Source organism: Bifidobacterium sp. ESL0690 (genome assembly GCF_029392315.1).
Taxonomy (GTDB): domain Bacteria; phylum Actinomycetota; class Actinomycetes; order Actinomycetales; family Bifidobacteriaceae; genus Bifidobacterium.
This window is the reverse complement of the sequence record NZ_CP113939.1, coordinates 115,343-173,013: the sequence shown is the minus strand read 5'-3', so window position 1 is coordinate 173,013 and position 57,671 is coordinate 115,343. Positions and strand designations below refer to the sequence as shown.

The window sequence follows — 57,671 nt, the reverse complement described above, 5'->3', positions numbered from 1 at the left end:
TACCAGAGGTTCGTCCACCCAGGTCCTCTCGTACTATGGGCAGGTCTCCTCAATATTCCAACGAGCGCAGAGGATAGAGACCAAACTGTCTCACGACGTTCTGAACCCAGCTCGCGTGCCGCTTTAATCGGCGAACGGCCGAACCCTTGGGACCTGCTACAGCCCCAGGATGCGACGAGCCGACATCGAGGTGCCAAACCATCCCGTCGATATGGACTCTTGGGAATGATCAGCCTGTTATCCCCGGGGTACCTTTTATCCGTTGAGCGATGCCGCGCCCGTGCGCCGGCACCGGATCACTATCTCCGACTTTCGTCCCTGCTCGACCCGTCAGTCTCACAGTCAAGCCCGCTTGTGCGATTGCACTCAACACCCGATTGCCAACCGGGCTAGCGGACCTTTGAGCGCCTCCGTTATCCTTTGGGAGGCAACCGCCCCAGTTAAACTACCCGCCAGGCACTGTCCCTGACACGGATGACGTGTCGAGGTTAGACATCAAATGGAGACAGAGCGGTATTTCACCTTGCGGCTCCACACGGGCTGGCGCCCGCGCTTCGAAGCCTCCCGCCTATGCTACACAGTTTCCACCTAATGACAATACCAAGGTATAGTAAAGGTCCCGGGGTCTTTTCGTCCTTCTGCGCTTAACGAGCATCTTTACTCGTACTGCAATTTCGCCGAGCTCCTGGTCGAGACAGTGGGGAAGTCGTTACGCCATTCGTGCAGGTCGGAACTTACCCGACAAGGAATTTCGCTACCTTAGGATGGTTATAGTTACCACCGCCGTTTACCGGGGCTTGAATTCACCGCTGCCCCCGAACGAGTCGGGATGACGGATCCTCTTAACCTTCCGGCACCGGGCAGGCGTCAGTGCATATACAGCGGCTTGCGCCTTCGCATGCACCTGTGTTTTTGGTAAACAGTCGCTACCCCCTGGTCTGTGCCACCCCCCGAAGCTCCCCGCGCAAGGCGGTTCACCCCAGGGGGTCTCCCTTATACCGAAGGCACGGGAGTGATTTGCCGAGTTCCTTGACCAGGATTCGCTCGATCGCTTTGGTATTCTCTACCTGACCACCTGTGTCGGTTTGCGGTACGGGCGCCGCAGCACCTCGCGCCGAAGCTTTTCTCGGCAACGGAAACCACCGGATTCGGCCCCAACGGGCCCCACCATCGCGCCTCGCCCTCGCGCGCCCCGGATTTGCCTGGGGTGCGGGCTGCACGCTTGGCCACGGACTACCACCGCCGCGGCCGGCTCTTCCATTGCGTCACTCCTGCGCTGGCCTACCGGAAGGTCTGTCCCAACCACCACACGTCCGGCACCCCGAAGGGAGCCATCGATGCGGCGGGAGGTTAGTACCCGACTTTCGGCCCGGACGGTCCTGCGCCGGTAGGGAATATCGACCCGTTCGTCCATTCGACTACGCCTGTCGGCCTCGCCTTAGGACCCGACTCACCCGGGGACGATGAACGTGGCCCCGGAACCCTTGGTCATCCAGCGGACGGGATCCTCACCCGTCTCTCGCTACTCATGTCTGCATTCTCGCTCCCGCACGGTCCACGGCTCGCTTACGCGGCCGCTTCACCCCGTACGGGACGCTCTCCTACCCAGCGTCCAAAAGGACGCTGCCGCGTCTTCGGTGGCGTGCTTGAGCCCCGCTACATTGTCGGCGCGGAACCACTAGACCAGTGAGCTGTTACGCACTCTTTCAAGGGTGGCTGCTTCTGAGCCAACCTCCTGGCTGTCTATGCGACTCCACATCCTTTCCCACTTAGCACGCGCTTCGGGACCTTAGACGACGATCTGGGCTGTTTCCCTTTCGACGACGGAGCTTATCCCCCGCCGACTCACTGCCGCGCTATAGCGCCACGGGTATTCGGAGTTTGGTTGCCCTCGGTACGCGATACGCGCCCTCAGGCATCCAGTAGCTCTACCCCCCGGGCGAACCACACGACGCTGCACCTAAATGCATTTCGGAGAGAACCAGCTATCACGGAATTTGATTGGCCTTTCACCCCTAGCCCCAAGTCATCCCCCCAGTTTTCAACCTAGGTGGGTCCGGTCCTCCACGCGGTCTTACCCGCGCTTCAACCTGCTCAGGGCTAGATCATCCCGCTTCGGGTCCAGGACAAGCGACTCAAACGCCTTTTGAGACTCGCCTTCGCTACGGCTCCCCCACGACGGGTTAGCCTCGCCACTTGCCACTGACTCGCAGACTCATTTTTCGATAGGCACGCCGTCACCCCTCAAGGAGGCTCCGACGGTTCGTAGGCGCACGGTTTCAGAAACTATTTCATTCCCCTCCCGGGGTGCTTTTCACCTTTCCCTCACGGTACTCGTTCGCTATCGGTCAGACAGTCATATCTAGGCTTACCCCACGGTCGGGGCGGATTCACACGGGATTCCACGAGTCCCGTGCTACTTGGGAACCTGGATCGGAAGGCAGCGCGCGACCGGCTACGGGGCCATCACCCTCTACGGCCGGGAATTCAATCCCGTTCGCCTAGCACGCCGCTTTATGACTTCCGCCGGACGCTCCAGCATCCGGGCACCAGGCCCCACAACACCCGCCGCGCAACGCCTGGAGGCTATCACACGCGGCCGGTTTGGCCTGATCCGCTTTCGCTCGCCACTACTCACGGAATATCCTTTCCTGCAGGTACTGAGATGTTTCACTTCCCTGCGTACCCCCCGCACGAATGCGGTGCCGGCCCATACGGCCGGCGGGTCCCCCCATTCGGAAATCCTCGGATCAAAGCCCTGTCGGCGGCTCCCCGAGGCCTATCGCGGCCCCACACGTCCTTCATCGGTACTGTCTGCCAAGGCATCCACCATACGCCCTTACCAGCAACACACACCCATACAGGCTGCATGCCGCAAGGACCTTCTGCGAAAAACTCTGGACAACACATCATCACACTATGAATGATCACAAAACGATCGACCAAATCCCCAGATTCAAAAGAATCGGAGACCGGTCTTAAAAATTGCATCTAACAAAGCAAGAACATATTCTTGCTCGCGTCCACTATCCAGTTCTCAAGCCACCACGCACCGACGCGTCCGGCCGCCCCATCCGGGAAGGCCCTCAGCGAAGGGCATCGAATCGCACCGTCACAAGGACGGGGTGGCGATCCGGGAGCCCAAAAGCATGCCCACACGACCTCGTATGTAAAGTTGTAATCTTCTGATCTTTTCCACACCAGCAGGACCACACCAGGGAACATCCCCGGCAGGCCCGACACCGGATGCCGAACAGCATCCTGAATTCTCCGTAGAAAGGAGGTGATCCAGCCGCACCTTCCGGTACGGCTACCTTGTTACGACTTAGTCCCAATCACGAGCCTCACCTTAGACGGCTCCGCCCACAAAGGTTCGGACACCGGCTTCGGGTGCTGCCCACTTTCATGACTTGACGGGCGGTGTGTACAAGGCCCGGGAACGCATTCACCGCGGCGTTGCTGATCCGCGATTACTAGCGACTCCGCCTTCATGGAGTCGGGTTGCAGACTCCAATCCGAACTGAGACCGGTTTTAAGGGATCCGCTCCATGTCGCCATGTCGCATCCCGTTGTACCGGCCATTGTAGCATGCGTGAAGCCCTGGACGTAAGGGGCATGATGATCTGACGTCATCCCCACCTTCCTCCGAGTTGACCCCGGCGGTCCCTTGTGAGTTCCCACCATAACGTGCTGGCAACACAAGGCGAGGGTTGCGCTCGTTGCGGGACTTAACCCAACATCTCACGACACGAGCTGACGACGACCATGCACCACCTGTGAACCGGCCCCGAAGGGAAGCCCCATCTCTGAGGCGATCCGGAACATGTCAAGCCCAGGTAAGGTTCTTCGCGTTGCATCGAATTAATCCGCATGCTCCGCCGCTTGTGCGGGCCCCCGTCAATCAATTTCTTTGAGTTTTAGCCTTGCGGCCGTACTCCCCAGGCGGGATGCTTAACGCGTTAGCTCCGACGCGGAACCCGTGGAATGGGCCCCACATCCAGCATCCACCGTTTACGGCGTGGACTACCAGGGTATCTAATCCTGTTCGCTCCCCACGCTTTCGCTCCTCAGCGTCAGTAACAGCCCAGAGACCTGCCTTCGCCATTGGTGTTCTTCCCGATATCTACACATTCCACCGTTACACCGGGAATTCCAGTCTCCCCTACTGCACTCAAGCCCGCCCGTATCCGGCGCAGACCCATCGTTAAGCGATGGGCTTTCACACCAGACGCGACGAACCGCCTACGAGCTCTTTACGCCCAATAAATCCGGATAACGCTTGCGCCCTACGTATTACCGCGGCTGCTGGCACGTAGTTAGCCGGCGCTTATTCGAAGGGTACACTCACTCTCGCTTGCTCCCCAACAAAAGCGGTTTACAACCCGAAGGCCTTCATCCGCACGCGGCGTCGCTGCATCAGGGTTCCCCCCCCATTGTGCAATATTCCCCACTGCTGCCTCCCGTAGGAGTCTGGGCCGTATCTCAGTCCCAATGAGGCCGGTCGCCCTCTCAGGCCGGCTACCCGTCAAAGCCTTGGTGGGCCGTTGCCCCGCCAACAAGCTGATAGGACGCGACCCCATCCCATGTCGGTAACCCTTTCCCGCGATCACATGCGATCACGCGGAACACCCGGCATTACCACCCGTTTCCAGGAGCTATTCCGGAACATGGGGCAGGTTGGTCACGCATTACTCTCCCGTTCGCCACTCTCACCACGGTGCAAGCACCATGGATCCCGTTCGACTTGCATGTGTTAAGCACGCCGCCAGCGTTCATCCTGAGCCAGAATCGAACCCTCCACAAAAAACATGAAAGGCCGAACAAATCGGCTCCATACAAAATAATTGACGGAACCATTCCATAAGGGGGAATGGTCCACACTAAAAACCCCGACACGAATTAAGCCCCCTAGGACACCCCGAAACGGGGCACGCGCCGGACTGGCAATCAAAAAAGCTTTACAATAAAAAGTAGTACAGACACACTCTTGAGTTCTCAAACCACCACCACACCAACAAACAACCTCAACTCTTTGGAGAGAAGCTGTCGTGCTGAGCAGCAAGAGATAAATATACGCGGAAATAGGACTTCGCGCAAGTTGAAGGGTGCAAAAATCTCAAGAACCGTTGCAATGATGCGGTTCTTTCGGCGTGTCACTACAGGTGTTTCTGCACCTTTACGCGTTATTCTAGCTCAGAAATACAAAGAATCAAATCAATGTAATTCATTTTCTTCGGCGTGTCACCGGTTCCATACCCAGAACTATCTAATAATGCCGTTTTGGTTGATGGCATTCCTGTTTGAATAATGAGATGGGACGACCCTGGGCCCTTGCGACCGTGCTTCAAATCCGGACTCGTTCCACATTGCTTATGATTACGGAATGTACCAAGCGGCAAATCGGCATAATCCATTTATCGAGACTCACGAAATAGGACTAGAATTCAAGAAGTTACAGAAAATAAGCGGCAAGACTGAAGAAACTAAGGTCTCTCGCGGCCTATTCACTCGCGAAATGTTGCTTTTGACTACAATAATATATATGACTAAAAAAATTGCGGTATTGACCGGTGCTGGTATTTCAACTTCGGCGGGGATCCCTGACTTCCGCGGACCGGACGGGGTGTGGACCAAGCATCCGGACCAAATGAGCGTTTATGACATCGATGCGTTTATGAGCGACAAGAAGGCACGCGAATATTCGTGGGCCTGGCAGAAGGCGTCACCGGTGTGGAACGCACAGCCGGGCGAAGCGCACAAGGCGCTCGTCAAGCTGGAGAAGGCGGGGCTGCTGACGCTGCTGGCCACACAGAACTTCGACGCGCTGCACGAGAAGGCTGGTAATTCCAGCGATTTAATCGTCAATCTGCACGGCACTATTGGCACCTCGCACTGCATGAAGTGCCATGCCGAATACAAGACGGCCGACATCATGAACAATCTTGACAACGAACCAGATCCGCATTGCCACCGCAAGCTGCCGTATAGCGGGAACATGCCTTGCAATGGGCTTATCAAAACCGACGTGGTCTACTTCGGCGAGATGCTGCCGGAGGGCGCCATGGAAAAGTCGATGGCACGGGTGGCCAAGGCCGACGAGTTCTGGGTGATTGGCTCGACGCTGGAAGTCTTCCCCGCCGCATCGCTTGCGCCGACCGCCGTACAGGCTGGGGTGCCGATGACCATTATGAACATGGGACGCACGCAGTATGACAACATTGCCACGCGGCTCATCCACGACGATATCGCCAAAGCGTTGCCCGAATTGGTGGATGAGACCATCGCCGAAGCCGAAAAATAGCGAATCAACCTATTAATTAAGAAGTCCGCGCAGTTTCAGTTTGAAATGAAAGTACGCGGACTTTTATACCTTTTATATTTTTTCTTATATCTCTAAATTTCTAATTCTTTATTTAGTAAATGCGCTTGGGGTCGAAGCCGGCGGACTTTAGGGCCTTCAGGACCTGGGCGATGTGGTCGGGGCCGTTGGTTTCCACGGTGACGCCCAGCGAGACCGAGTTCGTGTAGTGGCCGGAGGCCTTGAACTGGTCGTGGTTGAGCTCGATGACGTTGGCGCGGGCGTCGGCGAGGACCTGCGCGACTTTGACCAGCTGGCCTGGGGTATCGGGCAGCTCGACCTCGAAGTTCATGATGCGACCGCGGGCGATCATGCCCTTTTGGATGACCGCACCGATGGTGACCGTGTCGATGTTGCCGCCGGAGATAATCGGGACGATGACGTGCTTGCCTTTGGCCGCAGAGAAAACCCGCGAGCGCAGGCTCAGATGCTCAAGCGCGGCGAGCGAAACAGCGCCGGCGGCCTCAACCACCAACTTGTGCTTTTCCATCATCAAAAGGATCATCTCGTTGATGTCTCGTTCGGAGACGGTGACCAGATCATCGAGGTATTCGTTCAGGATTGCGAACGTGAGATCACCGGGATGGCCGACCGCAACGCCTTCAGCGGAGGTGACCACTTTGTCGGCAGGAACGACCGTACCGGCAGCGAACGAATTCTTGAAAGCGGGCGAACCCTCCGGAATCGCGCCGATGACACGAACTTCAGGCTTGAAGGTCTTGATGGCGAGCGCCACGCCGGAACCCAGTCCGCCGCCGCCCAGCGGGACCACAACATCGGTGACGTTCGGGACGTCTTCAAGAATTTCCATGCCGATGGTGCCTTGGCCGCATAGCACTTCGTAATCGTCAAACGGAGGGACGTAGACCATGCCGTCGCGCTCGGAAAGCTCAGAAGCGTATTCGGCGGCATCGTCGAAGAGATTGCCATGCAGAACCACGTTGGCGCCGTATGATTTGGTCGCGTCGACCTTGAGCGGCGGAGTGATTTCGGGCATCACGATGGTCGCTTTGGCGCCACGCTCGCGGGCCGCATAGGCGACACCTTGCGCATGGTTGCCGGCGGAAGCTGTGACGATGCCACGTGCCAGTTCCTCATCGGAGAGCGAGGCGATCTTGTTGTACGCACCGCGAATCTTGAAGGAACCCGTGACTTGAAGGTTCTCCGGCTTCAGAAGAATCTCATGGCCCGTGGCCTCGGAAAGGACCGGCGAAGGGATGATACGCGTGTGGCGCGCGGTGCCTTTGAGTCTCTCAGCGGCCTTCTTCAACTCGGCCGCGTGATCATGCTGCAATGCTTTGACAACGTCTGCTTGTTTCATACCGAAATTGTATGGCCACTTGAAGCGGCGACCGATGCGATGTCCCAGAATGCGAATGCGGATCCACAAGTTTTCGAACTAGATTGCAAACTCGGCATCGCGCATTATCTTCCAGTTTTCAACGACTCACGTATTTCCCCGCCTAATCAATATCATTAAGAACCACGCTGTCGCTTTCCTGATCTTGGGCGAGACAAGAAAATGCCTGTCACAATCTTATGTGACCGTGACAGGCATTTGCCCTAAAAATAATCTGAATTATTTAGATGCTTTCTTGGTCTTAGAAGCAGCCTTGGGTGTGGGCTTTGCAGAAGTCTTCGACTTGGAGGCTTTCTTGGCCTTGGACTTAGACTTCGGCTTGGCCTTTGGGGCAGGACCAGTGCCGGCGGCGACGGCCTCGGACTCGGCGACCAAGTAGCCCAACAAACGGCCAGTATCGGTCGGGGTGGCAATGCGCGAACGGGCGTTCGTGTCCCCGGCGCCAACCTTGATGGTCCACGCGGCGGAAGGCGCGGCGGACTTTTTTGCGGGCTTTGAGCCATTGGATTCAGCGCTTGAACCGTCAACCGTGGTGGTCGTCTCCATGGAATCGACCATCTTGACCACACCTGCGTTATCGACATCGTGCGTATCGGCCTTGTTCCGGGCGGAAGCGCAGCCGGAGACAGAAGCAAACATCGTTTCGTCGGTGGTATCGTCGCCCAACGCGAGCACGAAATCGTAGCGGCCGCTTTCGAGCAACGGTTTCACGGCCTCGCCCTTGCTGACGTTGGCCGGGCAGACCTCGATGACCTTGGCGTTGCGCATGACCATCAGGCCATACTGCGGGCAGACTTTCTGCAACTCGTCGACCAAGCGCTCACGCTGCTCCTGGGCAAGCTTCTGATCGCTCATACGATAGTGCCATGCCAGATCCGTGGACTTGTATTCAATGAACGACTGCGGGACGCGGGCGACGGACTTGTTCATAATGGTCTCGATGATCGGACGCCATTCGTCAGGGTCAGGAAGGCCGTCGGCACGCCGCCAGTAGCGCTTCGGAGCAATAGTCCTGCCATCCGCATTTTTGGCGGTTGTCCCTTCAATCGGTTTGGTATGCCAGGCACCATGTTCGGCAATAAGACCAATCGGCAAGCAACCGAACCACTCGTCCATCGTCTCGCGGGTACGGCCGGAAACCAGATACAAATCCACATCGGGAATGGAACCGACCTCACGCAGCAAATCAAGCAACCGATGCGTCGGCTTGGCACGGCCTGGCGTACGGACGATCTGAGTCAGGGTGCCGTCGTAATCGCACAGCACCAGCTTGCGCTTTGACTGGCCCCACTCATGGACCAAATGATCGCGCTGAACGCTTTGCAAGCGGCGATCGGCCATACGCGGGTCGCTGACCTGACGGAGCGTGCTCAAGAATTCGGCACTCCACAGGCCTGCGGTACGGTACTTCAGGCGGGCCTGCATAGCGGCGTTGCGGCGCTTGGCTTCGTCGGAACCGATTTCCAAGGCCGAATGCAAAGCCTCGCAGACCGCTTCGGTATCGTACGGATTGACGATGAACGCGTCCGTCAGCTCGCGGGCCGCGCCGCACTCGTCGGAAAGTACCAAGGCACCATCTCGACCGTCGCGTGAGGCAAGGTATTCCTTGGCGACCAGGTTCATGCCGTCTCGAAGCGGGGTGACCAGCGCGACATCGCCGGCGGTATAGATACCGCAAACCGGCTTGATGGGCAGGGAACGGGTGATGTAATGAATAGGAGTCCAGGAAAGCAACGAATATTTGCCGTTGATCTCGCCGACCAGCTGGTCGACCTGATCTTTAAGCTTGCGATACGTCTCAACATCCTCGCGCGTCGGTGTCGCCAAAAGGTAATACGTAACGTGGCCGACCCACTCCGGGTAACGGCTCAGCATCAAATCGAACGCGCGCAGACGCTCAGGAAGACCCTTCGTGTAATCGAGGCGATCGACGGAAACGACCACCTTGTTGTCTTCGGTGCCGCGCTTGGCCGCAGCAGACTGAGCCAGCTCGACCTCGGGCAGCTCATCGCTCGTGTGGGCGCTCCACCAGTTTTCTTCCTGGTCGCTGGCCTCGGCCGCGGCCTCGGATTCTGCGGTAAGGGAGGTACTGACTCGCCTCGTACGTTTGCCGCTGACGGCCTCGATACCATGACGCATGGCCTGCGCAAGACTGGAGTGGGCGTTGCGGCGGTAAAGGCCATAATCTATGCCAATGGGGAAGGCATCGACAGTGACGAAACGTTGCGAGGTGCCGGAACCGATAGGAATGCGGCCGTCCTTATCTACCTCGAGGCCCAAAAGGGCACGAACCGAGGCAAGGAAGTTCACGCAGAAATCTTCGGTGTGGAAGCCCAGCAAATCCGCGCCCATCAGGCCTTCGAGCAGCTCTTTGCCGTTGGGAAGCTGATGGAAAATCTCGGGGCTCGGGAACGGAATGTGAAGGAACCAGCCAATCTTGAGCTTCGGGAAGCGAGAACGCAGCATCGCCGGCAATAACATAAGATGATAATCCTGAATCCATACGGTGTCATCGGGATTGACAAACTCGATAATGGCGTCAGCGAACTTCTGGTTGACCTCTTGGTAGACCTTCCAAGTGGACGAATCGAACGTGGCCTCGTGCGCAAAATCGTGGAACAACGGCCAAAGCGTATCGTTGGCATAACCGGCGTAGTATCCGTCAATTTCCTTTTGTGTCAGAAAAATCGGGACGCAACGACGACTCTTGAATTCTTCGGTAACGCTCTTGATTTCGCTTTTCGGGCATGCGTCGGGATCGATACTGCTCCAGCCAACCCACAGGCAATCGTTGTGGGACTTGTGGTACGGGCCGATTGCCGTGGCAAGACCACCGATGCTTTGCTTCATCGCGTAAGTGCCGTCCGGCTTAGCGTGCAGTGAAACCGGAAGCCTATTGGATACGATAATCAAACGTGCCATAAATACTCCTTCGTCGCTGGAACCGTTGTATGCGAAACGCAAATCCGGGCTCGCCTTTACACAGGCATTTGTCTATATATGTATTCTAGCTCACAAAAGCCATGCGCGAGAGCCGTTTGTGTAAAGGCGGAACGGCAGGAATATTCAACTAGATATTTCATAAATAGATATCTAATTGAATAATTTCGGAATTTTTGACTTTGATCGGACTTATCCATTGCCCAATTGGCCGTTTCGGCATACGTAACAAAACGGAAAATTCGCCAAAGCCGACGGCGAATACAAGACACGGGTATGGGCTACGATATGCGAGATAACCCAGAGGAGGACACATGTGCGGAATAGTTGCTTTCTGCGATAAAAGCGTGCTCGATAAGGACTTGACAATCCAATCGATGATGAAGATGATTCAGCATCGCGGGCCGAACGTCAAAGGCAGCGGATACTACACGAACGATCAGGTGGCCATGGGCTTCCGACGCCTGAGCGTCATCGACCTCAAAGGCGGCAAGCAGCCGATCTTCAACGAGGACGAATCCATCCTCATCACCTTCAACGGCGAGATCTACAACTACAAGAGCCTGCGCAAGGAACTGCTCGCGGCCGGCCACACCTTCCGCACCGAAGCCGACACCGAAGTGCTGCTGCACGGCTACGAGGAGTGGGGCATGGAGGGCTTGCTTTCGCGGGTGCGCGGCATGTTCGCCTTCCTCATCTGGGACGACAACAAAAAGGCCATGTTCGGCGCCCGAGATTTCTTCGGCATCAAGCCACTTTACTATTACCACGAAGACGGCACCTTCATCATCGGCTCCGAGATCAAGTCGTTCCTGGTGCACCCGAACTTCAAGAAAGAACTCAACGAGAAGGCCGTCAAGCCGTTTTTGATGAACCAGTACAACGACCTCAAGGAGACGTTCTTCAAGGGCGTCTACCGCTTCCCGGCCGGCCATTGGTTCGAATTCAAGGACGACAAACTCGACATCCATGAGTATTGGGACGCGCACTACGACATCGATTACCAGCGCAGCGACGAAGAGACCATCGACAAGATCGACAAGACCATCGAGGAGTCCGTCGAGGCGCACCATATCGCCGATGTGCCGGTGGGCGCTTTCCTCTCCGAGGGCGTGGATTCCAGCTATGTGACCACTATTTTGAAGCCCGAAGAAGTGTTCAGCATCAACTTCGACGAAGGGCCGTTCGACGAGGCCAGTGTGGCCAAGCAGCTCGCGGAGCACGAGGGCCTGCACTTCAACCAGACCAGCGTGAAGGGCGACGAGGCGTTCCGCGACTTCGCCGAGATGCAATATCACTTGGACGAACCGGACGCGAATCCTTCCGTGATTCCGCTGTGGTATCTCTGCCGCCTGGCGCGCAAGAAGGTGACCGTGGTGCTTTCCGGCGAAGGCGCGGACGAACTGTTCGCCGGTTATATCAATTACGGCGTGCATACCAAGAACAAGACGATTCGTGCCATCGCGGCCGACATCCACAAGCTGCCTGACGGCATGCGGCGCGGCATCGCTGGCGCCATCAAGAAGATGCCGGACTTCCCGGGCAAGACCCAGCTCTACACCCAGGCCGCCAAGCCGCGCGACTATTACAACGGCCAGGCGTGGGTCTACGACATGGACCAGCCTTCGATTTTCACCTCCTCACAGGCCAACGACGTGTTGCAGCCGGAATATCGCAACAACCTGACCGTCAACGGCATCTATCAGGAGGACTTCGACAAGGTCGCCAACGCCGAGGAAGTCAAGCAGATGCAATATATCGATCTGCACCACTTCATGTTGAGCGACATCCTGCAGAAGGCCGACAAGATTTCGATGGCGCATTCGCTGGAGCTGCGCGTGCCGTACCTCGACCGCGAGGTGGCCGAGCTCGCCAACACCATCCCCTCCTCAAAGCTGCTGAACAGCCACGATTCCAAGGACATCTTCCGCAAGGCCGCCGCAAGGCACTTGCCGAAGGATTGGGCGAAGCGCCCCAAGCTCGGCTTCCCGGTGCCGATCAAAAGCTGGCTGCGCGAGGAGAAGTACTGTGCGCAGGTGCGGGCGCTGTTTTCGGAGGATTGGGTCGGGCAGTTCTTCGAGCAGAATCGGATTCTGACGCTGCTGCAGGATAATTTCGACGGCAAAGTCGACGCACGTCGCCAAATCTGGAACATCTTCACGTTCCTGACCTGGTACAAGCTCTTCTTCGTCGATTTCGACGGGACGCGCGAGCGCTACGAGCGCCTGCAGCCCGACGTTCAGGAATTCATGGACGAAGGCGTGCTGGTATAGCAGCCTATATAGCAACTGACATAGTCAGCATGAATGGCATAGCCGCTGCATAGTTCGCAGAGCGGTTTCAACGAAATTTCCCACATACTTAACGGGTGTGTGGGAAATTCTTATTTTCGAATTATCATTACGTCGTAATAGCGAGCATGTCATGAGGCAAGCACGCGAACATGGCGGATGGGATGGATATGAGCGGACAGGCGAAGGATACGCAGGCGGCTGAGACTGAGGCTGAGGCGGACGCGGAAGTCAAGGAGGAAACGCCCGTTACGCGCGGGCCGGTGCAGCAGATCGTCATCATGATTGCCGTCGGGCTGATCGCCGGCTTCTTCTCGGGACTGTTCGGCATCGGCGGCGGGTCCATCATCGTGCCTGCGCTGGTGTGGCTCGGCATGACCCAGCGTCACGCGGCGGCGACCTCGCTGGCGGCCATCATCCCGCTTTCGATTTCCGGTGTGGTCTCCTACGCGATGAGCGGGCACGTCGACTGGATCGCGGCACTGCTGATGGTGGTCGGCACGATTATCGGCTCGCAAATCGGCAGCTGGCTGCTTTCGCGGCTTTCCGAAGTGTTCCTGCGCTGGTTCTTCGTCGCGTTCCTGGCGTTCGTCGTGGTCAGCCAGCTGATTTTAACCCCTTCGCGCAATTCCAGCATCCATTTGACCGTCATCAAGGGCATCTTGCTGGTGCTGCTCGGTATTCTCATCGGCATGCTTTCGGCGCTTCTGGGCATCGGCGGCGGGGCCGTCACCGTGCCGGCGCTTTCGTTGCTGTTCGGGGCGAGCGACCTGATTGCGCGCGGCACCTCGCTTTTGGCCATGTTCCCCAGCGCCATCACCGGCACCATCGCGAACTGGAAGCGCGGGCTGGTACACCTCAAGAACGGCCTGATCATTGGCATCGCTGCGGCTTGCGGCACACCGCTCGGAGCTTGGGTCGCTGCGTTCGTCTCGGCGAAAGTGGGATCATACCTGCTTGCGGCCTACCTCTTCATCATTCTGCTGCGTTCCGCTTGGACGGCTTTGAAGATCACGCCCGGCATCGGACCGAAACTGCCAAACAAATAAACGTTGAGCGAGAACCAAAACCATTCAGTGGCCGTTTTCTAGCATGCACATCAAGAAAAGCAAGAAAACGGCCATTCAGCCACCCACAGTGACCCCTTTCTCGCATCGGCACGAGCAAAAGCAAGAAAAGGGTCATTTACACGCCTCTAATGAGCGGTTTTCGGCACAACGTTATGAAGATGCTAGGAAAGGTCATTTACAGCCGCTCGCTGAACGCTTACCCGCGAAAAACTTCGCCAACAAATCCGCGCACTCGGCCTCGCGCACACCACCGATAACCTCGGGACGAGCGCCGACGTGCGGGTCTCGCGGAATATCCCAGACCGAACCGCACGCACCCAGTTTGGCATCCCACGCACCGAACACGATACGGCCGACGTGGGCCTGCAATGCTGCTCCGGCGCACATCGGGCACGGCTCAAGCGTGACCACCAGCGTGCAATCGGCAAGATTCCAAGCGTTCCTTGCAGCCATATCCCGACTTCCGTCCGCAGGTGCAGAATCCGTGAAATCGCCGACATCAATAGTTTCAGCTGCAATTTCTTCAGGAATTTCATAATCCGAAATAAGAGAATCAGCTGGATATATTGCATCACTACTTTGAGCAGAATTACGCGAATTTCCACGCCTTAAAGCAGCCTCGCGCATCGCCATCACCTCGGCATGGGCAAGCGGGTCGCCGTCAGCCTCGCGCCGGTTGCGGCCGCGGCCGACAACCCGGCCGTCAGCATCGAGCACGAGAGCACCCACTGGCACTTCGCCCGCGTCCGCTGCCTCTCGCGCCAGATTGAGCGCCTCGCTCATCGCGCTTTGCATACTTGCAGAATCCATGATTCCTAGTCTAAAAGCTGTCCGCAAAGCTTGAGGCATAATGTCGAAATAACGATTCGATATAGTGAATATAGATAGTGTCCGAAATCTCCGAACCAACGAGCAAAACGCAACGAAGCCTACAAGAAAGGAATCGAAATCCGTGGCAATTTTCGAGCTGATTCTCTGCATTCTGGGGGCCGTCGTGCTCTCATCGTTCGTCAGCCGGTTTATCCCGCGAATATCGACCCCGCTCGTCCAGATCGCGCTCGGCGTCGCGCTTGCCTTCCTGCCCGCGTTCCCACACGTCAAACTCGACCCAGAACTGTTCATGGTCCTCTTCATCGCGCCGCTGCTCTACGTTGAAGCGCACGAAATCGACAAGCGGATGCTCTTCAAAACCTTGAAGTTCTCGCTGCCCATGGCCATCGGCCTGGCGCTGGGAACCATGGCCGTGGTCGGGTTCATGCTGCACGCGGTGTGGCCGGTCATTCCGTTGGCGGCCGCGTTCGCGTTGGGTGCGGCGCTCGGCCCGACCGACGCGGTGGCAGTGTCCTCGCTTTCCAGCGAGGCCTCGTTTACCAAGGAACAGGCCGGCATACTGACCGGCGAATCACTTTTCAACGACGCTTCCGGCGTTATCGGCTTCCAGTTCTCGATTCTGGCTGCGGTGACCGGCTCGTTCTCGATGGCCAACGCGACCAAGGATTTTCTGCTCTCGTTCTTCGGCGGGATTATCGTCGGCATTCTGGCAGGCTTCCTCGCCAACTGGATCTTCACACTGGCACGCCAACTGGGCTGGGAAACGATGACGACCAGGATCCTGATGGAATTGTTCCTGCCGTTCCTCGTTTTCCTGAGCGCTGAAGAGCTGCACATTTCCGGCATTCTCGCCGTGGTCGCGTTCGGGCTTACCGTCCATTTCGACCGCAACGGCACCGGCAGACCCAACGTCGCCCGCACCAATATCGTCTCGAACAGCGTATGGACCGTACTTTCCTTCGTCCTGAACGGCACCGTATTCATCCTGCTCGGCATGCAATTGCCAAGCGCGATGCGTGCCAGTTGGCTGAGCCACAATGTCAGCAATGCAGCTTTGGTCGGCATCATTTTCTTGGTTACCGTCGTGGCCATCGCTATCCGGTTCCTTTGGGTATGGCTTATCGCCGCCCCTACGCGCGACCCGCAAACCGGCAAACGTATTACTTTGAAACCGCGTTCTTTGCGCGACGCCGCGGTGATGACCTTCGGCGGGCCAAAAGGCACCATCACCCTCGCGTTGATGTTTACGATTCCATATACCGTCGCTTCCGGCGACGCCTTCCCGATGCGCAACGAACTCATTTTCATCGCTTCCGGAGTTATCGTTTTGACGTTGCTGCTGGCCAATTTCATGCTGCCGCTGCTCGCGCCGGCCAAGGACGACGCCAAGGAATCCGAAAAACTTACGGAAATCACCATCGAAGAGCTCACACGCACCGTGCAGGAGCTTTCGGACCGCGTCACCGACGACAACCGCCGCGTCATTTTGCCGGTTATCGATTCCTACAACAACCGCATCACCCGCCTGCGCCAGCGCATCAGCAGCTTCAACGTCGAGGAATTCGAGACGCTGCAGATCGACGCGCTGCACTGGGAAAAGGACTATGTGCGTCAACGTCTCGAGGACACGCAGGCCGACACCGAAATGAACGAGCACAACCGACAGTTGCAGATCGAGGCGTGCGAACGTATGCTCGACCAGATCATGAATACGTTGCGGCATACTGCCGATAAGAAAACACATCATCGCGCGGTTTCGCAGATTCGCGGGCGCGTACATGCGTTGCGGCGCCAAATTACGACGCTTGCCCGCCGAGCCAATAACAAGTTCCGCCGTACCGCGCCAATGCTCAATGAGAATGAAATCTACTATTATCTGCGAGCCACACAAATCGACGCCATCGATCACGTCATCAACAGGCTTTATCAGGAAATGCGCGAGGACACCTATAAGTCCGAATATTGCACATTGCTGCTGCGCGACTACCAGCGGGCACGGGCCGAACTACGCAGCCGGAAAGACGTTGCTGCCGCCGCGAAGGCCGCTCCGCAAATCGACGAAGTCAAGCACGAGAGCTATTCCATCGAGCTCGGCGTGATTCAGGACATGCTCGATTCCGGAGAGATTACGCGTAATCAGGCGAAACATTTGAGGCGGAACGTTTACGTTATGCAGGTCGATGCCGAGGCTGAACTGTAAGGTCTCTGGCTCGACAACCACACTACTCATTTCTACTTGCATCTTCGCGCGCTTCGGACGCGCTCACCTCGGCCACAAGAAGCCCACAGGGCTAGTGGCGTTGAAAAAACAGACTCTAGTTGGGCTCTTATCGCTCTTTCGCGCTCGAGAATCGCGCTCACCGAACCTACTGGAAGCCCACTGGGCTTCCAGCTTCACGGTTCGGCAAAAGTCGATGCCAGCAAACTAATGCCAAAAACTAAAACCGGATGCAAAAATGGTCGAAGAGAGTTTACTGATAGCGCTGCTCACACCACGCCGGAGGAGATGTTGTTGAGGAGAAGCCACTGGGTGAGGTCGGTGAATTCGGCGGGGCTCACGGCGTGGTCGAGCTGGTGATAGTTCTTCACCGTTAGCCACGTATGCTCCTCAAGCCAAGCAGTTGCACCAAAAATCTCGTACTTCGGCAGCACGTTGTCACGATCGCCGTAACCGTAGAAAACTGGCTTTTCCATATCCGCAAGCCGGTCATCGGCCGGAGCCGTACCCGGAACCTGCGCAGGTGCCACGAATCCCGAAAGCGCCGCGACCGCGCGGTAACGCTCGGGATGTATACGTAAGAGATGAATCGCGAGCGCCGCACCCTGTGAGAACCCAATCGGCACCAGCTCGCGGTCAGGGTCGATATGATCGCCGACCCAGTTGTCGACCGCAGTGGCCGCCGCGAAAATGTCCCTGTCCAAGTCCTCACCGGTGGGCACGCCGTCATGGAACCAGCTATATGCGCCAGACCCACTGCCGAACTCCCCCGGCCCTTCGGCTTGCAAGACCAGCGGCGCACGCAATGAAACGTAATCATTGCCGGGCGCGACGTAACGCATCATCTGTGCCAGATCCTGCTCGTTAGAGCCCCATCCATGCAAACACAGGAACATCGGCCGCGTCGGACGCGCCTTGCCGCCACCCCGGGAATAGACCACATGGGAAATCTTCATCGGCTCGCCGAAACGACCAGGGATGGCGTCGGATTCGCGGCCAATCAGGCCGTTCCCCTCGTTCCCGCTATTTTCCCCGTTCGGCTCGCTTGGTTCGCCGGCATGTACGCTATTCACTGCTTCATCGCTCATAGACACCATGATAAGCGGCAGGCTTCACTGCGGCCGAAAATGTTCACTGGCAGATTCGAGATAAACCTTCGAAATAAAAACTATTCGCCGGAATTGCCGGAGCCAAGTTCCTCCAGCTTGCCGCCCCACTGCTGCTGCAAAGCCTTCATCGCGTCGGTCTTGCCGGCGGCCATCCACAGGCCGCTACTCAGCACGCGTAAATCCTTCTCGTCCACTTTGCTGCCGGCATATTGGCTGATGAGGTTGGGCGCCTGCGAGCGCACCATGTCGCCGTCCATCGAGGCCGCGGCCTTCGTCTGGAACGTGATGAATGCGACCTGCGTCGAACCGCAGAACGACGCGGCTGAAGCACCCGGAAGCTCACTGGAAAGGTCGATGTCCATCCATCCGCTTGAGCACGTTCCGGCAACCTGTTCGATACCCTGCTTCATTTGATTGGCGTCGCCTTCCGGGGCCTTGGTCTTGCCCTGGACCGCCGTGGTCGTCGCGTTTCCATTTGCTGGACTCGTATTGCGCTTAAGCGTTTTGAGCGATATCAGCAGCGCCGCGACAATCAAAATGACAACAAAGATAACAACGATCGCACTGATAATGAAGGACTTACGACGCCGGGCTTTACGCTGCGACTCGGGACTTTGACGACGCAATTCGTTGACGTTGTATTCGTGGGCATTGCCGGGATGAGAACCATTGCGGTCCTGCGGGCGCGAAACACCCGTCTGGTTGCTGCGCTGGTCGGAATCCTCTTTCATTGCGCTTTGTCCCGTCTGCCCGAATCCGTATGTAATCCATACGCAATATTTGCGATTCGCGATTGAAAAACGAGCCTGTGAAATCAACCGTCTTTCGAAATGAACCGTCGGTTTTAAGTCTACCTCGCACGAGCCCAACATGCCGCACACTCGATACCCTGCGCACGGAACCTGCAGAACCGCAGAACCCGTAAGAAAAGAGAAACCCCGGTGCTAGAACGCACCGGGGAAGAGAAGAGAGAAGAAGAAAGGGTTCAGTTATCGGAAAATCCAAATTTCAAGATCACCGGTCAGCTCTTGCTGACAACTCTTATATAACTACACAATCCTTGACGCAAGAATCGGATTAGCTGAAAATTACCTGAAAATTGCGACTATTTTGCCTATTTTTAGGTTTTAATGGCCGATTTCGAGGAAAAATGCCGCGCCCTGCGCCATTCGCAGGTGTCAGACCGCCGCAACGTCTACACTGATAGCAGAACACGCAATTGCCGCGCTGGTCGGACGCGAATTTTCGCAACCGCGTCACGCCGAACGCCGGCAGGAACCCGACATTTGGAGGAACCTATGCTGCTGTCCGATCGCGACATCCTCGCCGCCCAGGCTGACGGCCATATCTCACTGGATCCATGGACGCCCGAAATGGTGCAACCCGCCTCGATCGACGTGCGGCTTGACCGGTATTTCAGGCTTTTCAACAATCACGCCTACACTTACGTCGATCCGGCGGAGAACCAGGGCGACCTTACCGAGCAATTCGAGGTCGGGCCGGACGAACCGTGGATCATGCATCCTGGCGAATTCGCGCTGGCATCCACTTGGGAGTACGTCAAGCTTGACGGCACCATGGCCGCTCGGCTCGAGGGCAAAAGCTCGCTCGGGCGGTTGGGGATTTTGACCCATTCCACCGCTGGGTTCATCGACCCCGGCTTTGAAGGCCACATTACGCTCGAACTTTCGAACGTCAGCACGCTGCCGGTGAAGCTCTGGCCGGGCATGAAAATCGGGCAGATGTGCTTCTTCGAGCTGAGCTCTCCCGCAGCGCACCCGTACGGTTCGACCGGCGTCGGCTCGCACTATCAGGGCCAGCGCGGCCCGACCCCGTCCCGCTCCTACGTCAACTTCTACAAGGCCGAGATCGAGGACTGAAGCCGGATACGACAACAACTGCCGCCCACTGCTTCCATCCCGTCACCGCGTTCCCAGCGTTCGGCCAAACCAGTGAGAAAAGCACCAAAATCGCCGCATAATGGTGCTTTTCTCACTGAAATCGGCTCTTACTGAGGCGAAAAGCACCTTTTTAGGGCATTTTTAGCGCTTTTCTCACGGATTGGCATTCCCGCTGAAGCGAAAAGCACCTTTTCAAGGCGATTTTGGTGCTTTTCGCACTGATTGGCAGCGGAGCGAAAGGTTGGCGCGGGGTGCTGGGACAATTGGGAGCATGGCTAACAAGAAGGGCCCGGTCAAAGGATCGGGCGGAAAACATCGTAACGCGCTGAAAGGCCGGGGGCCGACGCCCAAGGCTGAAGACCGCGTCTATCACAAAGCATATCGCGCAAAACAGCAGAACGAGAAGCGTCGCTTCGCCGATCCGCGACTGGCAGCACGTCGTCGCGCGGCAAGGTACACTTCCGATTCCGACGATCTTGTGGTCGGCCGCAACGCGGTGCTGGAGGCGCTGCGCGTTGGCGTACCAAGCACGCAGCTCTACATCGCCAATCGCATCGAGCACGATGACCGCACCCGTGAAATCGTAAAGCTCGCCGGCATGCAGGGGCTCAACCTGCTCGAGGCCGACCGGCTGGAGATGGACCGCATCGCCCACTCACGCAACCATCAGGGCATCATTTTGAAGGTGCAGCCCTACCAATATCACACGTTGGCGGAGCTGGCTGATCGTGCAGATAAGAAGTCGCACGCCATGGAAGAGGCCGATTCGCAGAGCGCTCGGATCAACGCCCGTCCGCTCTTTATCGCACTCGACGGCGTTACCGACCCGCAAAACCTCGGCGCTGTCATCCGTTCGGCTGCTGCTTTCGGCGCCAACGGTGTCATTTTGCCAGAACGCCGCTCGGCTTCCGTCAATGCTGCGGCTTGGAAGGTTTCGGCTGGCGCGGCTGCGCATCTGCCAGTTGCCCGTGTTGTCAATCTGACCAAGGCCATAGAAGCGTTGAAAGAGCGCGGCTACTATGTGGTCGGTCTCGACGGCGGCGGCGACGCCATCGTCGGCGAAAGCGGCTTCGAGACCGACCCGCTGGTCGTCGTGCTGGGCTCGGAAGGCAAGGGCCTGAGCCGCCTGGTGCGCGAGGCTTGCGATTCCATCGCCGGCATCCCGATTTCCAGCGAAGTCGAATCACTCAACGCTTCCGTAGCCGCAGGCATCAGCCTCTACGCCGTCGCCCGCGCACGCAGCAAGGCCGGAGAAAAGGCCGATAATGCCGAATAGCTGGCAGGAATGACTTCTATCGGATTGACAACATAATCCGCATATGAAAAATCTCCCATGGAACAATTCCAATGGGAGATTTTTCATATCTCAATATAGAAACTTTCAATGGCTCCAAACAGCGGCATCCTGGTCGTATTCTGCCGGATCGTAGCCATCGTCGTCATCGTCGGCACCCAAGCCGTTGCTAGTGTCGCCATCGGTGTCGGTCTTGTCAGCACTCGCCGCTGAATCCGCATTTTTCGCAGCCGAGTCGACCTGCGAGTGAGGACCGGTGCCGGTGCCAGCGTTCGCTTTACGAGTGGCAATCGTGGCCGAATCGGGTTGAGTCGGCCAGATCTCCTCGGGGACATCCGAATCGGTGTCGAGATTGAAATCGTTGCCGGCGGTTTGCGTAACGCCGAGATTACCCAAGCCATCACCCAAATCCATATAATCGCCGCGACCAATGCTGTCGACATCGTCGTTGTCAGCAGCCACAGTGTCGGCGGCATTGGCATTTTCCTCGTCCGATTCCTCACCCGGAACCTCGTCATAGGTCGAACTGTCGTCGACCACGCCCGAATCCGCATCGGCGTTGATTTCGGCGAGCGCCTTCGAGTCGATGTTGTATTGGGGCAGATTGTGCTTGATGTAATCGCTCGCGGCAACAGCCGTGGACACGTCGTGCCCGGCCTTTTCGGCCATAAACCAACGATTCTGCAAGACCTCGTGGAAGAACTGTGCCGGCTCAATCTTGGAGCGGTATTCCTTGGGAATCATGCGCACAACGGGTTCGAAGACCTCGCGCATCCAGTCGGTCGCCACGATTTCCAGTTCCTCGCCGTCACGCCAAGTCGAGGCGCGGTAGGCGTCCAGATCGTTCAAAAGCCGACGTGCCTGGTTCTCCTGCACATCAAGGCCCGTAAGCCGCAGCAGCTTGCGGGAAGCATAACCGGCGTCGACCACGCGCGGCCGCACCAGCACACGCTTGCCGTCGTCGGCGGTTTTGACTTCAAGTTCGTCGACGTCGAAGCCCAAGTCGTTGAGCTTGTTGACACGCTTCTCGATCTTCCACATCTCGTCGGGGCTGAAGTCCTCCTGATCGGTCAGCGCACCCCACAGCGAATCGTAGCGCTCGATGAGTCGGTTGCCAACCTCGACCTCGTCGACCTCGTCGGGCAGCAACTTGCCGGAGCTCAGATCCATCAGTTCGCCGATGATATTGGTACGGGCCAGGTCCATATCGTAGTTGCGCTGGCCTTCGGTAAGGGTTGTGTAGAGCGCGCCGGTTTCCGCGTCGACCAGGAAAGCCGAGAACGCATCGGCATCACGCAGGAAGAGCACGTTGGAAAGCGAGACGTCGCCCCAATAAAAGCCGGAAAGATGCAGACGCACCATGAGCACGGCGAGCGCGTCAATCAGACGGTCGGCGGTGTCGGGACGCAAGTTGCCAGCAAACAACGCACGATAGGGCAACGAGAATTTGAGCTGTTTGGTCACCAGAATAGATTCCAGCGGCTCCCCCTCGCGCGTGTGCCGGCCGGTAACCACGGCAATCGGCGTGACGGTTGGCAGCTCGAGCTTCTGCAGACGGCGCAACAGCTCGTATTCGTGCGCGGCCACGCGGCTGGTGATTTCCTTCATCGCGTAGATCTCGTCGCCGACGTGCACGAAACGCACGACGTGCCGGGAGATGCCTCGCGGCAGGTTCGCGAGCAGTTCCTTGGGCCAGGTTGCGAGCGGTTTCTCCCACGGCAGGGTGAACATTTTCGGGTTCGAGCTCGCGGCGGTAATCTGGAGCGCGTGCGGCTCGGCGACATCCTCATCGCCGGCTTCTGCGGCCGTCACGGACGTCGCCTTCAGCGCTCGCGGGTCCATTTGCATTCCTTGCATCCCACCACTTATTTCCATACTTCTCAATCTACCGCCCGCGTAGGATAGCTCACAAAACAAAACGAGGCCCGCACACAATCAATGTACGGGTCTCGTTCAAGCGGCACGAAGCAAAGAGAGGAAGATACTTCGCCGCACGCTTCAGGCCGAAAACAAATTCCGACTTACTTATTCAGTTATAAAGCCGGTATTCCCAGAATCATCCGAGAATCCCGGCCCTATTAATAACGCAAAACACGAAACGTGAAGAGGCAGATCAGTTCAGGCGCAGCTCGGTGGCCGGGGAGAACAGGTGCATCTTGGACGGATCGATCTTGATCTTGACGGTGTCGCCGACCTTCGGCAGCTGGCGCGGGTTCACGCGAATCGTGGTCAGCTTGTTCTGGTCGGACATCGTGGCAGTGGACTCGGCTGCGGAGCCATCGGTGACGATGTCGCCGTAAATGTAACCGTCAGAGCCCAGATCCTCGACGTTCGCAACCTTCAGCGCGAAAGCGTTCGGGTCATCAGCCGTAGCGAGCGAAGCATCCTCAGGACGGAAGCCGACGACGATGCGGCCCTTGTCTTCCGGAGTGAGCTTGGCAACGGCGTCCTTGTCGAGTTCGATGGTATCGCTGCCAATCTTTGCCCTGCCGTCAACGACCGGATGGGTGTTGATGTTCATGGAAGGCGAGCCGATGAAGCCTGCGACGAAGACGTTCTGCGGCTTGTCATAAAGATCGGTAGGAGCGCCGACCTGCTGGAGGATGCCCAGCTTGATGACGGCGATGCGGTCGCCCATCGTCAGAGCCTCGGTCTGATCGTGGGTGACGTAAAGGGTGGTGACGCCGAGCTGACGCTGCAGAGCGGCGATCTGCGTACGGGTCTGCACACGCAGCTTTGCATCCAAGTTGGAAAGCGGCTCATCCATCAGGAAGACCTTAGGCTTACGAACGATTGCGCGGCCCATAGCGACACGCTGACGCTGACCACCGGAAAGCGCCTTCGGCTTGCGGTCAAGGAACTCGGTCAGATCGAGGACCTTGGCGGCCTCTTCGACGCGCTGACGAATCTCAGCCTTCGGAACGCCGGCGATTTTCAGGGCGAAGCCCATGTTGTCGGCGACGGTCATGTGCGGATACAGTGCGTAGTTCTGGAAGACCATGGCGATATCGCGGTCTTTCGGCTGCATCGTGGTGACGTCCTTATCGCCAATGAAAATCTTGCCTTTATTGACTTCCTCGAGGCCCGCGAGCATACGCAGGGTCGTTGACTTGCCGCAGCCGGAAGGGCCTACGAGCACGAGGAATTCACCATCTTTGATGTCAAGTGAGAGATCGGATACCGAGGGCTCCGTATTGCCCGGGTAGATACGAGTGACATGGTCAAATACGACTTTTGCCATAATTAATATTCCTTTCATCGGCAGGTACGTGCCGAACGATCCGTAGTGAAGGGGTTTTGCATCCACCCGCGAGCCAACTTCGGCAAGCGAACTTCCGCACTTTTCATTCCATTATGAGTGGGGCCTTCCGGGGTTCCTCCCCCTTGAGCTCAAGGCCCACTATACACGTTCGGCGGCAAAATATCGCAACAACACACCTAAAAACGCACAAGCTTGACGCAGAATTGCGGCCGTCACTTGACGTGGCCGTGAAACCACGGAAAATAGCGACAAAAACAGCATAAAAGTGAGGTTATTTTTATGCTGTCAATGAAAAGTCAACACGTTATTCTTTTTTAATAATTTTTTTGAAAAATTTTTAAAAAATGTTTGACGTAAACTTTTGACAATATTTTAACTCTACGCTTTTCAAAAATTTTACTTACTTTTATCAACGATATGTCATAGACATATTTTTCGTAACACAAGTAGCAGTAAGCCTTGCTATCAATAGGGTTATACGATCATTATTGCGACACATGTCGCCATCAGAAAAGTATCGTAAACACGATTTAACGCAGTGTACGTCAACGTCAAACGTAATCACTATTTTGAGGGTCTTACTTTTTTTACGTTATTATCGGAAAATAAGAACATGACAAAAACAAATACACAAAGCAAGCAAATCAACTGGCTACGCAGAATCACCCACGATGACTCCATCAACAGCATCGCCAGGCGCACCCACATCCCATACGCAACGCTCTACAAGCGCTTCCAGTGCGACGAACTGACGACCAACGAGATCATCACCATCGCCCGCAGCTACAGCATCAACCCGATCAACGCCTTGGTGGACACCGGGGTGCTGAGCACCGACGAAGCTTCCGGCGTGCGCGGCAGCAACTCGCTGAGGCTGTGCAGCATCGAATCCCTCGCGGAGGAAATCGTGCGTCGCAGCAGCGAAGGCGCCGCAGCGCCGCTCAACAGCGTCAGCGTCGCCTGAAAGAAAGTCCGGAAGTCCCGATACTCAGCCAAGCCAATCTCTAGCGAACGTCGCCCGAAAAAGACGAAGTGGTCCAAGAGCGGCAAACCGTCTTGACGAGAACATAGCTTCGCCGGGAAGGAACCAAAAAGCCTTCACGCCGAAGCTTCACCGTTTCAACGAAGAAGTATCCCGAAAAGGCGAACGACTTTGACGAAAAGAAAACCGAAAGCCTCCCGCTGAAACAACGTCACCGAATGGCTCCTTATATATAAGGAATCTCCCTCTATATATAAGGAGCCATTCCGTCTCCTCAGTCCTTGGCGTGCAGCACCTTGAGCATGTTGACCCTCGCGACGCTTGCCGCCACATAGAAAGCCAAGAGGAATGTAACCGTCGCAATCAGCAGTATCGGGAACACGAATTGTCCAACGGTGAGGCGCGGGTTGAACATCATCGTTTCCGGCGCGATCATGTCAATCATGCGTCGATGCAGCAGGATGCCGACCCCCGCGCCGAGCACAATGCCGACGACCGTCAGCGCAAGGGTTCCGCGGTAGACGTACATCGTGGCCTCACGATTGTAATACCCCAGAACCTTGATAGTGCCGAGCTCCCGTCTGCGTTCCGAAATGTCGAGATTGTTCAGATTATAAAGAATGACGATGCAAAGCAGCACCGAGATGACGATCAGCGCCTTCATCAACAGGTTCAGCGCGCGCAAGAGCATATCCGTCTGATTGAGGAGCAGCGAATTCTGCGCAACCTGCGTGATGCCGTCGAGCGCCATGAACCTGGCCGCCTCGCGCTTGCCATTGGCGGGACTGCGGTCTTTCAAACTGATCATGTCGGCGTTCGGCGAGTAATCCTGATGGAATATTTTCTCGTAAGATTGAGCATTCATGAAGACGAAATGGCCGAAATACATCTCGCATATCCCGCTGACAGGGACCACGCGATCATGCCCGCCGGAATCATGGATGATGATATTGTCGCCCACCTTGACCTTGTTGAGCTTCGCGAGTCGCTCGGAAATCACGGCACCATAATTATCCAGGTCAAGGTGACGGCCGCTAGCCCTCTCGTGAAGGTCGACGTAACCGTTAAACGACGAGGAATTTTTGGCTGCGATAACCGTCAGATCTTGTTTGTTACGATACGGGCCGGCCTCCATCGTACTTTTCTCATAGCGAATCGGGGAGTACCGTTTGACATCGCTGCTTTGCAACTCCTCGGATATCTGCCTTGTCTGGCCTTTAGGGATGTTGTCGCTGTGCGCAGCGATGAGATCATACTGTATGACGCTTCCATATTGCAGACCATTGATTGAGTCGACTGAACGCAGCACCCCGACACCGGCAACCAGCATGGCAACCGCACCGGCCACGCCGATTATCGTGGTGATGGTACGTGTCTTATAACGGAAAATGTTGCGCAAGGTGATCTTGTTCTTGAAATTAAGCTTGTCCCAGAACCACCCGACTTTTTCCAAAGCGATGGAAGCTCCTCCTTTCGGAGGTTTCGGCGCGAGCAGTGCGCTCGTTTTTTCCTTGAGCTGTCGATGGGCCGCGATGTAAGCGGGCAGCACGGTGGCCGCGAACGCAAGGACGAGCGCGACCAAGGTGGCCACCACCCCGACCTGCAGACGCGCCGGCGGCACATCGAAGCCGAGACGGTACGCGGAATAGATGATTCTCGGCATCAGCAGCTGCCCGCCCACGGCACCGGCGATGCCGCCGACCAAGCCCGCGGCGAAACCGTAGACGACGAACTTCTTCATCACATCCCAGTCGGAATAGCCGAACGCCTTGAGCGTTCCCGCGCCCACCCGTTCCTCGTCGACGAAGCGTGTCATGGAGGTGAAAGTCAGCAGCGCGGCGATCAGATACATGAATATCGGGAAGATGCTGCCGAGCGAATCGGTAATCTTCGAAATGGAATCATAAGTAACATATCCGGAAGCTGCAGGAGCGTCACGCCTTGAATATATGGAGTAAGTGGGCAGAGCGGAAGTCGGGTCGCTTGGAACTGTGGGGCGGGAAGCAAAACCGGATCTCGAACCGCGCGCGAGGCCGGTCGCAGAACCTGAAGCGGAACCTGCGTAAGGCGGAGCGAGCGAAGGCAGAGAGAGGCCACCGTCAGAGTCCTCAAGCGAATCAGAAAGCAGATCCTTTTCCTGCTGGACCTTCTTGTCGTAATCATTGGAAACATGGTTCGTCATATCATCGAGAGCCTTGCAACGCAGTCTCGCGATATTGTAGGGCGTCGAAGCGAAGGATTGCGGAACGACCACGCCATAGCCGTCAAGCGAACCCGAGCCCGAATCCGAAAGACCTCGATTGACACTACCGACGATTTCCACGGAATCGACCACACCGGTTACCTTGAATTCGTCGCTCCTGAGCATCATTTCGCCGTCCGCGCCGGGTTTCTCAAGGAAAGTGATGGTGGAACCTACCGGGTGCTTTTGGGCTTCCTTGGCATCGATGGCGATTTCACCGGCACGTTGTGGCATGGAACCGCTGCGCAAGGAGTAAGTGGAGATGCTTGGTGTCGTCGAAAAGATGCGTATGCTTTCGTCGCGTTGGTTGACGGCGACATCCTTAAAGAAGCCGTATTCGACTTTGCTGACGCCGGGAGCACGCTTTATCGCTCTCATCTGGGAATAGTCGAGACCAGTTTTGCTCATCACCGTAAGATCGGCAAGCTGGTGCTGCTCGAAGTACTGGTCGGCTGTGCTGCGCATTTCCGGCCCAGTGACATTGAGACCGACGAGGACAAACGAACCGAGCGCGACCATACAGACAATCGAGATGAAACGGCCCAGCGACTTGCCCAGCGAGCGGCGGGTGTCCCTGCGGAGCATGCGATGCGACATCTTGTGCGCGCCGCCGAATTGGAGATCTTCCCAGCTCTGCGAATGACGTCTGAAGACGGGGGCCTTGGTTGCGGACGCGCTTCCGCCGCTGGATTGCGATGCGGAAGAAGGAACGGCACCGAGCTCTGAGGAGGAGTGGGAGCGCCGGGAGAACCGCGAGACACGCTTGGGGCGAGGCAGCGGAACCACGCCGCCGGCGATTTCACCACCGCTTGAGGCCCATGGGTCGTATTCCGCCCACGTATGCGAGGCGCGCACCGGCGGCAGTTCGGGCTGCGGCTGGGGCTGGAGCGTTTGCGGCTGTGACAATTGCTGGGTTTGAGCTGGCTGCTGAGGTTGGGTTTGAGCTTGACTTGACTGCTGCGTTTGCGGCAACTGCCGGGACTGGGTTTGGCTCAGCTGTGGGGGTTGAGCCTGCGGCAATTGCTGAGACTGCTCGTCCTGACTCGATGGCCGAGCTTGAGTTTGCACGGGCTGCTGAGGTTGAGGCTGCCGCAGCTGTCGGGATTGCTGAGACTGCTCCGGCTGAGACTTTACCTGCTCCGGTTGTGGCTCTACTTGCGGCAATTGCTGAGGCTGGCCAGGGAACCGGGACGATAGCAAAGTCCGGTCAGACAGCAAAGTTTGATCAGACAGCTCCGCCTGCTCCGGTTGAGCCTGAACCTGTTCCGTCTGCGGCTCTACCTGCGGCAATGGCTGGATTTCGCTTGGCTGCTGAGGCTGAGCCTGCTGATCTTGATTGGATTGCTGAACCTGCGTTTGCGGCAACTGCTGAGTCTGACCGGATTGCCGAATCTGCTGCGGCTGAGGCAACGGCATGGCTTGCGGGGCCTCGAAATGAGGAAGGCCATGGCGAGGCTTAGGCAGCGGAACCGAATCGGCCATTCCACCACCGGCAACCTCACCACCGGTAGACGCCCACGGGTCGTACTCCGCCCACGTATGCGTGGCATGAACCGGTTGCAATGCCGGCTGTGCAGTTTGAGGCTGCCCGAGCTCCTCCGTCATCTCTTCCAGCCCTGACGACGGCTCCTGCTCTTGCGACTGCTCCGGCTGACTCTGCTCCGTTTGCTCAGAGTCACTACCCTGTGGCTGCACCTCTGCGGCTTGCTCAGGCTGTTCAAGCTGTTCAAGCTGTTCAGGCTGTTCAGACTCCTGGACCTTTGGGCTTTCCTCCGGCTGCCGCTTCTCCTGTGCCGATACTGGTTGCGGTTTTTGCGGCTCCTGCTTGGACTGCTGCTTCTGCGTTACCTCTTGTTGTTCTGGCGACTCCTGCTTCTGCTGCGGCTGCACTTCCCCGGCTTGCTGAGGCTGCGCAGACTTCTGATCTTGCGGAGTTTCCCGCGGCTGCTGCTTCTGTGGAGCCGCTTGTTTTTGTGGCGTCTCTTGCTGCTGCGGCGTCTCTTGCTGCTGCGGCTTCTGGACTTCCGAGCTTTCCTCCGACTGCTGCTTCTGCTGCACTGACGCCTGCTGCGCCTTTTGCGATTTCCGCTGCTTCGATGCCTTTTTCTCAGATGTCTTTTGCGACTTCGACTGCGCAGTTTGCAGAGATTGCTCGGGCTGCTGTGACTTCTTACCTTTTTGCTTTTTCCGCGACTGCTGCTTCTGTTCCGACACCGGTAGCGGTTTTGATTCCTGTTTTTCCTGCGGCTTCTGGGCTTGTGAAGGCTCCTGCTTCAGCACCGAGGCCTGCTGCGACTGAATCTGCCCAGTTTCCTCAGAACCCTCAGGAGATTGTGGCTTCTGAGCCTTCAGGGTTTCTTGCGGCTGCTGCTTCTGTTCTGGCTTTTCTCGCTTTAACGACTCCTGCTTCTGAAGCCCAGCCTGCGTAATTTCCTGAGATTCCTCAGACTGCTGAGGCTGCTGCGATTGTTCCGATTGCTCCGGCTGAATCTGCTTGGTTTCCTGAAGTTCCTTGGATTGCCGCGGCTTCTGGCTCTTCGGACTTTCTTGTGGCTGCTGTTCTTGCTCCTGGTTTTCAAGTTTTTGAGGTTGCTGTTGCGGCTTAATCTGCGCGATTTGCTCAGGCTGCCTAGACTCCTGCTCCTGTTGCAACGGTTGCTGCTGCGACGACTCTAGCTTTTGCACGGGCACCGGTTGCTTTTCAACCCGCTCGGCTGGCTGAGGTTGCTGCAGCTTTTGTGGCTGCGCGTGATGCTCCCACTTCGCAGTTTGCCGAGGCTTTCTCAGCTGTTGCTGCGGTTGTTGCTGCTGAGGATGAATTTGCTTAGTTTGCTCAGACTGCTGCGGCTGCTGCTCCGACACCTGTTGCGCCTGAGGCCGGTTTGGCTGCTGCGGCTGAGGCCGCGTAGTCTGCTGCAGTTGCGCAGGCTGCTGCTTTTGTACCGATGTCTGTGGAGCACGTTTCAGCTGTGATTGCTGCTGCTGCGGCTGAACCTGAGCCACTTGCTTGGGCTGAACAGGCTCCTGCTGCTGCAGAGGCTTTTGCATGGACTTCTGTTGTTGCAGAATTTCCGAGATTTCCAGAGGTTTCCCAAGCTCTTCCAGCCATTGCTTCTGTGACACCTTCGGCTTGTGCGGCTGCGCTGGCGTGGATTCCTGCTGCCCCCTAGGCTGCGTCGGCTGCCCGAATTGCTGCTCTCGCTGTAGGCGCTGTGCCTGGCGCTCCTGCTGCGCTTTTCGAGCGCGCTGCTCCTGCTGTTGCTGCTCCAGCGCATGCCGCAGCGAAATCCTTACATTGTATTGTTCGGTTGTTTCCGTTTTCTTCCTGCTGCCATCAGGTTGACGCAGATCAACCGTCCATTCCGAGGGCTGTGAATCACCATTTTCCAAGAATGGCACAACATCCGTTTTCGGCTGCGCGGGCTTTTCAACCGTCCGTGAGTTCGGCGGAAAGATGACGGTTTCCGAGAAATCCTGATCCGGTCCGCCAGCAGGCTCAGCTTTAGCAGGCAAATTGAGAATGGCCGGAGCCGCTTGAGATTCGGCTTTAGGCTGGGTTGGCGCAGCTGGCTTCGTAGGCTCAACCGGTTTCCTGTACTCGGCTGGATTCCCGAGTACGGCCTGCTTCATAGGCTCAACTGGCTTCCCAGATGCAGACAGCCTGCTAGATTCAACCGGCTTATTCGGCACGGCTGGCTTCTCAGATACGACTGGATTCCTAGACTCAGCCTGCTTATTGGGCTCGGCCGGCTTCTCTGGTACGGCTAGCTGCTCGGGTTGGGACGACTTTTTCGGTACAGACGGTTTATTGGACTCTACAGACTTCTTAATCTCAGGAGACTTCTTAACCTCGACAAACTTCTTCGCATCAGGTGACGGTTTAGATGCTACCTGCTTTTCAGAAGCTAGCCGCTTTTTTGCCTCAGCCGCCTTTGAAGATTCAGTTGACTTATTGGCTGTAACTGGCTTCCTAGACTTTGCTGACTTCTCAGATACGGACGGCTTATCGTGTTCAACGGCCTTTTCGGCCACGACAGATTTCCGAGCCTTAGCCACTTTATTCGACGCAGCCGGTTTCCTAGTTGTAGCCGCCTTCTTAGGCTCAGCCAGCTTCTCAACTACGGTCGGTTTTTCGGTATCAACCGGCTTCTTAGATACGGTTGGCTTCCCAGACTTGACCGACTTCTTCGGCGCAGCCTTTTTCTCAGATACTGTTTGCTTCCTAGATTCAGCCTTCTTATTCGCAGCTGACCTCTTAGAGGCAACTCGTTTCTTGGATTCACCCGGCTTCTTGGGCTCAGCAGCTTTTTCGACTACGTGTAGTTTCTTGGCTTCAACTGGCTTCTCAGAGTGGGCTAATTCCTTGGCCTTGGCCTCGGTCGGGTTCTCAGACGCAATCGGCTTTCTGGACTCAACCGGATTCTTCGGTGCGTCCCGCTTACTAAGCTCAGTTACCTTATTGGGCGCAGACGATTTCTTAGTGGCAGTTGACTTCTTAGACTCAGCTGACTTTTCGGACACAGCCGGTTTTCTGAACTCAACCGGATTCTCAGGCGCAGCCGATTTCCTTACCCAAACCAGCTTCTTGGGCCTGGCCGCATTTTTAGGCACAGCCAGCTTCTTAGATGCAGCTGGCCTCTTAGCTGCAACTGCTTTCTTCGGTTCAGGCGATTCCTCAGCTACGGCCCGCTTCTTTGGCCCGGCTGCCTTCTTTGGCTGAGCTGACTGCTTAGGCTCAGCTGACTTATTCGTCATAACCGGCCTTTGAACCGGAACTGACTGCTTGATTTCAACCGGCTTCTCAGAGACAACGGGCTTCCCCGACACCGGCTGTCTCTTCGGCGCAGCCGACTCCTTGGGCTCAGCCGGCTTTGCAGGCGTCACCGGCCTCTCGGGTATAGCAGGCTTCTCAGCAACAACTGGCTTTCTGGTCTCAACTGGCTTTTCAGTCGCAACCGCAGTTCGCTTCGGCTCAGCCTGCTTCTTGGGCTCAGACAATCTATCAGGCATGCTTGGCTTTTGGATCTCAGCTGGCTTATTGGCCGCAACCGGCTTCTCTGATGTAGTCGGCTTCTCAGACACGGCCGTCTTTCTAGACTCAACTGGTTTCTCAGTTTTAGCCAGCTTCTCAGTCTTAGCAGCAGCTCGTCTCGGCTCCGCCTGCTTCTTCGACACAGCAGAGGCCCTGTGCACAACCGGTTTCACATCCCAGATCAGCTTCGTCGCCTCGGGTGCAACGCCCCCCTGAGCTTCGGCCGACTTCCTGGTTTTAGCCGCACTATTCTTCTCGGTCTCGGCTAATTTCTTGGCCTCGGCCATCTTCTTCGACTTTTTACCCTTGGACGAATGCTTCTTCTTACTCTTTGTACCGGAAACAGAATCCTGGTAAACGTCTTTATGAGAATTTTTGGATTTCACAATCACCACTCCAGCTGGTCGATATCGCACGGATCGGGATTTCGCCTGACGTCGGTGACGCGGGCGTCGTGCATGCTGACGACGCGGTCGGCCATGGGGGCGAGCGCGGAATTATGGGTCACGATGACCACGGTCGCGCCATGCTTGCGACTCATGTTTTGCAGGATATGCAGCACCTGCTTGCCCGTTTTGTAGTCGAGGGCCCCGGTCGGTTCGTCACATAGGAGGATTTTTGGTCTTTTCGCAACAGCACGCGCGATGGCAACCCGCTGCTGTTCGCCGCCAGAAAGTTGAGAAGGGAAGTTGTCGCAACGGTCGCCAAGGCCGACGCTCTCCAACACCTTTCTGGAATCGTAGGCATACGGAACGATGTCGGAGGCGATTTCAACGTTTTCCAGTGCAGTCAGGTTGGGAACTAAATTATAAAACTGGAAAACAAAACCGACATCGAGGCGGCGGTATTCGGTGAGTTCCTTGGTACTGTATTCGGCGATGTTTTCGCCGTCAATAATCACGTCGCCTTCATCGCAGCCGTCCATGCCACCGATGACGTTGAGCAACGTCGATTTCCCGGTGCCGGAGGCTCCAATAATCACAACCAGCTCACCTTGAAGAATAGAAAAACTAACATCGTTATTCGCAACCACGCTTCCAGCACCACTATTATATCGTTTGACTTCATGAATTACATCGATATAACCCATTCCGCTCTCTCCTCAAAAACCGAACACGTACCCAATCCTTAGAATAAATATTATCATTATATAATGAATAACGGCTTTTTTAATTAGATAATTATCGCATCTTGTTATTATAAATCATAAATGTGAACAAAAGAGTTTAAAATATTGTATAAATGCAATGAGTTCTATGGCATTTACTCTCAGAGAATGACGAAAAGCCAACCCACGGTTCGCATAAAAGGTTAATCGTTGCACTAGCAACCCCGGTTCCCAGCACCGCCGCCAAGGCTCCAATTGTGGTCTGACGGTACTAACTTGACCATGACCACCGATTTGGCGCCTCTTGCCGGTTTGCAGAATCTGACGACTTTCGATTATTCGTTTGTGAACGGCGACGGCAAGTGCCCGAAGAACATCGAAAAACTCACGCAAATCAAGAATCTCATCATGCGCTATGACGATATCGAGGACATCTCGGCTCTCAAAAGCATGACATCCGAATAGATCCATACCCACCACCAAACACCACAACGCAGCGGATATTCACTGTACCGCGTATTCATTTGATGCACGGTTAAGGCAAACGTTTGATAATTGTAAGATTTTGTAATAACTTTGCGCCGCAATGTTGGTTTACGGAAAAATAAACTAATTCTGCTTTAGCCGAAACTTGTTGTAAGTCACAATCCACTCAATCCTGCATTCTCACCCCGCAGTCCCCAGCACCAGCTTCGACGTCGCAAATCCAAGCGAGAGAGGCATTCAACACCCTTAAAATCGCGTAATATCAAGAAAACGAAACGAAAGTCAAATGACGATACGGCGAAAAACTCGTTTGCCAATGTAATCAAATTATAGTAAAATTTAACTTTCCATAACGTTTGCGTATGACTTTTCTCTCTTTTACATCAAACGTTTCAGTTTTGCTGATTACTTTTTAAGGTTAGACATCGCATAATAAGTACATGAACGAAAATACGAGTAACAATCCAATCGAATGGCTCAAGCGCATCACGCACAACGACTCCATCAATAAGATCTCGCGTCTGAGCGGAATTCCTTATACGACCCTTTACAAGCGCTTCCAATCGAATATGCTGACCACCGACGAGATCATCGCAATCGCCCGCGGTTACGGCATCAACCCCGTCGAGGCGCTGGTCCAAAACCACGTCATCGACACGGACGAGGCCACCGACGTGCGCGGCAACAACGCACTGCGGCTCAGCAGCATCAGCGACATCGCCAGGGAAATCGTGCGCCGCAACGACTCAACCAGCGGCCTGGCCGCCATCAAAAAAGCCCAAGAATCGAGTGACGGCGAAAAGGGCGAAGCGAATCCGGCGGACAAGGCCTAAAAGATTAAGGCCGGAAATCGAAGAACATGTAAGCGGGACTGCGCACGTCACGGCCCCGCTTACATGTCGATAAGCGGGCAGAATCCGACTTCGGCGAACACGTTAGGCTCCGTTCAACCGTCGACGTCAATAGGCAGAAGCAGGATTGAAAGCCACACCATTGTCGCTCAATCGTCATCAGATGAGTAAACCTCGAGACCTCACTGCGGTCCGGTGCCATCATCTGAGCAACCTATGAAATCTAGCGAAATTGCAATGATTAAACATCAATAAAGCCAAAAGCACTATTTTGCATTAGACAAAAAGCATTGATTACGCTAATAACTTAATCAATACGGTTATGAACGTTTTATTTAATTTTTTTAAAAAATTAAATAAAACGGTTGACGTTTGCCGAGCACACAAATAGTCGTCCTTTTGTTGACTCTTTGCGAGACATGAAGCCCACACTTTCGTTTAATTTTAGTCCAAAATCATTATTATTTCAACGTTTTATTGCAATATTAGGCAAAATAGTTTTCTCGACAAACAGTCTGCACAAATACCATCAAATAAAAATATTCTCAATAACATCAAACGTTTTATGAAATTTTATTCCTTACATTTTCTCCCGAATTATCGGAAAATAAAAACATGGAAAAAATTCGACATAATCACATTGAATGGCTACGAGAAATCACCCACGACGATTCCATCAACCGAATCTCACAACAGGCGGGCATCCCCTATGCCACTCTTTATAAGCGCTTCAAGTCGGGCGAACTGGCGACCGACGAAATCATCGCCATCGCTCGCAGCTATGGCATCAACCCCGTTGATGCGATGGTCAAGACCGGCCTTATCAGCAACGAAGAAGCTTCGGGCGTGCGTGGGGACAACGCCTTGCGTCTTTGCAACATCGAATCGATCGCGAAGGAAATCGTCCGCCGCGATGCCGAGAAAACGCAACTGACCGGTAACGACAAGAACAAGAACGCTCAGTCCGCCACGACAAAGGCTGCCTGAACATTAGTTCATAGACTTCATACGGGTTGACGACAATCAAGTCGCCAGCCCGTTTTTATATGCCTTCCGACGGAACACTGACCTTGCCGGAAGGCTTATCCTAGACAATCTCAGACAGCCTCTCACTCAGCCGTGGGGCTGAGTTTCCGGCGGGATCACCGACTTGTAAGGCTTTCCCTTGAACTCCTTGGCATAGGCATCCTTCGCAGCCTGCAGAAGCTCAGGGTCGGTGAGAGCATCGTAGGCGGTCAGGGCGATGGTCTTGGCGGCTTGTACAAGTCCCTTGTGCGCTACGCTGGACTGGCCGTTGGCTACCCACTGCCACGAATGCGCGGGCGTACCCAGCGGCTCGAAACCGCCGTAATACTGCGCGGTCGGGGTACACCAGCTCACGTCGCCGACGTCCGTGGACGCCTGGCCCTTGGTGTCGGTGGTGTAAATCAGCGGGAACTTCGGCAACGCCATGCTGGAATGGGCGATTTTGCCGACTTCCTCATCGCTGAGCGCCGGGTTCGCGGCCTTCAGCCGCTCGGCGAGCGGACCTTCGTAACCCTTGGGGTTGTTGGCCTGGATCTTGCCTTCGAACTCGAGCTCTTCATCGGTGAGCTGCAACGGGCCAACCAGGTCAAGGTTTTTGTCCATATCCTCGCTGAGCGGGTGGTTCGGCACGTAGTTGGCGCAGGCGGAATCGAAGTCGATCGAAAGCTCGGTTTCCGTCATCATCGCGGCGCCCTTGGCGATCTTGACCACGCGGTCGTAGATGGGCTTGGCTTGCTCAAGATACGGGGCGCGCACGAAGAAGTAGAGCGTGGCCGTGGGATGCACGACGTTCGCGGACTTGCCGCCGGCGTCGAGGTAAGCATAGTGGATGCGCGCGGCGTCGATGATGTGCTCACGCAGGAACTGCACGCCCACCGTCATCAGCGTGGCGGCGTCAAGCGCGTCGCGGCCCTGCTCGGGGGCGGCCGCAGCGTGTGCGGCGATGCCCTTGAAGCTGAAGTTGGCCTGCATCACCGCAAGGCCCGAACCGCCGGCGACGGCCGTGGTATCGGAAGGATGCCAGGTAAACGCTGCGTCCACGTCGTCGAAAACGCCATCGCGCGCCATGAACGCCTTGCCGTAACCGCTCTCCTCGGCAGGGCAGCCGAAAAGTTTCAGCGTACCCTTGAGATTTTTCTCCTCCATCAGCGTTTTCAGCGCGACGGCCGCGCCCAAAGCGCCGGTACCGAGCACGTTGTGGCCGCAACCCTGCCCGGGCGCGCCCTCGACCACCGGCTTGCGATTGGGGTTGCCGACCTCCTGACTCAAATTGTCGAGTGCGTCGTATTCGGCGGTGATGGCGATAACCGGCTTGCCTGTTCCGTACGTGGCGATGTAGGCGTAATCCATGCCGGCCACGCCTTTTTGGATGTCAAAGCCCTCGCGTTCGAGTACTTTATAATGCTGTTCGACAGATTTCGGCACGGTGAAACGTGTCTCGGGCGTCTCCCAAATCCTGTCCGAAGCCTCGATGAACTCGCCTTTCTTCTCGTCGACGATGTCCATGATCCGCTGTTTGTTGCCGTCGATATCGGCTGCATTGCGAGTATTGCCGTTATTGTCAACTGCCATAGCACACTTCCTTTCGGGACGTTTCCTTCTTTATACTCTCATCGAGCCGAGGCCACCTAACCGAGTCCATCTCGCTAAGTCACGTCCATCAAGTTACGTTCTCCTAGCCGTGTCCGCCTAGATACTCCCGCCTAGCTTCTCTAAGCCCAAGCCCGAACGTATAAAATCGGCCGGCAGACTGACGGAAATGGCTTATCAATACCAAATCCACAGGCCTGCTGGCCGACCTTTTATGGCGAAACTGTCGTTACAGACGAGCGAGCTGGTTGCTAGGCACGCTTGCGATCGACGAGTTTGATGGCGGCACCGGCAGCTGCGAGCAGCGCCATGATGCCGGCCACGATGGAAACATTGGCACCGGTCGTTGCAAGGCCGGCCTTCTTACCGGCGGCGCCAGCGGCACCATTGGTCTTGGCGACGTTGCGAACCAGAGCGGACTGGGCGTCCTCAAGCTCCACGTAGTTGAAGGTGTAGTCGTCTTCAACGCCGTCACGCAGCAGTGACTGCGACTGCGGCTGTGCGTCCGGATTGAGGGCATCCTTGGCATCCTTCAAGGCCTCAGCGAAGACCTTCCATGAAGCAGCGGTGTAATCACTCTGCTTGAGGCTTTCGGCCTGTGCGACCAACTTGGTCAGATCGGCCTTGGTCTTGGGAGTGGTGGGGATATCCGCACCGGTCTTCTGGCCGGCAATCGGGGTCTTGAGATCGGCGAGGTCTTCGCTCAGAAGGCCTTCAATGGCATTGACATCATCTTTCGTGGCGTCGGCATTACCAACGACGTCCTTGGCCCAAGGTAAATCGATGGTGACAAGATACCAAGAGAACTCGCTGTAGTCAGAAGGCTTCAGCGAAGACGCCTTGGCGATATCGGCCTTGAGCGCGGCGATGCTAATCAGAGCGTCGGCCTTCGCGTTGAGGGCGGTGGCTTCGGCGTCGAACGCAGCCTGAGTGTTGTCGGTATCGAGCATGGCCTTGGCCTTGGCAAGTTCAGCGGCGAACGCAGCCCAAGGAGAAGCGGCAGTGAAATCGTCCTGCTTGTAATCCTTCACCTTGTCATAAGCGCTGCGCAGTCCGGCTTTCTTGTCGGGGGCAGGAGCGGGAGCAGGGCTCGGCGATGGGGATGGAGACGGTGACGGGGCAGGGGGAGTTGGGAGCAAGTTCTGATCAATGTTGTAAGTATCTGCATACAACCGGTCATACGCCCTGGCAACCTGATATTGATCACTGTCCGACATTAAGACCCAACTTACATAGCTTCTGGATTGATCAAACTGAGTCCACTGATTATCCGTGGCAGAGGGGTAGCTGGAGCGTGCGACGTTCTTTATTTTATTGTAAAAAGACTGAAGAGCTGCCATATTCTGCAGAGGCGCATCTGCTCTGATTTCACCAGCCTTGGGAGCCTTCAAGATACCAAAATCCATGTCAAACTTCATTGAGCTGGCCGTTTGATCAATATCCTGCTGGTTCATAGCTCCATCTGCATTTTGATTACCGTCTTTAGAAGCATCCAACTTGGCTTCAGCCTTAATGATATCGCTCAAAAGCCATGTCCACGACTCCTGGGTGTATTGGTTCAAATTACCGGCGGTATTACGTATTCCGACTGCTCTGTCATGCTGAGCCTGCAAAGCTGTGCGATTATAATTTGCCTGCGCCGAAACCACCGGATTGGAGCCCGGGGCCGGAGCCTCACCTGCCGTCGCGAAACCTACACCCGCGAACAGGGTGCAAGCCGCCGCAAACGACGCGACAATCACCATCTTCTTCGTCTTCTTCATATCAACCTCCATTGGAAAATAACATACGTCAATCTTTTTACTCCTTAGCTAGAGGGCTTGTCCAATCACATCTATAAACGGTAAAATATCGCCTGTAAGCGGCTAAAAATTAACTCCGAAAGTGTATGGCAAACCATTGCCATACAAATTTTCGCGAATGAGTTTATATCAATTTTCTCACACTGGAATTTCTCGCTGACACCAAAAACGCCTGCAGACGTATGAGACAATGAGATAGAAATAGCTTTTTTAACTATTTTTTGTAAATGCAAAACAAATTATGAGTCCGTAACGACAATCTAGCGAACTCGGCGGCAAACCTGCCAAATTATGCTATAGAGAAATTATGGGGTAAAACCTTAAGTGAAAGGCGGCGACGATGCGCAACATCAGAATCGGAGTAGTGGAAGACGAACCCGCCGCCTGCCAGAAAGTCCTCGACTACCTCAACCGCTACCAGAGCGAAAACGGCGAGAACTTCACCGTCTCCGTCTTCGACGACGGCGCGAAAATCGTGGAAAATTACCGGCCGATTTACGACATCCTGCTGCTCGACATCGAAATGAAAGAGATGGACGGCATGGAGGCGGCGCGGCGCATCCGCAAAATCGACAGCAGCGTCGTGATCGTTTTCATCACCAATGCCTCGCAATACGCCATCAACGGCTACGAAGTGCAGGCGCTCTCCTACCTCCTAAAACCCGTGCCGTACTTCGCCTTCTGCCAGGAAATCAAGCGCTGCATCGAGGCAGTGCGGCGGCAGAGCGACGATTCCATGCTTTTCGAGGTCGGCTCGCAACGCACACGCGTAGAGCTCAAATCCATCGTCTACATCGAATCAATTCGTCATACCATTATTATCCATACGCTCGATGGCAAACTTTCCATCACCTCAACCTTGAAAGAGCTCGAGACGCAACTGGACGGGCACGACTTCTTCCGCTCAAATTCCTGCTATCTGGTCAACCTGAGGCACGTCACCGGCATCGAGGACCAAGACTGCATCATGAGCAACGGCGAGCGCCTGCGCATCAGCCGCCCGCGCAAAAAAGCGTTCGTCGCCGCGCTGGCCAGCTACATCAACGGCGGGCTGCAATGAACGCACTGGTTACCATGCACCTTCCCGACGCTACCGTGCGAAACATGCACTATAGCGCCGCCAACTTACACTTTTCCGACAGTAATGTAAGAAACATGCAACCTGAATTCGAACCTGCAGGCGTATGCCGGAGCCACAGGGGAGGCGACAGATGAACACCATCACCAACGCGCTGCCCAATATCCCGCGGCTCTACACCGGCATCTGCGAATGGCTGGCCTGCGTGGTCTATCTGCTGGTCATCTACCGGCGTGCGCCGAAATGGCGGAGCCTGCTCGTGGCCGCAATCGGACTGCCTACGATTATCGGGATTCAATATTTCGACGGGGCGATGAGCCTTGATTTCTGGATTCTGGGGATGCTCCTCGCCGTGGCGGGAATGTACCTTCTTATTGTTCTCGGCGCCCAAACGACGCCGCGCGAAGGCCTTTACGTCACCGCCCGCGCGTTCGTGCTCGCGGAACTTGTGGCCTCGCTGCACTGGCAAATCGCGACCTTTATCGGGTTTAACAAGCACAACCACGGCCACGCCTCCGTTTCTGGGCTGGACCTTCCGACCGCGATATTGGCGACAATAATCTACTTGGTCGGTTTCGGCCTGGCTTGGGCCATCGAACGCCGCAATTTCAAGCGCGACAAACCGACAAATCCCACGCGAACGGCGGTGGCGGGTTCCATTATCATCACCATCGTCACCTTTGCGGTGAGTAACCTGAGTTTCGTCTCCACGAACACGCCATTCTCCGGATCGGTCGGGCAGGAAATCTTCTATATTCGCACGCTCGTCGATTTGTGCGGCTACGCCATTCTCGGCGCACAGCAGGAGCAGGCGAGGGCCGCGCAGGCCAACCTTGAAATTGCTTCCATCGACGCGAAGCTGCAAAGCGAGCATCAGGAATATCTGCAATCCAAGGAAAACATCGAATCGCTCGGGCGAATTGCGCACGATCTGAAGCACCAGATCACCGCGTTGCGGGCCGAGGTCGACCCCAAGCACGTGGCCGCTGGCTTCGAGCATCTTGAGGCGTCGGTCAAGGAATACAGCGCTCAGGAGCACACCGGCAATTCCGTGCTCGATGTCATTCTCACTTCGAAGCTGAAGACCTGCGCGCAGCAAGGTATCACATTGACTACTGTCGCGGACGGCAAGCTTTTGGCCAATATGAGCTCAATGGATATCGCCACACTTTTCGGCAATGCGCTCGACAATGCCATCGAGGCCGCCTCTAAGGTCGCGGAACCGGAGCGGCGGCTCATCAAACTCGCACTATACGAACACGGGCAATTTACCGTCATTCGTGTCGAAAACTATTACGAATCGGCTTTGCAGACGGACGACCAGGGCGACCTGCGCACCACCAAGTCCGACCAGCGCGCCCACGGTTACGGCGTGAAATCGATCAAGCACATCGCCGGCCTCTACCACGGCAACGTCACCATCAAAACCCACGACCACTGGTTCACTCTCACCGTACTTTTGCCGCGGTAAAACCTGAATACAGAAAAGTCAATCAAAATAAGCAAAGTTGACAATCAACCCTCTATAGGTAACTTGAAAATTAAGCTTCCAGCCACGAAACGAACATACACTTCACTCGTAAAGACATTCTCATCTCCAGTGATATACTGTAAACAGAAAAATTGTTTACAGCTTTCACAAAGGAGAAGAAATGCATCTACTGCATATTGCTGTAAGCGGTTCAGAACCTTACAACAATAAAACGCTCGATCTCGATTTCTTCGCGGAAGACCAGGTGCGCTCTTACGGACCAGCTTCCGGAATCACCAGACTGGGCGGAGAATCCAGCACGGCTTATTCCCAAAACGTTGTCGCGCTTACCGGCGTCAACGCAACTGGCAAGACCACAGCACTTCGCCTTTTAAGTTTTGTCATCTCTGCATTGACGGACAATATCGCTCTTTTCCAGCAAATCCACCCATTGCCGACTTGTGACGATTCTTTGCACATAGAAACCATATTCGAGGCAAACGGGGTGTTTTATCTGCACGAGGCAGAGCTAATCCAAGTACGCAATATCGATGAGAGCACACACGAAGGAAGCGCAAGATTCGCTTTCATTTCTGAAACTCTGTCACGATTCAACAAGAAACAGCCTTCGCGAAAGCAGCTCAAAGATTTCAAAGCTTTCGCCAAAGCAGCAACTGTGATCCGCATTCGAAAACCAAAACCCAAAAAAGGCGTAAAACGCGATAAAGATATTGACGAGAACGCTTATCTACCAGATTCAGTGCTTCCTTATTTATCGCCATATATGAGCATCATCACCAATATTGCACAAGGCGGCAGCCCTGGGGTAACTCAACTTACGCCCAGTCCGGTTCCTCAGCATCCCGATATTTTCATGCCCGCAACCCTCGACGAGCATAATCCGATAGCAACCATCGCCGACCCCATCCTTCATGTCTTGGATGACAGCATAGACTACTACCGCTTCGATAAGGAGGACCAGCAAGTTCACATTCGTTTCGCCGGAGAATTGGACGAGCGTATCATGTCTCGCGAGGCGGCGCATACCATACTGTCTTCCGGCACCGAACGCGGCTCAAGAATGATTTCCAACGCCCTCTCAGTGTTGCAAAATGGCGGATATCTCTTAGTTGATGAAATCGAAAACAGCATCAACAAAGAACTTGTCCACATGATTATCAATCTGTTTATCTCCAGAAAGACCAATCCTCATGGTGCCACTCTGGTTTTCACCACCCACTATCCCGAACTGCTCGACCTGCTCAACCGGAAAGACAACATCTACTTCTTGCGGCGCAGCACCCAGAATGGTAACAAAGTTGACGCGGTGAAATACTCTTCGGCGGTCAAGCGCGGCGAACTCAAACGCAGCGAAGTGTTCACCTCGAACTTCATTGGCGGCACCGCCCCCAAGGCCAAAAACCTCAAGGCCATTCGCGATTACGTCGCGTCTGCCGTCAACGAACCTTCGCTGACTCGTCCATCTCAAGAGACGGGAGAAGGCCATGAAAAGTCGGAAAAATGAGCTTGCGGACCTTATCGGTAACTCTCATGTTCTGTTCTCTTGCGAAGGTCTCGCCGAATCGGTTATCGTCACCAAGCTGGTGGAACAAGACCTGACATTTCTTGACACCGGCAACATCATCACCGACCCATTAACGGATGCCTACTATACCTTGGAGCGCAAAGGTTCCAGCATAGCTCAGCAATACCTCAATCAGGATTATGGCAGCGATGTCTTTGTGCTTTGCGTCCAGGATCAGGTCGAGCACAAGCTCAGCTTAGGTCCTGCGCGACGCAACGGTTCATCTAAAGACCCTAGAACCCAACCTACGCACCAATCAATCGCGCTGAACCTCACCACTCATCCCGAAATCGAGATGTTGGTGATTTGCCGCGAAGGAGCCGCCGATCAATATGAACATTGGAAACAAAGCCAACGGGGCAAGAAGCAGAATAAATTGAAACCCAGCCTATTCTGCAAAGAAGAGCTTGGAATGGGAGACGTAAAAAGACCCAAATTCCTTAATGATTATTGGGGCAATGGCGACAATCTGGTGCAAGCATTGAGGGAATACCAACGTATCACCAGCGCAAAGAAGCAACGCACCGACTTCATGCTCGCGGATTTGCTGAAGTGATTTCCGCGAATCAGATGGTTGAATCGCTACGTTTTAAAATGACAGCCACATTTTCCTGATCATTTTCAATCTTTTGATTTTTACACGGTCATGTTTACACAGTCATTTAACCGTCATAGTGACCGTGTAAACGTTGAAATGTTGCCGAAAGCGACTTCGCTCATCAGCAGATAGGTTCCGGAAACCGCGGAATTGGAGGAATCCTAAAACTAGCCCGTAGCCACTCATTATTCCTACATAATCAGACGGTCATTTCACACAGTCAATTGACTGTGTGAAATGACCGTGACAAATCGTTACGAGCGCTACTTACTTCTCGGCTTTATCGCCTTTCTTGGCGGGGGCGATCCACCACTTCAGCAGCGGGTAGCTGATGATGACGGCCAAAAGAGTGTTGACCACGGAGGCGAGGGTGGAGGAAATGGCATCGTTCCAGCCGAAGCCCTTGCAGAGCGTGGTGATGTAGCCAGGCAGCAGCAGGCCGCAGACCACGATGATGATGGCCAGGATCGCATACTTCCACGCGGCAGACTTGAAACTCGCGTCAGACTTGAAGACCCACTTCATCTGCACCACGAAGTTGACGGCCTGTGCGCAGATTTCGGCGATCAGGAAGGTAAGGAAGCCACCGAGACCGTTGGTGCTGGGCTTCGAGTAGTTGAAGATGAGGAAGCTGAACGGCTGGGTCAGGTGCATGGCGTGCACGAACAGCGCGGTCAGAATCCACACGGCCACGAAACGCGTGATGGTCGAGATGTTCGAAAGCACGTTGAACTTGATGAACTCCCAGAGGTTCGGATACTTGTTGATCAGGCGCTTGCAGGCGGCGATGAAGCCCTTGCCTTCGACCTGCTGGGCGCTTTCGTTCTTGTTGTTGTCACTCATTTGTTTTCAAGCTCCTTCGCTACGCGCTTGTTGGCGGAAATATTGCGGAAATAACCGGCAATGAACGAACCGGCACCACGGAAGGTGTGGCCGTTCGCAATCTTGACGACGGCCTGGACCATCGCCGAGTCGATCATGCCCTGCGTCATCTTGCACATCGCACGAGGCGGCATGTTCAGGATGAAGAGAATATTGAGATCAGGCTGGCCGGTCTTTTGGCGGACTTTGGCCTCTTTCTTGGTCAGCACCTTGGCGACGGTACGCGCGACGAAACCACGCGAATCCGCCCACGAGGAAATCGGGTCGTTCTCGCCGAAGACGACGGTCTTGCCGGGAGCAATCACGCCGTGGCCGAAGAGGGCCGTCATCTCGTTGTCGGTGACATCCTTGACCTGACCCTTGAGATAGTGGCCAAGCACCGGGTTCGGCGGGCAGAGATCAATGTCGCCCTGAATCATTTGCTTAGTCGAAAGCGGCAGATTTTCAACGCTGTCGCCGACCAAAATCTCCCGTTCGCCGGTTTCGGTCTTCCAAGTGCCGGGCACAACATCGTAATGACGGAACGTATAGCGGTCGAACGGAATGGTGACGGTCGCAGCTTCGTGGGCATCGAGGAAGACCTTCTTGAAGCCCTTGAGCTCGCGGTCGGGACGCATCGCACCGCCGACCGGAGCGCGCACGTACATCTGGGCGACGGTGGCTCCCGGGATGTCGGAATCGTTGGTCACCGTGAACGTGACACCGTTTTCGTCACTGGTCAAATCCGAATATGTGAACGTGCTGTAGCTCAGGCCATAGCCGAACGGGAAACGCACCGGAACGCCAGCAGTCTCGTAGTAACGATAGCCGACGAACGGGCCCTCGCGGTAGATGGCGTCGCGGCCGATGGCCGGGTACCAGCCGGAGCTGGGGACGTCTTCATACTTGATCGGCCAGGTCTCGGCGAGATGGCCGGAAGGATTGACCGCGCCGGTGAGCACACGAGCCGTGGCCGAAGCGCCAGCCTGGCCGGAAAGGCCGATATAAAGGAGCGCGGAAACGTCGTCAAACCAAGGCAGCTCGACGGGGGAGCCGGCAACAAGCACAATAACGACAGGCTTGCCAGTGGTGACGAGCGCCTTCACCAGGTCGTTCTGACCTTCAGGAATGGCCATGGTGGAACGGTCAAGACCTTCGGATTCGCTGCGTTCGTCGAGACCGACAACGGCGATGACCACGTCAGTGGTGTCGGCCGCAGCCAGCGCGACGGCATCCTCGACCAGGACGTTGTTCTTGCCGCCATGACGCTCGTAGCCCTGCTGATAACCGGTGACTTCAACGCCATCGATTTTCTTCAACTGGTCGAGCAGGTTTTCCTCGTTGGTCGCGTTGACCTTGGAGGAACCGGAACCTTGATATCGCGCGGTTTCGGCCATATCGCCGACAACAGCCACACGAGTACCGGACTTCAACGGAAGAACCGGGGCGATCTTGCCGTCTGCGCTGCCGTTCTTGAGCAGCACACTGGTATTTTCAGCGACGTGACGGGCAACGTTATGGTGATCTTTGGCCACGTCATCGGCCATCAGATCATCGCGGCCCACACCTTCGAAATGCGTGCGCTGGGCGAGTTTGGCGACCTCGCGGGCACGGACGTTGATATCGGCCTCGGCCAGCGTGCCGGCCTGTACGGCACCGACCAGCTCTCGCACGGAAGTGTAGCCAGGAGACGGCATCTCGAGCGAGCCACCGGCCTTCACCGCGGCGACGGCGGAATCTGAACCGCCCCAATCGGAGATGACCGTGCCGTCGAAACCCCACTCCTGACGCAGGATTTCGGTCAAGAGATGCTTGTTTTCGTGAGCGTAGGTGCCGTTGATCTGGTTGTACGAGGTCATGATGGCCCAAGGACGCGCCTCGCGAATCATGATTTCGAAACCGGTCAGGTAGAGCTCGCGCAGCGTGCGTTCGTCGACCACGGAATTGGAGGCCTGACGACGCAGCTCCTGGCTGTTGACCGCGAAATGCTTCGGGCAGGAGGCAACGCCATTGCTCTGGATGCCCTTGACCAAGCCTGCGGCCATGCGCCCGGCGACCTGCGGATCTTCGGAGTAGTACTCGAAATTGCGGCCGCACAAAGGGTTGCGCTTGATGTTCATGCCCGGTCCGAGCAGCACGTTGACATCGAGATCGTGCGCCTCGCGCCCGAGCGCCTTGCCCATTTCCTCGGCCAGCTCCGGGTCCCACGAATTGGCCACAGTCCCGGCGGTGGGGAAGCAGGTAGCAGGCTTGGAAGCCCCGATACCTAGGTGATCGCCCGCTCCAAGCTGACGGCGCACGCCGTGCGGACCGTCGCTCATCACAAAGCTCGGAATTCCGGCCCGCTCGTTGCCGCGCGAGTCCCATTCGGAGCCGCCGGAAAGCATCGCCGCTTTCTCTGTAACGCTAAGTTCCTCGAGTTCCATGGTCCTCCTTATATAAAATCCTGGCGTTTCTGCCGTCTCATCGTTTCGTCACGCAAGCCCGGCTTGAACGTTGGTTGGCACATATATGCGGCGCTGCACAGCTTGTGCCGCCTCGCATACAATCCACCAATAGCAAGTCTATTTAACCAATAATTTCCATAGCCCAGACCGCCAAAAGCCTAAGCTGTCATTTCTTTCGCACGATTGGCGTACTGATAATTACGCCGCTGCGCAAACCTTTATATACCCGTATATTCGCTTTATATTCCTTATATATTCGTTCTATATTCTGCCGCCATATAGAGGAAACGAAGAGGGTGGTGAAGCCCCGCCGCAATTGCTACGACGAGGCTTCGCCCGAGCGATTCCGCGTTATGATTTAGTGCTACATTTTCATATCAACGGAACCGCTTAGAGGTCACTTTTCGTCAGAGTTCGCGGCATCAGCCGAATCACTGGTTACGGAGACCTTGGCCTCGTTGCGCCGACGGAGGTAACGACGAATCGCAACGATTTCAAGACCGACGAAAAGCACCGCGACAATGGCCCAGACGACGTACATAGCCGTCTTCCAGACCGGGGTGGCGGTCTTCGGCTCGCCATTCTGATACTCCCAGCTGTTGGCCACAGAGTAGAGGATGTTCTTCGAAGCCTGACGCATCGCGATCACGGAGGTCGCGGACTTGTCGGTGATGTGGTTGGTCACCTTGGTGGTGGCGAGCATGGTGTCGCCGCCATTGCGGATGATCTGGTCAGCGTTCTGATAGCCGTAGACACCGAAGTAATCGGTCACCACGAAGCCGTGGAAGCCCCACTCGTCACGAAGGACGGAGTTGAGCAACGCGCTGTTGGCGCCCGCGTAGGTGGGTCCGATGTAGTTGAAGGAGCTCATCGCGGCGGTGGTGCCACCGGTCTTGACGCCCATTTCGAACGGCTTCAGGTAGATCTCACGAATCGACTGCTCGTTGGCCCAGGTGCACAGCATGTTGGTGCGGTTGGTTTCCTGGTCATTGAGCGCGAACTGCTTCATGAAGGCATAGACGCCCTTGGACTGTGCGCCTTGAATCTGGCTTGCGGCCAGAGCACCGGCGAGCTCGCCGTCTTCGGAGAAGTACTCGAAGTTACGGCCGGAGAACGGGCTGCGGTGCGTATCCATGCCCGGGGCGTACCAGCCGTCCACATGCATGTCGTGCGCCATGTCACCGATCATCTTGCCGAATTCCTTGTTGAGGTCCTTGTTCCAAGAGCAGGCGAAGGAGACTTCAGCCGGGAAGCCGATGGAGCCGACCTTGGTAAAGTTGTTGTTGAGGGCTGCGGGGCCGTCGGCGTCGGTGGTCTTGATCTTGCCGATCGAGTCCACCGCAGGCGTGCCGTAACCGCCGTTGGCGATCAGGCTGTCCATATCGTTGAAGCTCAGCTCGTCAAGCAGCTTGTTCCATTCCGGATCGTCGTAGGACTTGCCGCGCAGCTGGGCCAGGCGCACGTTGTTCTTCGCACCCGTGGTCGGCATCTTGTCGCCGGACTTGTTGTGGTCGGCGGGCTTGTAGTTGCCGTTGTTGACGAACTCGGACTTCGCCTTGTCGCTCATCGCGAAGTTGGTCGGGGCGGCGGTGGCCGTCTGATAGTTCGCGAAGTGGTCCTTGCGGGAGAGGTAGGTCACGTCGCCAGCGGCATTGTCGAACTGGTTGGTGGCCGCGGTCTTGTCGCCCGCGTGGGTCTTGGACTTGTTATAGGTGATGGTTGACGGGATATTGACCGTCTGCTGGTCGATCGCCGTATGCGCGTCGGAGTTGATGGAGATGTTGTAGTCACCCTTCTCCAGCACGTAGGACTTGGCGGTCTTGGAATCGTAGGAAGCCATGTCGTCGTCCTTGAAGGAGATCTTCACGGTCTGCGATTCGCCGGGCTTCAGGAGCTTGGTCTTGCCGAGCGCCACCAGGTTGGTGGAAGCCTTCTCGATGCCACCATTGGTGTACGGCGGGTCGAAGTAGGACTCGACAACGTCCTTGCCAGCCTTGTCGCCGGTGTTCTTGACGGTGACGTCGAAGGAAACCTTGCCGTCAGCGTGGTCGACCTTGCCCATCTTCTGGCTGAACTTGGTGTAGCTCATGCCGTAGCCGAACGGGAACTGGACGACGTCGTTGTAGTTGATGAGGCCTTCCTTGGCGGCGGTCTCATAGAACTTGTAGCCCAGGTAGATGCCTTCGGTGTAGTTGACGAACGTCGGCTTGATGGTCTGCAGCTTGCCGGTGAAGTCCGGAACCTTCTGGATGAACTGGTCGACGTTGTTGTACTGGAAATCGCCGTAATTGTTGACGTTCACGGACTTGTGAAGGTCGCGCAGGAAGGTATCGGAGGTCTTTCCCGAAGGATTGACGGCGCCGGAAAGCACCTTGCCAAGCGCGGTGAAGCCGGTCTGACCGGCAGGCGGGCACCACAGCACGGACTTGATCTGCGGATAATCCTTCAGGAAGCTGAACTGGAACGCATTGCCGCCGTTGTAGACGAGGGTGACGTTCTGGAAGTTCTTGGTGACGGCGTCGAGCATGTCCTTCTCGGACTGGTCGAGCTCAAGGAAGGACTGGCCGTCCTTGAAGTCCTCGTAATCCTTGGAATTGTTGTGATAGGGGACGCCCTTGGCCTTCATGTTGCTGGGCAGGTCGTTACCTTCGCCACCCTGACGGGCCAGGACCACGACGGCCTGGTCGGAGAAGCTCTTGGCTTGGCTCATCATGTCAGCCGGATACTGCTTAATCGGGGTCTCGGGGAGGTCCCATTCAGGAGCGAACATCACCTTGGGCTGCGGGCGGTCCTTGGCGTACTTGACGTACATGTTGCTCAGTTTGCTGTTGGTCTCAAGACCGGCGTTCTTCATGCCTTCGAGGATGGAGACGGTCTTGTACTGCGTGTTCATGGCGCCTGAGCCGGAGCCCGAATAGATCGGGTTGGTGGAGGCCCAGCCGAAGACGTTGACCTTCTTGCTGCTCAACGGCAGGTTGGAGTCATTGTTCTGCAGCATGGTGATACCTTCGCTCTGCACCTCTTCGGCGAGCTTGTTGGCCCGGCTGATGGTGTCCTGCGAAAGCACGTATTTCTTGGAAGTCACGTTGTTGAGCAACGTGGACATCGGGCCGGTGAGCATCATGGAAACCGCCGCGACGATGGCTACCAGCACCACCAGCCACGTCTCGCTGTGCACGAGCTTGCGGGTTCCGGTATTTTGCACCGTCTTCTTGTTGACGGCGACGCTGATGATAATGGCCAGAATCAGCAAGACACCGATGACTACCAGGTAGGGCACCAGCGACTTGATGACGTTGACGACATCAGCCATGTTGATCTGCAACATGAGAAGTCCTCTCTTTATGTTTCACATATCATGAATGCGTAATGGCCACCGCGTCTCATTTGACGTAACAACCACATCTACTCGCTCAACTTCGAACAAAGCCATGCGACGATGCTACATTCACACAGTTTCATTGTGTAATGGCAATCTCGAATTCTCAAGGTTGCGGCTCAGCCTGTCATTTTTCGTGCACGTTTTGCAGCCGACCCGCGCGAGTCTGTCCCCACCGTCAAAAATATGCAACTTACGTCGACTATGCCGCACTTTTCGCACAGTCCCGTCAAAAACATGCACATTACGACCCCTAAAGTGCACGTTTCGCTCGCCAACATATAAAATATGCCTCCGCAACAGCCAACTTGCACTTATCTAGCGATGACGTCAAAAACATGCACTTTATGTCAACTAAGTTGCACTTTTCTGACAGCACCGTAAAAAACGTGCAACTTGCGTCAGCTAAAGTGCATGTTTTGCTCACTAACAGCGATAAAGATGCTGTGGATAAACCAACCGCGACACGCCCGGGTTTGTGGATAACCCCAAGCATTCGACCACAGTACCCTGTTCGGCTTGCCTCGCCCCGCATTCGCCGTCTAGCGTCGATACCATGAGACGCAATCCGGAAATCGAACGAATCGCCGATAACGCAGAGCAATGCCAGCGCTACTTCTTCGGGACGACACCGAACCAAAAGCGGGCTATGCGCAAACGTTGGCGCGTCAACGAGTATGTTCGCCTGTGCCCAAACGTCTACGCACGAAGCGAATATTATAACTCGCTTAATCCGCAGGAACGCGCTATGCACTTGACGCGTACATTGGCCATCAAATATCCCCAAAGAATATTCGGCGCGATGACAGCGGCACGAGTGCTGGGATTTGAATGCCCTTGGTCCAACGCCGAGATGGAACACGTGCAAATCGCCACGGAAGAAGCGATATCAAAACGCAGACAGGGAACTTGCGAAAGAATATACGTGCATCCTCTAACGTACGTTGTCCACAACGGAATCCGTGTCACTTCCCCGGAACGAACGCTGGTAGATTGCGGTCTGCGATACCCCTATGCGAAAGCTTTAGGAATTTTCGATTCCGCATTACGCTCCGGAATGGTAAATGCTAAGGACGTGGAGAAAACTTGTGCCGGCTTGCATAAAGATTGCTCACCAGTGCGGAAACTCCTACGCGACGCGGACGAAAAAAGTGAGAACGGGGGTGAATCGTTCTGCCGCGCCGTAATTCTCGATGCCGGTTTTGCGCGGCCCGAATTACAGCATGAATACCATGATCCCGCGAATCCGAAGCGCACTTTTCGAACCGATTTTTTGTGGAAATACGAGCGTAAAGCCATCGTTCTCGAATACGACGGGATGGAAAAGTACACGAACAAACATATGACAAATGGGCATGAAACCCGACAGATAGTCTATGAGAAGCGAAGGCGCGAAGACGCACTGCGGCGTGCGGGCGTAACCACCATTCTGCGCACGGATTACGAAGAGGTCAGGCAGCCAAGGTCTCTCATTCAGAAACTGCTCAACAGCGGGGTGCCGATGGCGCTCGACCTTCGCTGATTCGTGGTAATCTCTGCTGAATCACAAGCAGCCTTCGCCGAAGTCACTTGCAAACCCGTCCAAACCATCGGCAACTTCGGCGGACCATCAGCAAATTCTTTAACGCCTCAGAACCATCAATCCCCGACTCTGCCGTGCACTTATCTCGCGTAAGAAAAGTGCAATTTACGACTTCCTAAGTGCACTTTTTACACGCCACCACACAAAATAAGCACTTTGCATGCGCTTAAACGCACCTTTCACACGCCAGCATACAAAACCTGCAGCCTACAGAGCTAAGTTATATTATTTAGACAGTACCGTCAGAAACATGCACTTTACGTCAACTAAGTTGCACTTTCTCGACACCAACGTCAAAAACATGCACTTTGGACGCGGTAAGTTGCACTTTTCCGACGGGAACGCAGACTTTGGCAGCATCTTTGCAGCTACATTCGGTTTTTATCGCAATGAAACCCAAATCCATGCTGCGCGCGCAGGAATCGAAAGCGGTGCGCCGATCCTTCAGATTGCGGCGACAGTAGTATCTATAGACATAGCAGAAAAGAGCATCTATGCAGCCAACGGGATTTAACACGGACTGGCGGGTTCGACACTTGAGCAGCGACGAAGCGTTCACGCCGGTGACGCTGCCGCATGATGCCATGCTTTACGAGCCCCGATTCGAGAACGCACCCGGCAGCACCAACACCGGATGGTTCGACGGACGCGATTACGAATACATCCGACACTTCACTCCCGGCGAAGACCTGCGCGGCGATGCCATCATCCTTGAGTTCGAAGGCGTCTATCGGCTGGCCGAAGTCTTTGTCAACGGGCAGAAGGCCGGTTCCTGCGATTATGGATACAGCAGGTTCACAGTTGATGTCACCAATCTGGTCACCATCGGCGAGGACAACGAAATCCGGGTAGTGGCTCATAATGCCGACCAACCCAACTCCCGTTGGTATTCCGGGGCTGGCATCTATCGCCCGGTCACGCTTTGGACGGGGCCGCGCGAGCATATCGGCTTCGAAGGCATCGGGGTACGCACGATATCGACGAATCCGGCGAAAATCGAAGTCACGCTACAGACCACAGGCCCCGGCAAAGCGCATATCGAAATCCTCGAGGGGAAGAGCACTGCCGACACATCGATGGCTAAGTCAATGCCAACTCCTGCTGTGGCATCAAGCGATTGCGAAATCGACGAACAGGGCAACGCGACCGTCACACTAGACATCCCCGATGCGAAATTGTGGAGTCCAGAACATCCCAATCTTTACACTTGCCAAGTAAGCTATCAGGCCGAAGGCCATGAACCTGACATCGAAACCGCTACAGACATTGCCAACAACGCTGCCGCTTCAAACAACGTCGACATCGCCAGCACGAGTTTCGGCGTGCGCACGCTGGCTTGGGGCGACGACGGATTCCTCATCAACGGCAAACGCACCATCATGCAGGGCGCCTGCGTTCACCACACCAACGGCATATTGGGCGCCGCCGCGTTCCCCGATGCCGAACGCCGCAAAGTCGAAGAACTGAAAGCGCAAGGTTACAATGCCATACGCTCAGCCCACAACCCATGTTCCAAAGTGTTTCTCGAGGCTTGTGACGAGCTGGGAATCCTCGTTCTCGACGAATACATCGATCATTGGTACATTCACAAAACCCTTTACGACTATGTCGGTTACTTCTCAGCCAATTGGCGCGACGACCTGACGGCCATGGTCTCAAAAGACCGCAACCATCCCAGCGTCATAATGTATTCAATCGGCAATGAGGTCAGCGAAACCGCTGAAAAGAAGGGCATCGCGCTGACCCGATCCATGGTGAACCTGCTGCACACCCTCGACCCCAGCCGACCAGTGACCTGCGGAATCAATATTTTCTTCAATTTCCTCAGCTCGATCGGTTTCGGCGTCTATTCCGACAAGAAAGCACGCAAAGAGGTCGAAGCAGAATCCGGTGAGCGCGCACCCAAGCTTTCGCGAGAGAACGCTGCCATTGTGCCGGGAGCGTGCATGACCTCAACCTCCGAAAACGGACAGGCAAAACCCAAACACAAAGCGGTGGGCAGCGAGTTCTTCAATAATCTGGCAGGAATCATGGGCGCCGATTTCATGAAAACCGGTGCCACGCTGCACGCCTGCGACGTCAAGACCCGCGACGCGTTCGCGCAGCTCGATATCGCCGGCTACAACTACGGCATCAAACGCTACCGCAAAGACCTGCGTCGCTACCCGCATCGGCTTATCCTCGGTTCCGAAACGTTCTGCAGCGATGCCTACCAATTCCGCGAACTGGCCAAAAGCAACCCACGGCTTATCGGGGACTTCGTGTGGGCTGGCATGGATTACATGGGCGAAACCGGCGTCGGAGCTTGGGAATACAAAGATTACGCACCTGCGGAAAACAGTTTTGGCTGGCTCACTGCGGGCTCAGGCCGTCTCGATCTGACGGGAAGGGTGACAGGCGAGGCTCTCTATACCCGTGTCGCGCTTGAAAAGGACCAGGGTCCTTACCTTGCAGTGCAGCCAGTGAACCATACGGGCGACAAACATTCCCCGAGCGCTTGGAGAATGACCAACGCCACGCCGTCCTGGAGCTGGGATGGCTACGAAGGGCATAAGGCGAGCGTGGAGGTCTATGCGCGCGCGGCGAGCGTCGCCCTGATATTGAACGGACAGGAAATCGGGCGCAAGACATTGCGCAACGATTGTCTTGCGCGATTCAGTTGCGAATACCAACCCGGAACGCTTGAGGCCGTAAGCTTTGATGCAAGCAGCACGGAAATCGGCCGATGCACACTGGCCAGTGCCCAAGGCGCGACCCAGCTCACCTCTTCTCTGGAGCCCGAAAGCGGTTTTGAAGAATCTCAATCCGTTTCGATGGATACAGATACGACGGAACGTAAACGCGACTTGGCCTCATCCGACACCTGCCGCCCCGGGCACCTGGCCTACGTGCGCGTGCGCTATACTGATGCCGCAGGAATCACCAAACCGCTGGAACGTGGCATATTGAACGCCACGGTTAGCGCCGGCAGGCTGGTTGCTTTTGGCAGCGCCGCGCCCTTCAACCCGGGCAGTTTTGTCATCGGCCGCACCGATACCTACTATGGCGAAGCCCTTGCGATTATAGAAATGCCTACCGCAGAAGAAACCCAGTTATCCGACGCTAAGCAATCGCCAGTAATCCTAAACGTCACCGACGGCAAGCTAAAAACCAGCCTCACCATCAAAATGGCGTAACGGACTTCGCGCATTTCAGTATCAGATATCTTGCAATCAGGGCCCACTACATACGGGCTCTGCCCATTAGCCGCTGTAAAGAGCTGTTCATAACCGCCGCTTTGTCCGGTAATTTCTTGATACGCTCATATCGCAAACGAACAAACCGGACACAGACGGAAAATAATTTGCATTCCCGCCAAGGTAGGACAATTTACCTATTTAAACGAAGCAGACACGCAAAAATGTCGTATTTCAATCCCATGATATTATATTACGATAATTATAATTCAATAAGAACAGCTTGATAGCTGCATTCTCGCGCCGAACATATCCGGCAATCCATCGTTGGACACACGAACGGCAGCTTTTCAAGCCGTATCGCCCACCCCGCACTATTCACAACGAAGTTACGCGGGAAACCGAAGAGAAGGAAGGGATACCATGAACAAAACCTTAGCGAAAGCAATCGCCATGCCGGCGGCCATCGCACTCATCTGCCTTGCCGGGGCGTGCGGCTCCGACACGAAGGCGAGCGCCCCGGTACCAGCTACGGCGGCCACCCAGACCACGACCATTTACTTGGTGCGTCACGGTGAAACTATGGCAAATGTAATGCATAGAGCTCAGGGCTGGAGTGACTTCACACTCACACAAAACGGCGTCGATGGCGCCAAATACCTCGGCAAAGGGCTGAAAGACGTGAAGTTTGCAGCCGCATATTCCGGCGATCTGACCAGGCAGGAAAAGACCGCGAACGGTGCCTTGGAGGCCTCCGGCAACAAAAACGTCAAGCTACAGATAGACCCACGTTTGCGCGAATGCAACTATGGCAGCTACGAGGGCCTGCCGGACCAAGGCCAGGCGATACCCGCGATAGCGCAGCATTTCGGGTACGCGAACGCGCAGGACTTCATGAAAGGCGCGGGCAATCAGATGATGAGCAAGATGCAGGAAGGTTATTACGAACTCGACCAAGCCAACAGCCTGAATACCGACCTGCCGGCGCAATTCCGTGCCGAAAAGCCCGAAACCGTTGAGAACAGGATGAGCGCGGCCTTGACCCAAGTCGCCAAGAAACAAGGGGACAAGGGCGGCAACGTCCTCGTGGTGAGCTCCGGAATGTCGATCAGCCTCTTCCTGGAAGCGCAGAAGATTCCGAACAACGCAGGCCCGCTGAAGAACGATTCGGTCACCAAGCTGACCTACAAGAACGGGAAATTCGCGGTCGTCGGCGACATCGGCAGCCTGAAGTATTACGATGCTGGCAAAAAGGCCGCATAACGCGCATACCCTAGCGTCAAGAAAGTGCACTTTAGAACTTCTAGAGTGCGCTTTCTGCATGTTGACGTGCCAAATATGCACCTTGCACGAGCTAACTTGCACCTTCTGAATACTGGCGTACAAAACATGCACTCTAACTGAGATAACATGCACCTTTTAGACGCTGGCGTACGAAACATGCATTCTAGCTGATCCATTTCGCACTTTCTGGACACTAGCGTATTGAAAGCACACTTTGGCTGAAGGAGCTTGCAATTTTTTGACAGTAGCGTCTCGAAAGTGCACATACGAAGGCCAGACCAAGACGACGCGGCGACCGAACGGTAATGCGATACAACAGTCGAGCAGCAACGTGCCACGCCTCAAGTAGTATTGAAGTATGAGCGACTTGAACGCGTTGGACCTGGAACCTGGGGAGATCGTCGGCGGATACACGCTGATCTCGCGGTTGGGCGGCGGCGCGATGGGCTCGGTCTGG

General features: G+C 55.6%; 32 protein-coding genes, 2 rRNA genes and 3 pseudogenes (2 of these 37 running past the window's edge). 20 read left to right on the top strand and 17 right to left on the bottom strand.

Translation table 11 applies throughout. The features are described 5' to 3' along the window. Both OZX62_RS00600 and OZX62_RS00595 read right to left on the bottom strand, forming a co-directional pair. Positions 1 to 2,853: ribosomal RNA gene (locus OZX62_RS00600) — 23S ribosomal RNA — on the bottom strand; it reaches 216 nt to the left of the window's first position. Positions 2,854 to 3,276: 423 nt separating this feature from the next. Continuing rightward, positions 3,277 to 4,804, bottom strand: a 16S ribosomal RNA gene (locus OZX62_RS00595). The 16S and 23S rRNA genes sit together here, the layout of an rRNA operon. Positions 4,805 to 5,542: 738 nt before the next feature. Between OZX62_RS00595 and OZX62_RS00590 the strand changes: the two genes are divergently transcribed. After that, positions 5,543 to 6,301 carry a Sir2 family NAD-dependent protein deacetylase gene (locus tag OZX62_RS00590; RefSeq protein WP_277176128.1) on the top strand — a complete coding sequence of 253 codons (759 nt, stop codon included), beginning with the start codon at positions 5,543 to 5,545 and terminating at the stop codon, positions 6,299 to 6,301. 112 nt (positions 6,302 to 6,413) lie between these two features. Here the strand turns inward: OZX62_RS00590 and ilvA are convergent, their stop codons facing one another. Next, positions 6,414 to 7,679, bottom strand: a complete 1,266-nt coding sequence (gene ilvA / locus OZX62_RS00585) for a threonine ammonia-lyase (protein WP_277176127.1) — start codon at positions 7,677 to 7,679, stop codon at positions 6,414 to 6,416. Positions 7,680 to 7,937: 258 nt separating this feature from the next. After that, the gene (otsB, locus tag OZX62_RS00580; RefSeq protein ID WP_277176126.1) at positions 7,938 to 10,640 is read right to left on the bottom strand and encodes a trehalose-phosphatase; all 2,703 of its coding nucleotides are present in this window, start codon (positions 10,638 to 10,640) and stop codon (positions 7,938 to 7,940) included. A gap of 332 nt (positions 10,641 to 10,972) precedes the next feature. Here otsB and asnB point away from each other — a divergent pair, with 332 nt between their 5' ends. Beyond that, positions 10,973 to 12,931 carry an asparagine synthase (glutamine-hydrolyzing) gene (gene asnB, locus OZX62_RS00575; protein WP_277176125.1) on the top strand — a complete coding sequence of 653 codons (1,959 nt, stop codon included), beginning with the start codon at positions 10,973 to 10,975 and terminating at the stop codon, positions 12,929 to 12,931. A gap of 188 nt (positions 12,932 to 13,119) precedes the next feature. Continuing rightward, entirely contained in the window at positions 13,120 to 13,998 is an 879-nt protein-coding gene (locus OZX62_RS00570) for a sulfite exporter TauE/SafE family protein (protein WP_277176124.1), read from the top strand. Positions 13,999 to 14,190: 192 nt separating this feature from the next. Here OZX62_RS00570 and OZX62_RS09990 read toward each other — a convergent pair. Continuing rightward, positions 14,191 to 14,454 (bottom strand): annotated as a pseudogene (locus OZX62_RS09990) (nucleoside deaminase); the annotation flags it as partial. Positions 14,455 to 14,619: 165 nt separating this feature from the next. Further along, a pseudogene (locus tag OZX62_RS09985) lies at positions 14,620 to 14,814 on the bottom strand (deaminase); the annotation flags it as partial. Between the two features lie 157 nt (positions 14,815 to 14,971). Here OZX62_RS09985 and OZX62_RS00560 point away from each other — a divergent pair. Next, on the top strand, positions 14,972 to 17,050 hold the full coding sequence (locus tag OZX62_RS00560; protein ID WP_277176123.1) for a Na+/H+ antiporter: 2,079 nt from the start codon (positions 14,972 to 14,974) through the stop codon (positions 17,048 to 17,050). 287 nt (positions 17,051 to 17,337) lie between these two features. On the opposite strand, the gene OZX62_RS00555 is transcribed toward OZX62_RS00560, so the two are convergent. Both OZX62_RS00555 and OZX62_RS00550 read right to left on the bottom strand, forming a co-directional pair. Then, entirely contained in the window at positions 17,338 to 18,156 is an 819-nt protein-coding gene (locus OZX62_RS00555) for an alpha/beta hydrolase-fold protein (RefSeq protein ID WP_277176122.1), read from the bottom strand. Positions 18,157 to 18,236: 80 nt separating this feature from the next. Next, positions 18,237 to 18,908, bottom strand: a complete 672-nt coding sequence (locus tag OZX62_RS00550; protein WP_277176121.1) for a hypothetical protein — start codon at positions 18,906 to 18,908, stop codon at positions 18,237 to 18,239. 567 nt (positions 18,909 to 19,475) lie between these two features. On the opposite strand from OZX62_RS00550, the gene dcd reads away from it, so the two are divergent. Continuing rightward, positions 19,476 to 20,057: a dCTP deaminase gene (gene dcd, locus OZX62_RS00545; protein WP_277158530.1), complete on the top strand. Its 582-nt coding sequence runs from the start codon at positions 19,476 to 19,478 to the stop codon at positions 20,055 to 20,057. A 292-nt stretch (positions 20,058 to 20,349) separates the two neighbouring features. Further along, positions 20,350 to 21,354 (top strand): 23S rRNA (guanosine(2251)-2'-O)-methyltransferase RlmB, encoded by a 1,005-nt coding sequence (rlmB, locus tag OZX62_RS00540; protein ID WP_277176120.1) that lies wholly within the window; start codon positions 20,350 to 20,352, stop codon positions 21,352 to 21,354. A gap of 528 nt (positions 21,355 to 21,882) precedes the next feature. Here rlmB and OZX62_RS00535 read toward each other — a convergent pair. Next, positions 21,883 to 23,247: pseudogene (locus tag OZX62_RS00535) on the bottom strand (DUF4032 domain-containing protein); the annotation flags it as partial. A 238-nt stretch (positions 23,248 to 23,485) separates the two neighbouring features. Beyond that, positions 23,486 to 24,613 carry a sn-glycerol-3-phosphate ABC transporter ATP-binding protein UgpC gene (ugpC, locus tag OZX62_RS00530; protein WP_277158528.1) on the bottom strand — a complete coding sequence of 376 codons (1,128 nt, stop codon included), beginning with the start codon at positions 24,611 to 24,613 and terminating at the stop codon, positions 23,486 to 23,488. 634 nt (positions 24,614 to 25,247) lie between these two features. Here ugpC and OZX62_RS00525 point away from each other — a divergent pair. Next, complete coding sequence (locus tag OZX62_RS00525) at positions 25,248 to 25,598, top strand: hypothetical protein (RefSeq protein WP_277158527.1); 351 nt, start codon at positions 25,248 to 25,250, stop codon at positions 25,596 to 25,598. Positions 25,599 to 25,890: 292 nt separating this feature from the next. Here the strand turns inward: OZX62_RS00525 and OZX62_RS00520 are convergent, their stop codons facing one another. Next, the gene (locus OZX62_RS00520; protein ID WP_277176119.1) at positions 25,891 to 31,488 is read right to left on the bottom strand and encodes an FtsX-like permease family protein; all 5,598 of its coding nucleotides are present in this window, start codon (positions 31,486 to 31,488) and stop codon (positions 25,891 to 25,893) included. 178 nt (positions 31,489 to 31,666) lie between these two features. On the opposite strand from OZX62_RS00520, the gene OZX62_RS00515 reads away from it, so the two are divergent. Beyond that, complete coding sequence (locus OZX62_RS00515; protein ID WP_277176118.1) at positions 31,667 to 32,578, top strand: hypothetical protein; 912 nt, start codon at positions 31,667 to 31,669, stop codon at positions 32,576 to 32,578. Positions 32,579 to 33,278: 700 nt separating this feature from the next. Here the strand turns inward: OZX62_RS00515 and OZX62_RS00510 are convergent. Next, positions 33,279 to 33,980 (bottom strand): ABC transporter ATP-binding protein, encoded by a 702-nt coding sequence (locus tag OZX62_RS00510; protein WP_277176117.1) that lies wholly within the window; start codon positions 33,978 to 33,980, stop codon positions 33,279 to 33,281. Between the two features lie 294 nt (positions 33,981 to 34,274). On the opposite strand from OZX62_RS00510, the gene OZX62_RS00505 reads away from it, so the two are divergent. The 3 genes from OZX62_RS00505 to OZX62_RS00495 all read left to right on the top strand — a co-directional run bounded on the left by OZX62_RS00505 (position 34,275) and on the right by OZX62_RS00495 (position 36,322). Next, entirely contained in the window at positions 34,275 to 34,463 is a 189-nt protein-coding gene (locus OZX62_RS00505; RefSeq protein ID WP_277176116.1) for a hypothetical protein, read from the top strand. 461 nt (positions 34,464 to 34,924) lie between these two features. Further along, positions 34,925 to 35,317 (top strand): hypothetical protein, encoded by a 393-nt coding sequence (locus tag OZX62_RS00500; RefSeq protein WP_277176115.1) that lies wholly within the window; start codon positions 34,925 to 34,927, stop codon positions 35,315 to 35,317. Positions 35,318 to 35,950: 633 nt separating this feature from the next. Beyond that, positions 35,951 to 36,322 carry a hypothetical protein gene (locus OZX62_RS00495; RefSeq protein WP_277176114.1) on the top strand — a complete coding sequence of 124 codons (372 nt, stop codon included), beginning with the start codon at positions 35,951 to 35,953 and terminating at the stop codon, positions 36,320 to 36,322. 126 nt (positions 36,323 to 36,448) lie between these two features. Here the strand turns inward: OZX62_RS00495 and OZX62_RS00490 are convergent, their stop codons facing one another. Together OZX62_RS00490 and OZX62_RS00485 are read right to left on the bottom strand one after the other, a co-directional pair. Continuing rightward, entirely contained in the window at positions 36,449 to 37,933 is a 1,485-nt protein-coding gene (locus tag OZX62_RS00490; protein ID WP_277176113.1) for an amidohydrolase, read from the bottom strand. A gap of 269 nt (positions 37,934 to 38,202) precedes the next feature. Further along, positions 38,203 to 39,714, bottom strand: a complete 1,512-nt coding sequence (locus OZX62_RS00485; RefSeq protein ID WP_277176112.1) for a hypothetical protein — start codon at positions 39,712 to 39,714, stop codon at positions 38,203 to 38,205. A gap of 379 nt (positions 39,715 to 40,093) precedes the next feature. On the opposite strand from OZX62_RS00485, the gene OZX62_RS00480 reads away from it, so the two are divergent. From OZX62_RS00480 to OZX62_RS00465, 4 genes are all read left to right on the top strand, one after another. After that, positions 40,094 to 40,813, top strand: coding sequence for a LytTR family DNA-binding domain-containing protein (locus OZX62_RS00480; protein ID WP_277176111.1), 720 nt, complete (start codon positions 40,094 to 40,096; stop codon positions 40,811 to 40,813). Between the two features lie 151 nt (positions 40,814 to 40,964). After that, entirely contained in the window at positions 40,965 to 42,302 is a 1,338-nt protein-coding gene (locus tag OZX62_RS00475) for a sensor histidine kinase (protein WP_277176110.1), read from the top strand. A 181-nt stretch (positions 42,303 to 42,483) separates the two neighbouring features. Then, a complete protein-coding gene (locus tag OZX62_RS00470; RefSeq protein WP_277176108.1) occupies positions 42,484 to 43,827 on the top strand; it encodes an ATP-binding protein in 1,344 nt (447 codons plus the stop codon). Continuing rightward, a complete protein-coding gene (locus OZX62_RS00465; protein WP_277176107.1) occupies positions 43,808 to 44,443 on the top strand; it encodes a hypothetical protein in 636 nt (211 codons plus the stop codon). The genes OZX62_RS00470 and OZX62_RS00465 overlap by 20 nt, the downstream gene beginning before the upstream one ends. 309 nt (positions 44,444 to 44,752) lie before the next feature. On the opposite strand, the gene OZX62_RS00460 is transcribed toward OZX62_RS00465, so the two are convergent. From OZX62_RS00460 to OZX62_RS00450, 3 genes are all read right to left on the bottom strand, one after another. After that, entirely contained in the window at positions 44,753 to 45,328 is a 576-nt protein-coding gene (locus OZX62_RS00460; protein WP_277176106.1) for a GtrA family protein, read from the bottom strand. Continuing rightward, complete coding sequence (locus OZX62_RS00455; protein WP_277176105.1) at positions 45,325 to 47,772, bottom strand: glycoside hydrolase family 3 C-terminal domain-containing protein; 2,448 nt, start codon at positions 47,770 to 47,772, stop codon at positions 45,325 to 45,327. Before OZX62_RS00455 ends, OZX62_RS00460 begins: the two co-directional genes overlap by 4 nt. A gap of 418 nt (positions 47,773 to 48,190) precedes the next feature. Next, positions 48,191 to 51,121 carry a glycoside hydrolase family 3 N-terminal domain-containing protein gene (locus OZX62_RS00450; RefSeq protein ID WP_277176104.1) on the bottom strand — a complete coding sequence of 977 codons (2,931 nt, stop codon included), beginning with the start codon at positions 51,119 to 51,121 and terminating at the stop codon, positions 48,191 to 48,193. A gap of 607 nt (positions 51,122 to 51,728) precedes the next feature. Here OZX62_RS00450 and OZX62_RS00445 point away from each other — a divergent pair. From OZX62_RS00445 to OZX62_RS00425, 5 genes are all read left to right on the top strand, one after another. Further along, the gene (locus OZX62_RS00445; RefSeq protein WP_277176103.1) at positions 51,729 to 52,694 is read left to right on the top strand and encodes a hypothetical protein; all 966 of its coding nucleotides are present in this window, start codon (positions 51,729 to 51,731) and stop codon (positions 52,692 to 52,694) included. Positions 52,695 to 52,914: 220 nt separating this feature from the next. Beyond that, positions 52,915 to 53,268 carry a hypothetical protein gene (locus tag OZX62_RS00440; protein ID WP_277176101.1) on the top strand — a complete coding sequence of 118 codons (354 nt, stop codon included), beginning with the start codon at positions 52,915 to 52,917 and terminating at the stop codon, positions 53,266 to 53,268. Between the two features lie 22 nt (positions 53,269 to 53,290). Beyond that, positions 53,291 to 55,930: a glycoside hydrolase family 2 TIM barrel-domain containing protein gene (locus OZX62_RS00435; protein ID WP_277176100.1), complete on the top strand. Its 2,640-nt coding sequence runs from the start codon at positions 53,291 to 53,293 to the stop codon at positions 55,928 to 55,930. Between the two features lie 423 nt (positions 55,931 to 56,353). Next, positions 56,354 to 57,193, top strand: a complete 840-nt coding sequence (locus OZX62_RS00430; RefSeq protein WP_277176099.1) for a histidine phosphatase family protein — start codon at positions 56,354 to 56,356, stop codon at positions 57,191 to 57,193. 379 nt (positions 57,194 to 57,572) lie between these two features. Next, positions 57,573 to 57,671, top strand: partial view of a protein kinase gene (locus OZX62_RS00425; RefSeq protein WP_277176098.1) — the beginning only. It continues 2,250 nt past the right edge of the window; the window shows 99 of its 2,349 coding nt (coding positions 1-99); its start codon is at positions 57,573 to 57,575; its stop codon lies beyond the right edge, outside the window.

What these genes read in the sequence shown, in the direction of transcription:
- OZX62_RS00590 (WP_277176128.1), top strand. Translation starts at nt 5,543, where the DNA reads ATGACTAAAAAAATTGCGGTATTGACCGGTGCTGGTATTTCAACTTCG.
- ilvA (WP_277176127.1), bottom strand. Translation starts at nt 7,679, where the DNA reads ATGAAACAAGCAGACGTTGTCAAAGCATTGCAGCATGATCACGCGGCC.
- otsB (WP_277176126.1), bottom strand. Translation starts at nt 10,640, where the DNA reads ATGGCACGTTTGATTATCGTATCCAATAGGCTTCCGGTTTCACTGCAC.
- asnB (WP_277176125.1), top strand. Translation starts at nt 10,973, where the DNA reads ATGTGCGGAATAGTTGCTTTCTGCGATAAAAGCGTGCTCGATAAGGAC.
- OZX62_RS00570 (WP_277176124.1), top strand. Translation starts at nt 13,120, where the DNA reads ATGAGCGGACAGGCGAAGGATACGCAGGCGGCTGAGACTGAGGCTGAG.
- OZX62_RS00555 (WP_277176122.1), bottom strand. Translation starts at nt 18,156, where the DNA reads ATGAGCGATGAAGCAGTGAATAGCGTACATGCCGGCGAACCAAGCGAG.
- OZX62_RS00550 (WP_277176121.1), bottom strand. Translation starts at nt 18,908, where the DNA reads ATGAAAGAGGATTCCGACCAGCGCAGCAACCAGACGGGTGTTTCGCGC.
- dcd (WP_277158530.1), top strand. Translation starts at nt 19,476, where the DNA reads ATGCTGCTGTCCGATCGCGACATCCTCGCCGCCCAGGCTGACGGCCAT.
- rlmB (WP_277176120.1), top strand. Translation starts at nt 20,350, where the DNA reads ATGGCTAACAAGAAGGGCCCGGTCAAAGGATCGGGCGGAAAACATCGT.
- ugpC (WP_277158528.1), bottom strand. Translation starts at nt 24,613, where the DNA reads ATGGCAAAAGTCGTATTTGACCATGTCACTCGTATCTACCCGGGCAAT.
- OZX62_RS00525 (WP_277158527.1), top strand. Translation starts at nt 25,248, where the DNA reads ATGACAAAAACAAATACACAAAGCAAGCAAATCAACTGGCTACGCAGA.
- OZX62_RS00520 (WP_277176119.1), bottom strand. Translation starts at nt 31,488, where the DNA reads ATGAAGCAGGCCGTACTCGGGAATCCAGCCGAGTACAGGAAACCGGTT.
- OZX62_RS00510 (WP_277176117.1), bottom strand. Translation starts at nt 33,980, where the DNA reads ATGGGTTATATCGATGTAATTCATGAAGTCAAACGATATAATAGTGGT.
- OZX62_RS00500 (WP_277176115.1), top strand. Translation starts at nt 34,925, where the DNA reads ATGAACGAAAATACGAGTAACAATCCAATCGAATGGCTCAAGCGCATC.
- OZX62_RS00495 (WP_277176114.1), top strand. Translation starts at nt 35,951, where the DNA reads ATGGAAAAAATTCGACATAATCACATTGAATGGCTACGAGAAATCACC.
- OZX62_RS00490 (WP_277176113.1), bottom strand. Translation starts at nt 37,933, where the DNA reads ATGGCAGTTGACAATAACGGCAATACTCGCAATGCAGCCGATATCGAC.
- OZX62_RS00485 (WP_277176112.1), bottom strand. Translation starts at nt 39,714, where the DNA reads ATGAAGAAGACGAAGAAGATGGTGATTGTCGCGTCGTTTGCGGCGGCT.
- OZX62_RS00480 (WP_277176111.1), top strand. Translation starts at nt 40,094, where the DNA reads ATGCGCAACATCAGAATCGGAGTAGTGGAAGACGAACCCGCCGCCTGC.
- OZX62_RS00475 (WP_277176110.1), top strand. Translation starts at nt 40,965, where the DNA reads ATGAACACCATCACCAACGCGCTGCCCAATATCCCGCGGCTCTACACC.
- OZX62_RS00470 (WP_277176108.1), top strand. Translation starts at nt 42,484, where the DNA reads ATGCATCTACTGCATATTGCTGTAAGCGGTTCAGAACCTTACAACAAT.
- OZX62_RS00465 (WP_277176107.1), top strand. Translation starts at nt 43,808, where the DNA reads ATGAAAAGTCGGAAAAATGAGCTTGCGGACCTTATCGGTAACTCTCAT.
- OZX62_RS00460 (WP_277176106.1), bottom strand. Translation starts at nt 45,328, where the DNA reads ATGAGTGACAACAACAAGAACGAAAGCGCCCAGCAGGTCGAAGGCAAG.
- OZX62_RS00455 (WP_277176105.1), bottom strand. Translation starts at nt 47,772, where the DNA reads ATGGAACTCGAGGAACTTAGCGTTACAGAGAAAGCGGCGATGCTTTCC.
- OZX62_RS00450 (WP_277176104.1), bottom strand. Translation starts at nt 51,121, where the DNA reads ATGTTGCAGATCAACATGGCTGATGTCGTCAACGTCATCAAGTCGCTG.
- OZX62_RS00445 (WP_277176103.1), top strand. Translation starts at nt 51,729, where the DNA reads ATGAGACGCAATCCGGAAATCGAACGAATCGCCGATAACGCAGAGCAA.
- OZX62_RS00440 (WP_277176101.1), top strand. Translation starts at nt 52,915, where the DNA reads ATGCGCTTAAACGCACCTTTCACACGCCAGCATACAAAACCTGCAGCC.
- OZX62_RS00430 (WP_277176099.1), top strand. Translation starts at nt 56,354, where the DNA reads ATGAACAAAACCTTAGCGAAAGCAATCGCCATGCCGGCGGCCATCGCA.